Source organism: Exiguobacterium sp. s142 (genome assembly GCF_018618455.1).
Taxonomy (GTDB): domain Bacteria; phylum Bacillota; class Bacilli; order Exiguobacteriales; family Exiguobacteriaceae; genus Exiguobacterium; species Exiguobacterium aurantiacum_A.
In genome coordinates this window covers 1-56,931 of the sequence record NZ_JACSMB010000004.1, presented here as the reverse complement: position 1 = coordinate 56,931, position 56,931 = coordinate 1, and the positions used below count along the sequence as shown (strand labels likewise).

The 56,931-nt window shown below is 51.6% G+C and carries 59 protein-coding genes (1 of these 59 only partly in view); 31 read left to right on the top strand and 28 right to left on the bottom strand.

The features are described 5' to 3' along the window. The 6 genes in view from menC to KNP77_RS05300 are tightly spaced (at most 49 nt apart) and all read right to left on the bottom strand, a layout consistent with a single transcriptional unit that may run on beyond the window. Nucleotides 1-448, bottom strand: the start of a protein-coding gene (gene menC, locus KNP77_RS05325) for an o-succinylbenzoate synthase (protein ID WP_214889097.1). Its footprint begins 620 nt before the window's first position; 448 of the gene's 1,068 nt are visible here — the first part of the coding sequence; it begins with the start codon at nt 446-448; the stop codon falls past the left edge of the window. Continuing rightward, nucleotides 432-1,802 carry an o-succinylbenzoate--CoA ligase gene (gene menE, locus KNP77_RS05320; RefSeq protein ID WP_214889094.1) on the bottom strand — a complete coding sequence of 457 codons (1,371 nt, stop codon included), beginning with the start codon at nt 1,800-1,802 and terminating at the stop codon, nt 432-434. Before menE ends, menC begins: the two co-directional genes overlap by 17 nt. Before the next feature lie 49 nt (nt 1,803-1,851). Further along, nucleotides 1,852-2,676: a 1,4-dihydroxy-2-naphthoyl-CoA synthase gene (gene menB / locus KNP77_RS05315; RefSeq protein WP_070328925.1), complete on the bottom strand. Its 825-nt coding sequence runs from the start codon at nt 2,674-2,676 to the stop codon at nt 1,852-1,854. Continuing rightward, entirely contained in the window at nt 2,677-3,453 is a 777-nt protein-coding gene (locus KNP77_RS05310; RefSeq protein ID WP_236636378.1) for an alpha/beta fold hydrolase, read from the bottom strand. It lies immediately after the preceding gene. After that, complete coding sequence (gene menD, locus KNP77_RS05305; RefSeq protein ID WP_131508193.1) at nt 3,450-5,099, bottom strand: 2-succinyl-5-enolpyruvyl-6-hydroxy-3-cyclohexene-1-carboxylic-acid synthase; 1,650 nt, start codon at nt 5,097-5,099, stop codon at nt 3,450-3,452. The genes KNP77_RS05310 and menD overlap by 4 nt, the downstream gene beginning before the upstream one ends. After that, nucleotides 5,096-6,481 carry an isochorismate synthase gene (locus KNP77_RS05300; protein ID WP_131441103.1) on the bottom strand — a complete coding sequence of 462 codons (1,386 nt, stop codon included), beginning with the start codon at nt 6,479-6,481 and terminating at the stop codon, nt 5,096-5,098. Before KNP77_RS05300 ends, menD begins: the two co-directional genes overlap by 4 nt. A 167-nt stretch (nt 6,482-6,648) precedes the next feature. Between KNP77_RS05300 and KNP77_RS05295 the strand changes: the two genes are divergently transcribed. Then, nucleotides 6,649-7,548 (top strand): 1,4-dihydroxy-2-naphthoate polyprenyltransferase, encoded by a 900-nt coding sequence (locus tag KNP77_RS05295; protein WP_214889091.1) that lies wholly within the window; start codon nt 6,649-6,651, stop codon nt 7,546-7,548. Nucleotides 7,549-7,568: 20 nt separating this feature from the next. Next, nucleotides 7,569-8,120 (top strand): beta-class carbonic anhydrase, encoded by a 552-nt coding sequence (locus KNP77_RS05290; protein WP_214889088.1) that lies wholly within the window; start codon nt 7,569-7,571, stop codon nt 8,118-8,120. Nucleotides 8,121-8,166: 46 nt separating this feature from the next. Here KNP77_RS05290 and KNP77_RS05285 read toward each other — a convergent pair whose 3' ends face one another. The 4 genes from KNP77_RS05285 to KNP77_RS05270 all read right to left on the bottom strand — a co-directional run bounded on the left by KNP77_RS05285 (nt 8,167) and on the right by KNP77_RS05270 (nt 12,642). Continuing rightward, the gene (locus KNP77_RS05285; RefSeq protein ID WP_131465668.1) at nt 8,167-9,114 is read right to left on the bottom strand and encodes a YihY/virulence factor BrkB family protein; all 948 of its coding nucleotides are present in this window, start codon (nt 9,112-9,114) and stop codon (nt 8,167-8,169) included. 69 nt (nt 9,115-9,183) lie between these two features. Further along, a complete protein-coding gene (locus KNP77_RS05280) occupies nt 9,184-9,663 on the bottom strand; it encodes an NUDIX hydrolase (protein WP_070328932.1) in 480 nt (159 codons plus the stop codon). Nucleotides 9,664-9,686: 23 nt separating this feature from the next. Continuing rightward, entirely contained in the window at nt 9,687-10,613 is a 927-nt protein-coding gene (locus tag KNP77_RS05275; RefSeq protein ID WP_070328933.1) for a carbohydrate kinase family protein, read from the bottom strand. Nucleotides 10,614-10,731: 118 nt separating this feature from the next. Further along, a complete protein-coding gene (locus KNP77_RS05270; RefSeq protein ID WP_214889085.1) occupies nt 10,732-12,642 on the bottom strand; it encodes a heavy metal translocating P-type ATPase in 1,911 nt (636 codons plus the stop codon). Between the two features lie 199 nt (nt 12,643-12,841). Between KNP77_RS05270 and KNP77_RS05265 the strand changes: the two genes are divergently transcribed. After that, nucleotides 12,842-13,786: a DMT family transporter gene (locus KNP77_RS05265; protein ID WP_131441097.1), complete on the top strand. Its 945-nt coding sequence runs from the start codon at nt 12,842-12,844 to the stop codon at nt 13,784-13,786. 133 nt (nt 13,787-13,919) lie between these two features. Beyond that, entirely contained in the window at nt 13,920-14,222 is a 303-nt protein-coding gene (locus tag KNP77_RS05260) for a hypothetical protein (RefSeq protein ID WP_016510464.1), read from the top strand. Between the two features lie 41 nt (nt 14,223-14,263). Here the strand turns inward: KNP77_RS05260 and KNP77_RS05255 are convergent, their stop codons facing one another. From KNP77_RS05255 to yfkAB, 3 genes are read right to left on the bottom strand one after another with little or no spacing between them, the layout of a single operon-like run. Next, nucleotides 14,264-15,406: an MFS transporter gene (locus KNP77_RS05255; RefSeq protein ID WP_214889082.1), complete on the bottom strand. Its 1,143-nt coding sequence runs from the start codon at nt 15,404-15,406 to the stop codon at nt 14,264-14,266. 38 nt (nt 15,407-15,444) lie between these two features. After that, nucleotides 15,445-15,642 carry a hypothetical protein gene (locus tag KNP77_RS05250; RefSeq protein WP_070328936.1) on the bottom strand — a complete coding sequence of 66 codons (198 nt, stop codon included), beginning with the start codon at nt 15,640-15,642 and terminating at the stop codon, nt 15,445-15,447. A 50-nt stretch (nt 15,643-15,692) separates the two neighbouring features. Next, entirely contained in the window at nt 15,693-16,799 is a 1,107-nt protein-coding gene (gene yfkAB / locus KNP77_RS05245) for a radical SAM/CxCxxxxC motif protein YfkAB (RefSeq protein WP_214889079.1), read from the bottom strand. Between the two features lie 85 nt (nt 16,800-16,884). Here yfkAB and KNP77_RS05240 point away from each other — a divergent pair, with 85 nt between their 5' ends. The 3 genes from KNP77_RS05240 (at nt 16,885) to KNP77_RS05230 (ending at nt 18,969) form a co-directional block, all read left to right on the top strand. After that, the gene (locus KNP77_RS05240) at nt 16,885-17,094 is read left to right on the top strand and encodes a hypothetical protein (RefSeq protein WP_016510454.1); all 210 of its coding nucleotides are present in this window, start codon (nt 16,885-16,887) and stop codon (nt 17,092-17,094) included. Continuing rightward, nucleotides 17,091-18,467, top strand: coding sequence for a 23S rRNA (uracil(1939)-C(5))-methyltransferase RlmD (gene rlmD / locus KNP77_RS05235; protein WP_214889076.1), 1,377 nt, complete (start codon nt 17,091-17,093; stop codon nt 18,465-18,467). The genes KNP77_RS05240 and rlmD overlap by 4 nt, the downstream gene beginning before the upstream one ends. 94 nt (nt 18,468-18,561) lie before the next feature. Beyond that, nucleotides 18,562-18,969 (top strand): cytidine deaminase, encoded by a 408-nt coding sequence (locus tag KNP77_RS05230; protein ID WP_214889073.1) that lies wholly within the window; start codon nt 18,562-18,564, stop codon nt 18,967-18,969. Nucleotides 18,970-19,001: 32 nt separating this feature from the next. On the opposite strand, the gene KNP77_RS05225 is transcribed toward KNP77_RS05230, so the two are convergent. Next, nucleotides 19,002-19,211, bottom strand: coding sequence for a hypothetical protein (locus KNP77_RS05225; protein ID WP_070328939.1), 210 nt, complete (start codon nt 19,209-19,211; stop codon nt 19,002-19,004). 124 nt (nt 19,212-19,335) lie between these two features. On the opposite strand from KNP77_RS05225, the gene KNP77_RS05220 reads away from it, so the two are divergent. Then, nucleotides 19,336-19,623 carry a hypothetical protein gene (locus KNP77_RS05220; RefSeq protein WP_070328940.1) on the top strand — a complete coding sequence of 96 codons (288 nt, stop codon included), beginning with the start codon at nt 19,336-19,338 and terminating at the stop codon, nt 19,621-19,623. A gap of 25 nt (nt 19,624-19,648) precedes the next feature. On the opposite strand, the gene KNP77_RS05215 is transcribed toward KNP77_RS05220, so the two are convergent. From KNP77_RS05215 to KNP77_RS05195, 5 genes are all read right to left on the bottom strand, one after another. After that, nucleotides 19,649-21,037, bottom strand: coding sequence for a sensor histidine kinase (locus KNP77_RS05215; RefSeq protein WP_070328941.1), 1,389 nt, complete (start codon nt 21,035-21,037; stop codon nt 19,649-19,651). Further along, the gene (locus KNP77_RS05210) at nt 21,034-21,723 is read right to left on the bottom strand and encodes a response regulator transcription factor (protein WP_070328942.1); all 690 of its coding nucleotides are present in this window, start codon (nt 21,721-21,723) and stop codon (nt 21,034-21,036) included. Before KNP77_RS05210 ends, KNP77_RS05215 begins: the two co-directional genes overlap by 4 nt. Nucleotides 21,724-21,891: 168 nt before the next feature. Next, nucleotides 21,892-22,458, bottom strand: a complete 567-nt coding sequence (locus tag KNP77_RS05205; RefSeq protein WP_070328980.1) for a GNAT family N-acetyltransferase — start codon at nt 22,456-22,458, stop codon at nt 21,892-21,894. Nucleotides 22,459-22,657: 199 nt separating this feature from the next. After that, nucleotides 22,658-23,809: an amidohydrolase gene (locus KNP77_RS05200; protein ID WP_070328943.1), complete on the bottom strand. Its 1,152-nt coding sequence runs from the start codon at nt 23,807-23,809 to the stop codon at nt 22,658-22,660. Between the two features lie 13 nt (nt 23,810-23,822). Beyond that, on the bottom strand, nt 23,823-24,731 hold the full coding sequence (locus KNP77_RS05195) for a TIGR01777 family oxidoreductase (protein WP_131505084.1): 909 nt from the start codon (nt 24,729-24,731) through the stop codon (nt 23,823-23,825). A 156-nt stretch (nt 24,732-24,887) separates the two neighbouring features. On the opposite strand from KNP77_RS05195, the gene recX reads away from it, so the two are divergent. The 12 genes from recX (at nt 24,888) to KNP77_RS05135 (ending at nt 37,833) form a co-directional block, all read left to right on the top strand. Continuing rightward, the gene (gene recX, locus KNP77_RS05190) at nt 24,888-25,700 is read left to right on the top strand and encodes a recombination regulator RecX (protein ID WP_236633507.1); all 813 of its coding nucleotides are present in this window, start codon (nt 24,888-24,890) and stop codon (nt 25,698-25,700) included. A 50-nt stretch (nt 25,701-25,750) separates the two neighbouring features. Further along, nucleotides 25,751-27,391 carry an L-lactate permease gene (locus KNP77_RS05185; RefSeq protein ID WP_083274120.1) on the top strand — a complete coding sequence of 547 codons (1,641 nt, stop codon included), beginning with the start codon at nt 25,751-25,753 and terminating at the stop codon, nt 27,389-27,391. Between the two features lie 315 nt (nt 27,392-27,706). After that, nucleotides 27,707-29,431, top strand: coding sequence for an ABC transporter ATP-binding protein (locus tag KNP77_RS05180; RefSeq protein ID WP_070328946.1), 1,725 nt, complete (start codon nt 27,707-27,709; stop codon nt 29,429-29,431). Nucleotides 29,432-29,455: 24 nt separating this feature from the next. Continuing rightward, the gene (locus tag KNP77_RS05175; RefSeq protein WP_070328947.1) at nt 29,456-31,501 is read left to right on the top strand and encodes an ABC transporter ATP-binding protein; all 2,046 of its coding nucleotides are present in this window, start codon (nt 29,456-29,458) and stop codon (nt 31,499-31,501) included. A gap of 13 nt (nt 31,502-31,514) precedes the next feature. Continuing rightward, on the top strand, nt 31,515-32,693 hold the full coding sequence (locus tag KNP77_RS05170) for an RtcB family protein (protein WP_071399181.1): 1,179 nt from the start codon (nt 31,515-31,517) through the stop codon (nt 32,691-32,693). Between the two features lie 67 nt (nt 32,694-32,760). Further along, entirely contained in the window at nt 32,761-33,075 is a 315-nt protein-coding gene (locus tag KNP77_RS05165; protein ID WP_070328949.1) for a YfhH family protein, read from the top strand. After that, a complete protein-coding gene (locus KNP77_RS05160; RefSeq protein ID WP_070328950.1) occupies nt 33,072-33,341 on the top strand; it encodes a YfhJ family protein in 270 nt (89 codons plus the stop codon). Before KNP77_RS05165 ends, KNP77_RS05160 begins: the two co-directional genes overlap by 4 nt. 163 nt (nt 33,342-33,504) lie before the next feature. Next, nucleotides 33,505-34,044, top strand: a complete 540-nt coding sequence (locus KNP77_RS05155) for a helix-turn-helix domain-containing protein (protein WP_214889070.1) — start codon at nt 33,505-33,507, stop codon at nt 34,042-34,044. Between the two features lie 16 nt (nt 34,045-34,060). Beyond that, nucleotides 34,061-35,167, top strand: coding sequence for an ABC transporter ATP-binding protein (locus KNP77_RS05150; protein ID WP_131465658.1), 1,107 nt, complete (start codon nt 34,061-34,063; stop codon nt 35,165-35,167). Next, the gene (locus KNP77_RS05145) at nt 35,154-35,975 is read left to right on the top strand and encodes an ABC transporter permease (RefSeq protein ID WP_070328953.1); all 822 of its coding nucleotides are present in this window, start codon (nt 35,154-35,156) and stop codon (nt 35,973-35,975) included. Before KNP77_RS05150 ends, KNP77_RS05145 begins: the two co-directional genes overlap by 14 nt. After that, entirely contained in the window at nt 35,972-36,766 is a 795-nt protein-coding gene (locus KNP77_RS05140; RefSeq protein WP_070328954.1) for an ABC transporter permease, read from the top strand. Before KNP77_RS05145 ends, KNP77_RS05140 begins: the two co-directional genes overlap by 4 nt. Continuing rightward, nucleotides 36,763-37,833 (top strand): ABC transporter substrate-binding protein, encoded by a 1,071-nt coding sequence (locus tag KNP77_RS05135; RefSeq protein WP_214889067.1) that lies wholly within the window; start codon nt 36,763-36,765, stop codon nt 37,831-37,833. Before KNP77_RS05140 ends, KNP77_RS05135 begins: the two co-directional genes overlap by 4 nt. A 50-nt stretch (nt 37,834-37,883) precedes the next feature. On the opposite strand, the gene KNP77_RS05130 is transcribed toward KNP77_RS05135, so the two are convergent. The 3 genes from KNP77_RS05130 to exaC form a co-directional block, all read right to left on the bottom strand. Then, a complete protein-coding gene (locus tag KNP77_RS05130; protein WP_214889057.1) occupies nt 37,884-38,615 on the bottom strand; it encodes a nuclease-related domain-containing protein in 732 nt (243 codons plus the stop codon). Nucleotides 38,616-38,768: 153 nt separating this feature from the next. Beyond that, nucleotides 38,769-39,128, bottom strand: a complete 360-nt coding sequence (locus tag KNP77_RS05125; RefSeq protein WP_214889055.1) for a DUF779 domain-containing protein — start codon at nt 39,126-39,128, stop codon at nt 38,769-38,771. 1 nt (nt 39,129) lies between these two features. Further along, nucleotides 39,130-40,650 (bottom strand): acetaldehyde dehydrogenase ExaC, encoded by a 1,521-nt coding sequence (gene exaC, locus KNP77_RS05120; RefSeq protein WP_070328957.1) that lies wholly within the window; start codon nt 40,648-40,650, stop codon nt 39,130-39,132. 222 nt (nt 40,651-40,872) lie between these two features. Between exaC and KNP77_RS05115 the strand changes: the two genes are divergently transcribed. Next, nucleotides 40,873-41,406: a YceI family protein gene (locus tag KNP77_RS05115; protein WP_131465650.1), complete on the top strand. Its 534-nt coding sequence runs from the start codon at nt 40,873-40,875 to the stop codon at nt 41,404-41,406. A gap of 350 nt (nt 41,407-41,756) precedes the next feature. Then, nucleotides 41,757-42,296: a zinc metalloprotease gene (locus KNP77_RS05110; RefSeq protein ID WP_131444193.1), complete on the top strand. Its 540-nt coding sequence runs from the start codon at nt 41,757-41,759 to the stop codon at nt 42,294-42,296. 125 nt (nt 42,297-42,421) lie between these two features. Here KNP77_RS05110 and KNP77_RS05105 read toward each other — a convergent pair whose 3' ends face one another. Next, nucleotides 42,422-43,411, bottom strand: a complete 990-nt coding sequence (locus tag KNP77_RS05105) for a metal-dependent hydrolase (RefSeq protein ID WP_131444192.1) — start codon at nt 43,409-43,411, stop codon at nt 42,422-42,424. An 85-nt stretch (nt 43,412-43,496) separates the two neighbouring features. Here KNP77_RS05105 and mutY point away from each other — a divergent pair, with 85 nt between their 5' ends. From mutY to KNP77_RS05080, 5 genes are all read left to right on the top strand, one after another. After that, the gene (gene mutY / locus KNP77_RS05100) at nt 43,497-44,531 is read left to right on the top strand and encodes an A/G-specific adenine glycosylase (RefSeq protein WP_070328959.1); all 1,035 of its coding nucleotides are present in this window, start codon (nt 43,497-43,499) and stop codon (nt 44,529-44,531) included. Next, the gene (locus KNP77_RS05095) at nt 44,518-44,943 is read left to right on the top strand and encodes an SRPBCC family protein (RefSeq protein ID WP_071399191.1); all 426 of its coding nucleotides are present in this window, start codon (nt 44,518-44,520) and stop codon (nt 44,941-44,943) included. Before mutY ends, KNP77_RS05095 begins: the two co-directional genes overlap by 14 nt. 88 nt (nt 44,944-45,031) lie before the next feature. Next, nucleotides 45,032-45,574 (top strand): nucleoside tri-diphosphate phosphatase, encoded by a 543-nt coding sequence (gene ntdP / locus KNP77_RS05090; protein WP_021067741.1) that lies wholly within the window; start codon nt 45,032-45,034, stop codon nt 45,572-45,574. Between the two features lie 37 nt (nt 45,575-45,611). Then, nucleotides 45,612-47,360, top strand: coding sequence for an ABC transporter ATP-binding protein (locus KNP77_RS05085; protein ID WP_071399192.1), 1,749 nt, complete (start codon nt 45,612-45,614; stop codon nt 47,358-47,360). A gap of 89 nt (nt 47,361-47,449) precedes the next feature. Further along, nucleotides 47,450-48,598 carry a DUF3238 domain-containing protein gene (locus KNP77_RS05080; protein WP_214889052.1) on the top strand — a complete coding sequence of 383 codons (1,149 nt, stop codon included), beginning with the start codon at nt 47,450-47,452 and terminating at the stop codon, nt 48,596-48,598. 13 nt (nt 48,599-48,611) lie between these two features. Here the strand turns inward: KNP77_RS05080 and KNP77_RS05075 are convergent, their stop codons facing one another. After that, a complete protein-coding gene (locus KNP77_RS05075; RefSeq protein WP_131444189.1) occupies nt 48,612-49,031 on the bottom strand; it encodes a thiol-disulfide oxidoreductase DCC family protein in 420 nt (139 codons plus the stop codon). A 53-nt stretch (nt 49,032-49,084) separates the two neighbouring features. After that, nucleotides 49,085-50,317 (bottom strand): MFS transporter, encoded by a 1,233-nt coding sequence (locus KNP77_RS05070; RefSeq protein ID WP_214889049.1) that lies wholly within the window; start codon nt 50,315-50,317, stop codon nt 49,085-49,087. A 92-nt stretch (nt 50,318-50,409) separates the two neighbouring features. On the opposite strand from KNP77_RS05070, the gene KNP77_RS05065 reads away from it, so the two are divergent. Continuing rightward, on the top strand, nt 50,410-52,047 hold the full coding sequence (locus tag KNP77_RS05065; protein WP_214889046.1) for an ABC transporter substrate-binding protein: 1,638 nt from the start codon (nt 50,410-50,412) through the stop codon (nt 52,045-52,047). Nucleotides 52,048-52,080: 33 nt separating this feature from the next. Here the strand turns inward: KNP77_RS05065 and KNP77_RS05060 are convergent, their stop codons facing one another. Further along, complete coding sequence (locus tag KNP77_RS05060) at nt 52,081-53,379, bottom strand: glutamate-1-semialdehyde 2,1-aminomutase (RefSeq protein WP_214889043.1); 1,299 nt, start codon at nt 53,377-53,379, stop codon at nt 52,081-52,083. Nucleotides 53,380-53,572: 193 nt separating this feature from the next. Between KNP77_RS05060 and perR the strand changes: the two genes are divergently transcribed. Then, a complete protein-coding gene (perR, locus tag KNP77_RS05055) occupies nt 53,573-54,004 on the top strand; it encodes a peroxide-responsive transcriptional repressor PerR (protein ID WP_131490673.1) in 432 nt (143 codons plus the stop codon). 27 nt (nt 54,005-54,031) lie between these two features. Here perR and KNP77_RS05050 read toward each other — a convergent pair whose 3' ends face one another. Beyond that, entirely contained in the window at nt 54,032-54,391 is a 360-nt protein-coding gene (locus KNP77_RS05050; protein WP_070328968.1) for a YgzB family protein, read from the bottom strand. 172 nt (nt 54,392-54,563) lie between these two features. Between KNP77_RS05050 and KNP77_RS05045 the strand changes: the two genes are divergently transcribed. Both KNP77_RS05045 and KNP77_RS05040 read left to right on the top strand, forming a co-directional pair. After that, nucleotides 54,564-55,430: a nucleotidyltransferase-like protein gene (locus tag KNP77_RS05045; RefSeq protein WP_214889231.1), complete on the top strand. Its 867-nt coding sequence runs from the start codon at nt 54,564-54,566 to the stop codon at nt 55,428-55,430. A 32-nt stretch (nt 55,431-55,462) separates the two neighbouring features. Further along, entirely contained in the window at nt 55,463-56,638 is a 1,176-nt protein-coding gene (locus KNP77_RS05040) for a PstS family phosphate ABC transporter substrate-binding protein (protein ID WP_251138938.1), read from the top strand. A 113-nt stretch (nt 56,639-56,751) separates the two neighbouring features. On the opposite strand, the gene KNP77_RS05035 is transcribed toward KNP77_RS05040, so the two are convergent. Further along, the coding region (locus tag KNP77_RS05035) for a hypothetical protein (protein WP_214889038.1) at nt 56,752-56,931 on the bottom strand (180 nt) is incomplete at its 5' end.

The window sequence follows — 56,931 nt, the reverse complement described above, 5'->3', positions numbered from 1 at the left end:
CGAGCGCCTGTTCGATCGCGTTCAACGTTTGGGTGAGCAAGCCGATCCCAATCGTCCGCCCGCAAGCGACGTGATGTCCGGCTTGCAAAAGTTGTTTTAGCGTCACGCCAGCACGGGCGGCCTCGATTTCCCAGAGTGCACTCTCCCACATCGCTTTTGCCATCGGGTGCCCGATGATCGAACGGACATGGTCTGGAAATGTGGTCGCGCTGACCGTCTGCCCTTTCAGCAATCGATAGATCAGTTCAGACGTGTCGACGGTCGAGCGGACCGTCTCCGACGTGTACCACGGCGTCTCAAAGGCGACACCTTCCCCGTATCCGACTGCTCCGTCGATCGTTTCGAGACGGAGGATGACCGTCCGTCGCGTCGTCAAGACGGCATGGGCTGTCACAAGCGGGTGTTTGAACGTGAGCGGGACGATGTAAAGGTCAGCTCGTTGAATCATAATCGGTCTCCTTTAAGCGGTGTCGCATCAATTTTCCGTTGGCGTTTCGTGGGAGCTGAGTGACCGCGATCAATGCCTTCGGGTGCTTATACTTAGCAAGGTGGTCGTTTAAAATTTGCGTAAGTTCGTGAGGGTCGTATGTCCCGACGATATAGGCGATCGGGACGGCGCCCCATGTCGGATCAGGCTTCCCGGTGACACCTGCGTCCTCGATACCGGGGCATCGCAACAGGACGCTCTCGATCTCCGCGGGATAGATGTTTTCTCCGCCCGAGATGATCAAGTCGCTCCGGCGATCCAAAACATATAGATAGCCGTCTTGAATCGTTCCGAGGTCGCCGGTTCGCCAGTACCTGTCATCGGTCCAAGCGTTCGCTTCAGATTCGTTATAATAGCCGGGCGTGACGGTCGGGCCATTGACTTCAATCTCACCATCGCGACTGATACGGATGCGGGTCGGTGCGATCGCTTGACCGCTTGAACCGATATGGTCCAGTGCTTCGGACGGCAACAACGTCGCGACTTGGGAGCAAGTTTCCGTCATCCCGTACGTCTGCGCGATCGGCAAGTGGCGGCGGTCTGCTTCTTCGAGCAACGGCCGTGGCACCGGGCCACCTCCGACGAGAATGACGCGGAGATGGTGTCTCGTTAATCCGGCGTCGAGCAGTCGTCCGAGCATGACGGCGACGAGGGAAAGGTGAGTGATCCGTTCGGACGCGATCAATTGGATCGTACGCAAGACGTCAAACTTCGGTTCGACGTATAATGTCGAGCCGAACAAGGCGCAGCGGTACACTTGGGCGAGCCCGCTCATGTGGAACAGCGGTGTGACGACGAGCATGCGGTCGGTCGGCTCGTATCCGAGATGTTTTTTTGCGGCCTCGGCGCTCGCGCGATGATTTCCGTACGTCTGTTGCACCGCTTTGGCGCGTCCGGTCGTGCCAGACGTAAACATGAGCGACATCACCTCGTCACGGCCCCAACGATGATGTCGGCGCAACGGCTCTTGATCGCGTACGCTCACGTCGATTTGAGGGACGTTGAGGTCGATTTCCTGATCGACGAGTAAGATGTCGATGTGGGCCTTGTCGAGTTGCATTGCGAGTTCGCTTGTGGTCAGTCGTGTATTCAACGGGACGAGTACTTTTCCGAGCAAATGGACGGCGTGGACTGCGACGATATAGTCTTTACTATTTGACGCATACAGTCCGATGTGACGAGCGTCCGGAACGGTCCGGCCTAAAAAGTGTGCCAAGCGCGAGCTCTCATCGATCAATTCGCCCCACGTCAGACGTTCCGTTGCGGTGACGAGGGCGATTGTGTCGACAGGATGTTGCTTCAAATCATAATCCATCACAATTACCTCCAAAAAAAGAGTAGCGAATTCGCTACTCTCTTACGATTTACGGGAAACGCGGGAATTGACCGAAGTCAGGGTCACGTTTTTCTTTGAAGGCGTCACGGCCTTCTTTTGCTTCATCTGTCGTGTAGTAAAGGAGCGTCGCGTCACCGGCGAGCTGTTGAATCCCGGCCAAGCCGTCCGTATCAGCGTTCATCGCAGCTTTCAAGAAGCGGAGTGCTGTCGGCGAGTGTTGCAAGATCTCTTGGCACCATTGGACCGTCTCGGCTTCAAGCTGTTCGAGCGGGACGACCGTGTTGATGAGCCCCATGTCGAGCGCTTGTTGTGCGTCGTATTGACGGCACAAGTACCAAATCTCACGAGCCTTCTTATGTCCGACGATACGTGCCAAGTAGCCTGAACCGTAACCGGCATCGAATGAACCGACTTTCGGTCCAGTTTGACCGAAACGAGCGTTGTCGGCCGCAATCGTCAAGTCACAGACGAGGTGCAAGACGTGTCCGCCACCGATGGCGTATCCAGCGACCATGGCGATGACCGGTTTCGGGATGACTCGGATCAAGCGCTGAAGATCAAGAACGTTCAAGCGCGGGATATCATCGTCACCGACGTAGCCGCCGTGACCGCGAACTTTTTGGTCGCCACCTGAGCAGAAGGCTTGATCGCCTTCACCTGTCAAGATGATGACGCCGACTTCTTTATCGTCACGGGCGCGCGCGAACGCGTCAATCAATTCGTTGACCGTGAGCGGACGGAATGCGTTCCGAACTTCCGGGCGGTTGATCGTGATTTTTGCGATCCCGTTCCACTTCTCATATTTAATGTCTTCATACGTCCGGACCGATGTCCAGTTTGCTACTGATTCCATTTAAATTCCCCCTAAAATCAATTTCTCTATCATTGTACCAAATTGTTGGGTGTTCTCGATATGGGGAGCGTGGCCCGCACCCGAAATTTCGTGTATCCGAATGTCTGGACGACGTTCACGCATATCGCGAGCAATCGTTTGAAACTTCACATCGTGCGCACCGACGATCAAATCGGTTCGAGGCAGGCGGTCAAGATGCGTCCATAGCGACGGCATACTGCCGGTCCCGATGGCGCGCAAACTGTTCGCGAGCGCTGACGGGTCTTGAGCGAGCCGCTCATGTCGAAGCGAGGCCCGCATCTCGTCCGTTTGACGCCAAAGCGGGAGCATCTCCCATGCGGCGACGAACGCTTCGATTCCGTCCGTCTCGATTCGTCGCGCGAGCCGTTCATCGGCGTCGCGTCGCGCTCGTCGTTCTGAAGCGGTGAGACCGGGCGTCGTACTAATCCCGATGAAGTGGTCCACGCGCTCGTCACAGGCTGCGAGTGTCATCCCGATGCGGCCGCCGAGCGAATAGCCGATGACCGTCCACGGCCTTTCGTCCGTGTCGAGCAGCGTCGACAAATCCTTCACTTGTTGGCTCATCTTCGCGCGGGCGACCGAGCAACTGCCGGTCTGTCCATGTTGAAGCAGGGATGGGGCGACGAGGCGCACCGGCAAGTCAGGGAAATACGAGAGCCATCCGGCGTTGCTCGTGAAGCCGTGCAACAAGAGGACCGGTCTTCCGGACCCGTGCTCGAGCACTTCATACGACACGTCACGGACAGTATGTCTCACGTCCCGTTCTCCAACGTGAGACGCGTGCAAATCGATTCCGTCCAGTTCCGGTGGGATAAGACGTTGTCGGCACGGTCGGACGGGAACTCGATCAATTGTATCCCGGCCTCGATCGCTGCTGTCACGTCTTCTGGACGTTCGAGCAGTTGATAGCTAAGCCCGTATGTGTCGGCGAAGCCACGGATGTTCAAGTCGAGCGGTGTACCGAACAAGTCTTCGAACATCTGTGGCTCGATTGATGCTTGCGGTAAGAAGGAGAAGATGCCGCCGCCGTTGTTGTTGGCGACGATGATCGAGAACGAGCCAGGATGCGTTTTTAGTAACTGCAGGGCGTTGCTGTCGTGATAGAACGCCAAGTCACCGATCAGTAACGCGGCTCGTTCTGTGTCGTAGCAAGCACCGAGCGCGCTCGAGATGATTCCGTCGATTCCGTTCGCGCCTCGGTTGGCGAAGACGGATACGGCTTGTCCGGCGCCGAGCGTCGTGTCGACGTCACGGATCGGCATGCTGTTGCTGACGAACAAGCGGTCGATCTGAGCGTTCAAGACGTGACGCGTCAAGGCGCTCTCACCGCTCAGACTTGGTTTGGCCGATTCGGCGACTTGTTCGAATAAGGAAAAACGAGCGCGGTAGACGTCGTCAAACGGGACGTCGATGACCTCCAAATAATCATTCGCGTCGCCGTAGACGACAGTCGCACGACTCGATGGGTCGCGAAACGAGCCAGGCTGTTCAATCAAGATTTGGTGGGTCTGTTTGAGCCATTCATTCAACCGTTTCGATACAGGAGCAGCACCGAAGCGAACGACCGCATTCGGCGTCCATTCTGGGCTATGCTCACTTGCGAGCCACGTGTCATAATTCGTCAAAACGCCGTCAAAGCAACGCATGCCACTGAGCGGATCGGCGAACACCGGAATTCGGTGAGTGTTTGCTACGTTGTAGATGGTTTCGAGCCAAGACGTCGGCGTGCCAGGTCCGACGACGAAAGCGAGCCGTTCGACGGCCGTCTCTTGTTTGAAGCGAGCCAAGTCGTCGGTGACGGGACGAATGTACGAGGTCTCGCTCCGTCTCGAAGCGGCGGTCAATTGTGACTTCAGACGTTCGATATCGGGCAGTAACGGTTCTCGGAACGGAATGTTAATATGGACCGGTCCGAGCGGGGCCTGCGCACTCAAGCGTACGAGACGTCCGACGGCTTGTTCCATATAGCGCAGACTCTCTGGCTCGGGCACCGGTAGATCGAGGCTCGTCTTCACATGTTCACCGTAGAGACGGACTTGATCGATTGCTTGCGGGGCCCCGACGTTACGCAACTCATGCGGCCGATCTGTCGTCAAGACGACGAGCGGGAGCTGGGAAATCGTTGCCTCGGCGATAGCTGAAAAATAGTTGGTAGCGGCTGTGCCGCTCGTACAAATTAATGCGACCGGCCGAACGTCTTCGCCAGCGCGGGTTAGTCCGAGCGCGAAGAAAGCGGCTGAACGCTCATCGACGACGACGTGATGGCGTATATTCGGGTGCAAATACGCGGCCATCGCCAGCGGTGTCGAACGCGAACCGGGACTGATGACGACGTCATAAATCCCAGTTTCGACGAGTCGATTCATCATATGGGATACCCAATTCGTTAACATATCGTTCATTCGTGATTGCCTCCTGAAATGACTTGGTCTAACCCGAGCGCTTGCTTGATCGGGCTCAATTTGACTTCTGTCTCGGCTAGCTCTGATTCGAGTTCAGACTCTTGGACGATTCCACAGCCTGCGTATAATGCCACGAACTGATGCTGGACGAGGGCCGAACGGATGGAGACGACAAATTCACCTTCTCCGTCGGTGTTCAACCAGCCGAACGGTGAGCCGTACCAGCCGCGATCGAACCGTTCGATGTCGCGCAGCAAGCGGACGGCCGTCCGCTTCGGAGAACCGCCGAGTGCGGGTGTCGGGTGCAACGACTCAATGATGGAGAGGAGAGACGCGTTCGTGTCCAAAGTCGCTTTGATCGGTGTGTGTAAATGAAATACCGAGCGGTTCTCTAAAATCGTCGGGGACGGTGCGACATGAATGGTCGCTGCATAAGGCGTGAGAGCGTTTTGAATGTCTTTGACGACGATTTGGTGCTCCTCTAAATTTTTACGGTCATGCAACAACTGCTGTTTCGCCGTCTCGGTTTCCGCGTCCGTATCCGGGCGTTTGATCGTGCCGGCGATGGCCGCGGTCTCGATATGCGGTCCTTGTTTACGGACGAGCCGCTCCGGTGTGGCCCCGAAAAATCCGATTTCCCGTTTCGGTTGATATAAGAACACGTAACTACCTTCTTGATGTTCAGACAAGTGCCGTAGCGTCTTCGCGAACGGGAACGCTTCATCTGACGTCTGGTAAATCTCTTCCCGGGCGATGACGAGTTTCTCGACTTTTTCTTCGGCGATATATCCTTTCGCCTGTTGAAAACTTGATTTAAAGTGATCGACGCCGTCTTTTACTTTCGAATACGTCGGTGTCGACTCATCGGGCGCGTGCAGGGCGTTGAACTGGGCCAATTGGTCGGCTAGTTGAATTAAATATTGTTCAACGGTCTGGTTTGAAGAAACAAGGGTCGACACCGTCAACGTGTGCTTGTCACCGGAACGACGGTATAAAAATTTAGGGACGACTAAAGCCGCCTCGCCGAATGAGTCCCACATGTTTTTTTGAGGTCGGACGAACGTATCGAACGAAAATCCTGAGAACGCATAGATGACGGCATCGACATCTCGGCGATGCAGGCTCCAGTCGTATTGCAGACGTTGGAACCGTTCGGGTCCGGACGCCGTCAAGACGAGCGCGTCGGCACAACCGAGCATTTCAAGTGAGCGATCGGGTGTCGAAAAATAATAGTGTGATGTTTCTGTATTTTGAATGATATGAAACGCGTCGAACGAAGGGATCTCCCACGTGTATGAGGCAAGGACAGGTCGTTGCCATGCGCGTGCGCGTTTATGCGCTTGTTCGATTCGTTGTTTAATGTGTGTTTGAGTATCTGGCATATAAGAAAAGCCTCCTCAATCCGATAGAATATTCATCTTTTAGTGTATCATGACTTAACGGCTGTACTGCCCGTCAAATGCTCGAGAAACATGACTTCAGACGATTGAGGGGCGGGCATTGACAGATTTTTTTGTGGAGACGTAAACTAACGAAGGGAGGGAAGTAGATGAAGAAGAGAGAGAAAGGTGCTTATTGGCGCATGATTCGTCCGCACACACTGACGGCGAGCTTTATTCCGGTGCTGTTAGGAACGTTTATCGTCGTCGGTCAAACCGATTTGAAATGGGGTCTGTTCTTGGCGATGCTCATCGCCTCGGTCTTGATTCAAATCGCGACGAATTTATTTAATGAATACTATGACTACAAACGCGGGCTCGACCACGAGGGCTCGATTGGAATTGGCGGCTCGATCGTGCGAGACGGGTTCACGCCGGGTCAAGTGCTCGGCATCGCGCTCGGGATGTATGGCGTCGCGGGAGTTCTCGGTCTATACATTGCCGCTTCGACGAGCTGGCATTTGCTTTGGATCGGAGCGTTGTCGATGGTGGTCGGCTATCTGTATACGGGTGGCCCGCTTCCGATCGCGTATACGCCGTTCGGTGAACTCGTCGCCGGATTGTTCATGGGCTACGTCATCATCGGGATTTCAGGGTATATCCAAATCGGCACGGTGACGACTGAGTTGTTGCTCGTGTCGTTCCCGATGGCTCTCTTGATCGGAGCGATTTTATTGGCCAACAATATTCGAGACTTGGATAACGACAAGGTGAACGGACGACGCACGATCGCGTGTCTCGTCGGACATCGCCGGGCCGTGCTCGTTTTGGCCGGATTCTTTATCGTTGCGCTGATTGGTATCCTCATCGCCGTATTCGTTTACGGGGTCACGCCTTGGGTATTGCTTTCGTTAATGACCGTTCCGATCATGATTCGTGCGGTGAAGCGGTTCTGGGTGAAACGTGAGCCGGCCGACCTGATGCCGGCGATGGCGATGACGGCGAAGGTCAACACGTTGTTCGGGGCCTGGATGGTCATCGGATTGATCGTCGCACGCGTTATCGCATAAACATAGAGGAGGGGAACGATATGTCAGTCGTCAAAGACATGCTTGCGTTCAATGAACGGTTCGTGACAGAGAAGCAGTATGAGCAGTACGTGTCAGATAAATTTCCTGATAAGAAAATTGTCATTTTAACTTGTATGGACACACGGTTGACGTCGCTATTGCCACATGCGCTCGGTTTGAAGAACGGCGACGCGAAAATCATCAAAAACGCGGGCGCGGTATTGTCGCATCCGTTCGGATCGGTCATGCGTTCGATTCTCGTCGCCTTATACGCTCTCGGTGCGGAAGAAGTAATCGTCATCGGACATTACGATTGCGGCATGGCCGCTATCGACCCGAACGCGGTCATCGGCGAGATGGAGCGGCGCGGAATTGATCCGCAGACGTTACAGACGCTCAAAGCCTCAGGCATGAACTTGGAGAAGTGGTTGCATGGCTTTGACTCGGTCGAGGCGAACGTCGTCAACTCGGTCAGTCTGATCAAAAACCATCCGCTCCTGCCGCCGGGTACGGACGTCCACGGATTTGTCATCGATCCAGGAACGGGGCGACTCGATGTCGTAGAGGCATAATCATCCATGCAAAAAGGCGAACTCTCTCAACGGAGTTCGCCTTTTGTCATCCGTACGTGTTGACCGGAATATCTTTGTAGTCATCTTCGTCCGAGTCTTTCGACTTGGATTTTTTGTTTTTCTTATAGTTTTTCTCATACTCCTGCTCGCTCGGGGTTTTGAAGAAGCGTTGCCACGTGGCGTTGATCTCAGAGCCGATCAAGATGATCATGCCGGTCAACTGCAGCCAAAGCAACGTGACGATGATGCCTCCGAGTGATCCGTACGTCGAATCGTAGTTGCCAAAGTTCGAGACGTATAGGCTAAAACCGAGTGAGACGAGCTGCCAAGCGATGACGCCAAAGATGGCGCCGGGGACGGTGCTTTTCCAAAATACGTGTTGTTGCGGTGCGATCTTATAAAAGATCGACAGCGTCAAGATTAAGATGACCGTCGTCAGCACGTAACGGAACACGTTGATCAAGACGACTTCGGCACCGGAAATCGGGAGGTAGTCTGAAATGAATCCGATGATCTGTGAGCCGAACACGTTCGAGATGATGAGCAGCAAGACGCCGACGCCGAGGAGGAACGTCAAGCCGAGGGCGATGCCTTTACTGACGAAGAAGTTGCGTTCGTTGTCCTCACCGTACGCGTGGATTGCCATATTGATCAATCGTTCGACTCCTTTAGAGGCCGACCAAATCGCTAAAATCGCACCAATCGAGAGCAATCCGCCTCGTGGCTCGCCGATTGCCTCAAAGATCCCTGATAAAAACTCGGTCGCCGCCGAACCTGGTGCCAGGTTATTTAATTGTTCTTGAAACGACGCTTGCGTGATGTCGAAGAACGAGAGCAACGCTAAAATAAAAATGATTCCCGGAAAAATGGATAAGAACCAAAAAAAAGCGAGCGTTGCCCCGTAATCTTGAACGTCATGCTCTTTAAAACGACGAAACAACTCTTTCCCGAAGGAAAGCCAATTCTTTTTTTCTTTCACTTCTGTAGTGTCCATGCGCATATCCTCCTGAACGTTATCGTTAGAAACTATCTTTCCCGATTTGTCAGCAGGTTACACATTGATTCAGTCTTCGGCTAACGTTTTGTCAAAGAATCGTTCTGGATTGGTGGTGAGCAGCTCGGCTAAAGAAGGGGGTCTGACCGGCAGGCGGCTCAATGCGCTCCGCTTCACCCAAATCGGTGTGTACGAGCCGTTCGTCTGTTCAGCTTGGAACTCTTCGCCCGTACCGGTGCCGAATTCGCCACTTGTGACGCGGGCCCAAAAATAAGGATTCAATTCACCGTTGAAGGCGACGTAGGCGGCGACTCCTTCAAGCTCGACGTGGACACCGAGTTCTTCATAAGCTTCACGGACAGCAGTTTCTTCAGCCGTATGGCCAAATTCGACACCGCCGCCAGGGAAGACGTAATAGAGTGCGTTTTCTTTTTCGCGTCGAATGAGCGCGACCTCGTCGTGTTCGTTCGTGAGGATGATGGCGCTGCGTAATTTTGTTCTGACCAATGGGATCGTTCCTTTCGGTAGCTTATAGTGAACAAAACGCATCGACTCACCGTCGATGCGCTTTGTTAATCTGTCGTCTTTTGTTCTAACGATTCGTACATATCAGAAGTCAAACCGTTCTCATGAGAACCGATAACTTTTGCGGCGACACGCATGCCGAGGCGGAGCGCGTCTTCGATCGAATGATGCTTCATCAATTCGGAGATGACGGCCGAGAAGAAAGAATCACCGGCGCCTGTTGAATCAGCGACTTTGACTTTCGTCGTCGGGACGTGTCCTTGCTCGTTCGTCCGGAGATCGACGTAGACGGCACCGAGCTCGCTCATCGTGACGATTGTGAGCGGCGCACCTTTCATCGCGAGCACTTCGGCGACGCGCAATGCGTCATCGACGGTGACGATTGACATATCGGACAGGATTTCGGCTTCTTCACGGCTACAGATGAAGCCGGTGAAGCCTTGAAGCAAGTGGCGATTTCGTTCGATGACGGACAAATGACCGCACACCCCGTAAAGCGGAAGCTTCATCTCGCGACAAAGTTCGATCGTCTCATTCAAGACGTTGACCGACAAATCGAGGTCGATGGCGACGGCTTCGCTTTCGGCGAACACCGTATCGATTCGGCGGAGGATACATTGTTCCATCATCGCTTCATCTGGTTGTTTCGAGATCGAGGTCTGGAGGTCGCCGTTATTGTCCATGACGGCGAGCCACATGCCCATACCGTTATCTTCAAGCAGGTCGACATGGTCGACGTTGACGTTTAAGTCGCGAAGCTCTTGAAGGACACCCATCCCGATTTGGTCGTTTGTGACGGTTGACACGAACCGGACGTCGTTACCGAGGACACCTAGGTTTTGCGCGACGTTACGGCCGGTTCCGCCGTTCGAGAACGCGATGTCCCCGACGTTTTTCGCATCTTTATGAAGCGGGGCGAACGATGTTCCTTTAATATCGACAAACACTTTGCCGATCACTGCAATCGTATTCATATGCTGTACCACCTTTAGCCAATCATCTATCTGTTATCGGTCTGTTAGACACATTGTTTCCATTATAGCGAAATCGTCATTCGCTTTCAATGACGGTTTCAGACGCTGTCGAAATTTGTCAATCCCATGAAGAACTGAGCAAGCGCAGTCCGTTCAAAATAACGAGAATCGTTGACCCTTCATGACCGACGACGGCGAACGGCATGACGAGCAGCTCGAAGATGTTCGTCGCGATCAAAACGAGGATGACGCCGAGGGCGAACACGACGTTCTGTAAGACGATCCGGTTCAATTTACGAGATTGCTCGATCGCTGAACTTAAGCGGACGAGGTCGTTTTTCATGAGGACGACGTCAGCCGTCTCGAGTGCGGCGTCGGTTCCTTCGCCCATGGCGATCCCGACATCTGCTGTCGCGAGGGCCGGGGCGTCGTTAATGCCGTCGCCAATCATCCCAATCGTGCCGTACTCTTGTTTTAACAGCTTGATTTGTTCAACTTTCTCTTCTGGGAGGCATTCGGCGATGTAGCGGGTCAAGCCCGCTTCCGTCGCGATGGCGCGTGCCGTTGCTTCATTGTCGCCTGTGATCATGATCGTCGCGATTCCGAGATGGTTCAAGCGCTCAATCGCTTGTTTGGCTTCCGGGCGTAACGTGTCACGCAGTGCGAATGCACCGATCGTCTGCTTATCGTCACTGACGAAGACGAGTGTGTGTCCGGCGGCTTTTAACCGTTCGACATCTTCGCGGTAGAAGTCAGCGCTCCGGTCGGCGAACTTTTGTTTACCGACCCGGTAGGAAGTGCCGTCAATCGTCGCCTCGATGCCTGAACCGGTGATGTCTTTAAAGTGATCCATGTCTCCCGTGTGTTTGCCCGTGAACTTGACGAGCGCCTCGGCGAGCGGGTGCATCGAATGTTCTTCGATCAAACTGACGACGCGGTAAACGTCTTCTGCTGCCATGTCAGGATGAACCAACGCCGTTTGGACGACCGGCTTACCGATTGTGAGCGTCCCAGTCTTATCGAATGCGATCGCTTTGAGACGTCCCATGTTTTCGATGTGGACACCGCCTTTGAACAAAATTCCGTGTTTAGCGGACGAGGCGATGGCGGCAAGCGCGGCTGGTGTGATCGCCGCGACGAGGGCACACGGTGAGGCGACGACGAGCAGGATCATCCCGCGGTATATGCTCGTCTCGAGCGACCACGAAGTGAGGACGGGACCGAGCAAGATGATGGCCGTGACCGAGATGAGCACGATCTGGACGTATCGTCCCTCATAGCGGTCGATGAACTGGGCCGACGGCGATTTTTCTTCTTGGGCTTGCTGCACCATTTGAATGATTTTTTGGAACAACGTCTCGGTGGCGAGTTTCGTCACAGATAACGTGAGCACCCCGTTCAAGTTAACACTTGAACCGAACACTTCGTCGCCGACGGTCCGATCAACCGGAATCGATTCCCCGGTGATGGCTGCTTCTTCGATAGAGGCGGTCCCACTCAAAATGCGCCCATCGACCGGGATACGTTCACCCGGCCGGACGTAAATCCGGTCGCCGACTTTTAAATCGTCGATGTGCACGACTTCGAGACCGCCGGCCGCATCAAAACGGGTCGCTTGTTCCGGTTGGAGTTCCATCAACGATTCGAGAGCACGTTCGTTTTTGTTCAGCGTGTACGTCTCGAGCGCGCCGGATAAGGCGAAGATGAAGATGAGGATCGCGCCCTCCATCCAATAGCCGATCGAGGCAGCGCCGATCGCCGCGATGATCATGAGTAGCTCGACGTTCAATGAACGGGTTTCCCACGTATCGGTCAGTCCTTCTTTGGCTTTGGCATAACCGCCGATCAAGAAGGCGCTCAAGTAGAGTGTGACGTAAATCGAAGGGGCTCCGCCTTGTCTTTCTGTGAAATATGCGAGTACAATCAATACACCGCTGATGAGCGCCATGATGAGCTCGATATGTTCGAACCAGTTGGCCCGTTTGAAGACGTGGCTTTTTTCTTGTGCAGTAGTTGCGTGTACGTTCATAGTAGGCACCTCTTTCTAATTGAGAATATATATCAGTTAAATGATAATGACTGAGGATGATTATCATTATCTTTTGTTGTTTTAAAGGGTTTTACATCCGTTTTCTTCATGTCGCTTATTTATAATGATTATCATGTAAGTCTATTTTAACACCATTTATAACAACTCACAAACTAAAAGATTAAGGAGATTTCGTGTCATGCAAAATATATTTCAACGCTCTTGGAGCGTCACGCTGTTGGCGTTGTTCAACACGTTTTTATGGGGGAGTGCTTTCCCGTTCATTAAATTAAGTTATGAGGCGTTAGACATCGGAGCAGGCGAGTACGGCCAACAACTGTTCTTTGCCGGCGAACGGTTTTTACTGGCCGGTATTCTGTTGCTTGTGATCAGCCGGCTCGTCTTCAAGCGGCCGATTCGATTAAATCGGGAAAAGTTGAAGGCATACGCACATTTAGGGGCGTTCTTGACGTTTTTGCAATATCTGTTCTTCTATATCGGATTGTCCATCTCGACCGGGGTGCAAGGGTCGATCATCGCTGGCTCGACATCGTTCTTTCAAATGGCGCTTGCCCACTTCCGTTATGAAGATGATCGGTTGAACCGGTTGAAAGGCATCGCGCTCACTCTCGGTTTCTCAGGGATCGTCATCGCGAACTGGCCGACAGCAAGCTCGGAAATCGGTTTTGGAATCGGTGAAATCCTCCTCATCTTGGCGATGGTGTCTGGCGCGTTCGGAAACTTGGTCGCGAAAGATTACTCGCGACATCATGACGTCGCCCCGATGACTGCTTGGGCGATGGTGATCGGTTCGCTCGGCCTGTTGATCGTCGGATTTATCCTTGACCCGGGAGGCGTGTTCTTGCCTTACACGGTGAAGACGCTATTGTTCCTGTTATACCTCGCATTGTTATCAGCGATTGGTTTCACGTTGTGGAACACGCTCATGAAGCACAACCCGGTGAGCCGGGTGTCGCTCTATATGTTCTTTGTTCCCTTGTTCGGCGTCCTGTTATCGAGTTTACTGCTCGGTGAGACGATTCCTTGGAACGCGCTCGTCGGGTTGCTATTCGTCATCGCCGGCATCTACTTGTCAACGTATTTTCAAGGTCGTCGTCGGCCGGGCGGCTCTGCCGCGAAATGAGTTCGAGGTACAGTTGACGAAAGTTTATTCTCATGGCAAAATATATTAAAAATTCTGAAAATTTTCAGTTATGAATCGGTCTTCGTTGTAAAGACTTGCGTACGACAAGTTAACAGAAGGGAGGGTTTGTGCCATGACGAGAAATTTGATTGTCCGAAACATACTCGTGTCGCGCCAGCCGCGAGATGAGTACGTCAAGTACGTGATGAAGTGCGTGAGTCGCGGATTGAAAGAACATCACGACCAAGTCGATGTGCGCGCCGTCAGGCAAGGCGACGACATCCAGACGAAGTGGCAAATCAATGACCGCGTCATCGAGGTGACGCTCAAGTCCGACGTATTGGCATCACTCGATACGGAGCCGTTCGCTCTTGATGAGGTGTTCATCCGAGCGTTCGAACGAAACGATGTCAGAGTCGGGCCACCAAACGAATGACAAACAAAAAGGATGAATCTCCGCGGAGATTCATCCTTTTCTTATGCTTCGATTGGTTTAGCTTTTGACGTGTATAGGCTGATCGACAGGATGCCGAGTATTAAGGCGTACATGAGGAAATATACTTCTTTAGGCAACGCGACCCAAAACGCACCGATCATCGGACCGCTGATCGACCCTACACTGAACGAGATGCTGTACAGCATGTTGCCGGTCGGCAAGAGTGAGCGGGGCAACACTTCCGTCATATGGGCGAGGCCGAGCGAATACGTGGAACCGAGTCCGGCACCGGCCAAGGCGAACAAGACGAGTAGCCACGCATAGTTGTCGACGGCTAGGTTCGCGAGGGCGAACAAGAGCGTACCGAGCGTCAAGACGATTTGAAGGATACGTTTCTTCCCGAAGTGGTCGGCGAGCCGTCCGAGCGGCAACTGTACGATGATGGACGCGACGATGAACGTCGTGATGAGCGTGCTCGTCTGTGCGAGCCCGATGTCGTTACGGACCGTGAAGATCGGCAGGTTCGCATTCAAGCTTGCTTCAAGAAAACCGTATGTGAACGCCGGGAGCAGCGTGTACCCGGCGCCGATTAAGACGAGACGGATGCGTCCGGTCGAGTCCGTCTTCACTTTCTCCGCCTCGGGGTACTCGTTGTCGACCTTGAAGATAAGGAAGAGTGATCCGAGACAGAAGAAGATCAAGACGAGAAACGGGAGCCAAAAGTGAATATCGACGAGCGGTGCGATCAACGGACCGACCGCGAACCCGAGACTGAACGACATCCCGTAATACGCCATCGCCCGTCCGAGACTCCGTTTCTCACTCACGGACGTGACCCACACTTGCGAGCCGTAGTGAAGCGCCGAGTCTCCGAATCCGATGACGAAGCGCATGACGGCCCACATGAGCAGTGACGGCCAGAGCGGTAAAAAGAACGTGGCGAGCGCCGTCAATACGATGCCGAGGACGATCGTCGGGCGGAATCCGTATTTGCGAACGAACCGTTCGAGTAGCGGCGCCGAGACGATGACGCCCAAATAGAGCATCGTCGCGTTCAAGCCGTTCAGCCAGGCCGGGTTGCCGTCACGTTCGATTAATGTGGATAGTAAAGGGATGAGCGCCCCTTGAATCAAGCCCGAAATAAAAACGACGAGCAATAAGATCGAAAAACGAAACCGTTCCATAGTTCACCTCATATACAAAAATAAAAAGCTGAGAGGTCTCAGCTTTTTGGTTCATCAATCGGTTGAGGGGTATGATTTATTTGCAATAACTCATCGTCCCAACTGCCTTGACTGAACACTTCATCATGGTCTACTTTGTCCGAAACGAATGCGGCTGTCAATAAGATGCTGAGCACGCCTCCGAAAATGATGATTCCCATGACGGTAACGATGAACACATAGATCGCTGTCATCATCGAACACCTCGATTCGTTTTATATACTAAATATTTCCCGAATCGAAATAATTAAAACGACTGGGCGACACGTTGTCTAAAGTCGACCGTCGAATAGTACGCTTGTTTGACGAGTGCGTTCGGTCCGAGGCATTTGACGGCGGGGCAATGGCACGACAGTGTGGCGTTCAATGCGCTGTTCGTCCATTGATCGTACGCGTCTTGGAACGACGTATCGTACAATGTGCCGAGTGTGCCGAGTTCGTCGCCGAAGTCGGTGACGATGATCTGACCGTCAAAAATGTTCGTGTTCAACCGGGAGCGTCCGTCCGGGTCGTTGCGGACCGTCACGTTTTTCGCGGTCGAGAGTCGCCGCAGTAAGGCGCGGTCGGCTTCTGAGTCCGAGCAGGCGTAAAACGGCAACGTTCCAAACAGCATCCATACGTTCTGGTCCCGAATGTCGAGTACGTCATGGATAGCTTGACGGATCTCGTCGAGAGAGGCCGACTCGAGCGCGCTAGCGAAGTCTGCGGGGTACATTGGGTGCAATTCGTGGCGTTGACAACCGAGCGAGACGATTTCGTCGTGAATTTCTTTTAAATGCGGGATTGTCCGCTTGTTGATCATCGTCTCGGCCGATACGATGACCCCTTCGGCCGTGAGGGCTCGGGCATTGTCCTTCATCGTCTGAAGCATTTTGAGGCGAGCGGATTCGCTCGGCTTGCGGTCCATCATCGCGAAACCGCCCTCTAAGAAATCGGCGTCCGTTCCCCAGTTATGAGAAATGTGCAAAACGTCGAGGTAAGGGGTAATAAGATGATAGCGAGATAGCGGCAACGTCAAGTTCGAGTTGATCTGTGTGCGGGCACCGCGCTCCTTGGCGTAGCGTAGAAGCGGGACGACATAGTTTCGAACCGACTTCATCGACAGCATCGGCTCACCGCCCGTGATCGAGAACGCGCGCAAGTGCTCGATCTCGTCGAGGCGCGAGATCAACAGCTCGAGCGGGACCTCGGGTTCTTCCGTTTGATCGAGCATATAGCCGACCGCACAATGCTCGCAGCGCATATTGCATAGTTTCGTCGTCGTCACTTCGACGTTCGAGAGAACGAGTCGACCGAACTCGGTTTGATCGAGATACGCTTCCCACGGATCGAACGTCGTCGAGATGTTTTGCATGTGGATTCCACCTTTTTATCAAGTTACACGAAATAGTATGCTATAATAACAACTCTTTGTCACTAAGCGAAGGAGCGATCATGAGATGGGTAAATCACGAACAGATACGGCAGGAAAAATGAACGTGTTAAAATCGAGAACGGAGTTACTGTGCTTATCAGTCAACACGTTAGACGAATTCACGACGCCAGAGGATTTGCATCGATTGTTAGCTGATATTGATTCCTTACGTGCGAAAGTCGTACGTTACGCCAAAGATTTAGAACAAGTATCTCGAAAGGATGAAACACATTGAAATTGATCGTAGGAGAACATGCAAGCACGAAAGCAGAACGGTTAGGCATTAACGGGGAGGGCATCGCGATGATCAATCGGATGGTCATCTTTATCCCGAACCTGTTACCAGGGGAACGAGCCGACATTGAAATCACGCGCATCGAACGAAACTATGCCGAGGCGCGGGTCACGAAGCGACACAACGACTCGCCGGACCGGGTCAAACCGCCGTGTCCGATTTATGACGAATGTGGCGGTTGCCAGATTCAACATATGAGTTCACGTCTGCAAATGGACTATAAAGAAGACATCGTCCGCAACGCGTTCCGTCAGAAGACGAAGTTGAACGTCGATAAGTCCGATATCCGTCCGACGAAAGGGATGGAAAACCCTTGGTACTATCGTAATAAGTCCCAATTCCCGTTGTCAGTCCAACGCGGCGAAATCGTCTCAGGCCTCTACAAGCCGAACTCGAACGACCTCGTGCCGATCGAGCACTGCATGGTGCAACAACGTGATACGACGAACGTCAACAACGCTATCGTCCGTATTTTGAACGAGCTCGACATCCCGGTCTATGACGCGAGACGTGACGTCGGTTTTGCCCGGACGATCGTCGTCCGTTCAGGTTACAAGACGAACGACGTTCAAGTCGTTCTCGTCGTCGGGAGTGAGGACGTACCGAACTTGGATACGCTCAGCGACCGCATCATGGAATTGCCGAACGTCGTCTCGTTCCATATCAACATCAACTCGAACCGGTCGGGCGTCATCTTCGGTTACCGAACGGTCCACATCGCCGGTCAAGATAAGATGGACGAGCAGCTAGACGACGTGCATTACCACTTGTCGCCACGTGCTTTCTTCCAACTCAATCCTGCCCAAACCGAAGTCATGTACCGTGAAGTCGTCGAGGCGGCCGGTCTGACTGGTGAAGAACGCGTCATCGATGCGTACGCCGGTGTCGGTTCAATCGGACTTTGGCTCGCACCGCACGCGAAAGAGATTCGCGGGATGGAAGTCGTACCTGAAGCGGTTGAAGACGCAAATGCTCACATGCGTGAGAACGGCTACAATCATGCGACATACGTCGAGGGGCGCGCTGAACATTGGATTCCGCGCTGGGTGAAAGACGGGTGGATTCCTGACGTCATCGTCGTCGACCCGCCGCGAACAGGTGTGGACCATCAGCTCCTAAACGCGATGATTTCTTCGAAAGCGAAACGGATCGTCTACGTGTCATGTAACCCGCAGACGCTCGTGCGCGACGCGGATCAACTCATGAAAGCCGATTATAAGGTCAACTACGTCCAACCGTACGATATGTTTCCGCAAACGGCTCACGTCGAATCGATTGTCGTCTTCGAGAAAAAGAAGAAGAAAAAATATTGACGGGACCGTGAAAACGCTTGTAAAGAAAACGTTTTCACGTTATAGTTCAGATGTCAGACTTCTTTTTTAAATTCAAGAAGCGGAGGAACATTCAATGATTCCACATGAAAAAGTTCAAGAGCTCGTTCATAAGGCGATTGACGCGCGGTCGCGCGCATATACACCTTACTCGAAGTTCAACGTCGGTGCCGTCGTCATCGATGAGACGGGTAAGGAAATCTTAGGTTGTAACGTCGAGAACGCGTCGTACGGTTTGTCGATGTGTGCGGAACGGACTGCCATCTTCAAGGCGGTGTCGGAAGGCAGCAAGTCAATCGACACGGTCGTCGTCGTCGGAGACACGGACGGCCCGATCCCGCCATGTGGCGCTTGTCGTCAAGTCATCGCCGAGTTTGCGAGTGACGACTTCACGTTGATCTTGGCCAACATGGCCGGTGAGACGAAAGTGATGACAAAAGAAGAGATGCTGCCATACGGCTTCTCGCCAAAAGACTTAACATGAAAATAAGGATGCGGACAACTTTGTCCGCATCCTTATTTGTTGCCGTCATATTTTTTCTCGCTGACTGAGTCGTCTTTTGAGTGGCGCTTTCGTTTCTCGTCTTTCACTTTTTGATTCAGCTCTTCGACCGGGATCGGGTCGACCGTCTCCATGCCTTCTTGGTCAAAGATGCTCTCTTTGTCCGTATCGACGGCGTCCGGATTATCGAACGGTCGTTTTGACGGTTGTTCCTGCTTCTTCATCTCCATCGCCTCCTTCTTTGAGTGTTATTCCACTTCCGTATTTTGTGTAAACGCTTTAGAAAAGTGTTTCAAGTTTCGGGAACAGTGGAATTATCTGTGCATAGTGACTAAGGAGGGGTATTGGATGGATAAGAAAGTATTGATGGGGATCGTGCTCGGTGTGGCTGGTGCTGCACTCGTCGCGCCGAAAGTCGCAGCGCTGTTGACGCAAGACCAAGAGGATAACACGTGGAGCAAGATGGACAAGATGGAAAGTGTCGATTCCGATAAAGACGAGGCGGAAGCAGGGTTGACGCAACTCGACTCGAATCATCGGGCCGAGTGGCAAGCGAACGGGTTCCCGCAGACACACGCCGAACGCGAGCGGCTCATGAACGAATCAGATGATGCCTATAAAGGCAAAGATATTTAAAAAGAGGCAGCCGCGGCTGCCTCTTTTATATGTCTTCATCGTCTGGCAAGAGCGGCAAAGCAAGCGACACGGTCGTGCCGCTGCCGACTTCGGACGTGAAATGCATCGAGCCGCCATGGCGTTCCATAATGTGCTTGGCGATGGCGAGTCCGAGTCCGGTACCGCCGTCTTCACGCGTCCGCGATTTGTTGACGCGGTAGAAACGTTTCGTCAATTGATCGAGATCCTCTTTCGGGATGCCCCGGCCTTCATCGCGAATCTCGGTGATGGCATAGTTCTCTTCCGCGAACGTCCTCACATGGATTGACCTGCCGGCATCCGTGTAACGAAGAGCGTTATCGAGTAAGTTTCCGACGACTTGTTCGAGGCGATCGTGATCCCCGAGGATGATGAGGTCGAAGTCGAGATCCGCTTCGATGGTGACACCTTTCGCGCGCGCGATTGGTTCAAACCGGTATAACACGTCTTCGAGCACTTGTGAGTACACGACCGGTTCTTTCGTCATCGGATACGAATCGCGTTCGAGCTGGGCGAGGTCGAGCAGATCGTTGACGAGTCGTTGCAACCGTTCCGTCTCGTTCTCGATGATGTCGTAATACTGGGCTTGCGTCTTCTCGTCGAGCGTCGGGTCTTGCAGCATCTCGGTATACCCGCGAATGTAAGACAGCGGGGTCCGGAGCTCATGGCTGACGTTAGCCAAAAATTCTTTGCGCTGCTCCTCGACGAGTCCGAGAGACTCGGCCATCCGGTTGAGCGTCTCGGCCAAGTCACCGATCTCGTCATCGGAATCGATCGGGATGCGGTGCGAGAAGTCACCTTTGGCATACACTTGGGAAGCGCGTTTCATTTGGATGAGCGGTTGAATGATCGTGTCGATGATTTGCGTCCCGAAAATGAGCAAGTTGACAATCATCAAGATGAGCAAGAACGTGATCATCAGCCGGATCGGTTGGAACGGCTCACTGATTTTGCTCAGCTCCATATAGAGGATGAGGGCATTATCGAGTTCGCCGTCACGGATGAGCGGGAACGCGGACATGAGAATATCGACATCCTCGGTCGGGTGCTTGCGCGTGACCGAGATGGCGTAGCCGTCTTGCAAACGAGCGAGATCTTGTTCGCGTAAAAACGTCTTCCCGGAGCCGAGACTATCTTCCCGTACGGACGAGAGGAATACTTTCGTTTCGGTCAGTTCATTCGTGTACGTCATGCTGTCAGCGAACGCGTCGGAGAAGCCGTCCGCCTTATAGATGGTGACGAGTTTCTCCCCGCGGTTGATCAGTAGTTCTTCTTGCGTCTGAATGTAAAACTTGTCGTACAAGTAAAACGTCATGATGATGAACACGAACGCAGAGAAGAGGCTGGCCGTCCAGATGGTGATCCAAATCCGCTTCCGGATCGTGTATTGCTTCATACGTTCGCCTCGAACTTGTAGCCGATCCCCCAGACGGTCTGGATGTAGCCACCGGCTTCGCCGAGCTTGAGACGGAGCGTTTTAATGTGCGTGTCGACCGTCCGGAGGTTGCCGTGGTATTCGGTACCCCAAATTTGGTCGAGGAGCTGTTCTCGAGAGAACACTTTGTCTTCGTTTGTGATGAACAAGTAGAGGAGGTCGAACTCCTTACGCGTCAAGTTGACAGTTTTGCCTTTCACGCTGACGGCGCGGCCTTCGATATCGATTGATAAGACACCGGCGTCGAACGTGGCTTCTTGTTCTTTTGAGAAGTTGTGCGTGCGCCGAAGTGTCGCTTCGATTCGGGCGAGCAGTTCGCGCGGGCTGAACGGTTTTGTGATGTAGTCGTCCGCGCCGATCTTCAATCCGTGAATCCGGTCGAGTTCTTCAGACCGGGCCGTCAGCATGATGATCGGGACGTTCGAGAACTCACGGATGCGCATGCAGGCGGTCAGACCGTCAAGCTCGGGCATCATGACGTCGAGTAAGACGAGGTGGAACGACTGTTCTTTTAACAAGTCGATCGCCTCAAGGCCGTTTGTTGCGGTGACCGTCTCATAGCCTTCTTTTTCTAAATTGGAAACGAGCAAATCGCGCATCTGCTCCTCATCGTCGGTTACTAAGATTCGAAATACTGGTTCTATCATCTGGCATTCTCCTTTACAAACCGGTTAACGAAGGATGTGATAATTCCCTCATACTTCTATCATACCTATCTCTTCGAATTAGAACAGAATTATTCATTGTCGTAAAGTTGTCCTCAACAAATCCACACAAAAACGCCACAAAAAAGCCAATTCTTTGTCAGAATTGGCTTATGCTTCGAGTTGGGCTTCGTACGAATGATCGAACTCAGGCGCATGAAGTGAATGCAAGTACAGCTGGAAGCTCGACTTCGACACTTCATACAAGACGTATTCGACGTCACCGCTATTAATTTCTGCTAACAAATCGGGCCGGATCTCGTCGGCGCAAAACGCATAAGGAAGTTTTGCCGCCGCCGCGATCGAACGCTCATTTGCTTTGCGAATCTTTAAAAATACACTCTCAATATCAAGGTCGAAGAACAGCTCTGAGAAGAACGTTTCTTTCGCGACTTGATTGTAACCTTTCCCATGGTACGGTTTGCCAAGCCACGTACCGAGGAAGCCGTAACCGGTTTCCACATCGAACAAGCTGATCGTCCCGATCGGGGTACCGAACTCGTTCGTAATTGTACGTGAGATGATGTTTCCTTGCTCTTCTAGCTCGATGATTTGCTTCGTGCTAAATAAAAACTCGTCAAAGTGGACCGTCTTTTGACGGACATATGGAAAGACATCTGGGTGTTGCATCAGTTCGAACAACTCCGCGCAGTCGGTAAGCTCACGAAATTTGAGCACCAAACATTCCTCCTCCTAGTTCAGACCGCTGAAGAATAGTTGTAACGAAAGCATACTTCTGGCTACGTTGTTCGAACTTGCCTTGGCTGCTCTCTTTTATGAGTTACAAGATTATTTTATAGACTTTTTTTGAAAAAGCAAGCAAATAAAATGTAACTTCACAAAAAAAATAAAAGAGCGCTTTCACGTCTGGGGTTACTCACATTTCATGATGGGTTTTCGAGCGATCCGTCGAGTAGACGATACGGCCGTCGACGATGGTCATGATCGGCTTCGACATGTAGTCGAGCGGGAAGTGACTCCACAAGACGAGGTCGGCGTCTTTGCCGACTTCGAGTGACCCGACGCGGTCATCAACCCCGAGTGACTGGGCCGGATGGATCGTGATGGCGCGCAGGGCGACGTCGACCGGAAGGCCTTCACGGGCGGCAAGACCGGCGCAAAGATTCAAATATTGGACCGGGGTATATGGATGGTCGGTCGTGATCGAGACGATCATATCGTGTTCATGCAAGATGCGGTACGTCTCCCACGTTTTGTTTTGAAGTTCGATTTTAGACTTACGGGTGAACGTCGGTCCGACGGTGACATGTTTGACGCCGAGTTCACGCAACTTCTCGGCGACGAGATGACCTTCCGTACAGTGCTCAATCCGGTAATCGAGATCGAACTCTTGAGCGAAGCGGACGACCGAAAGAATATCGTCGGCACGGTGGGCGTGGACTCGGACCGGCATCTTCCGGTCGAGCGCGAGTTGGATCATCTGACTCCCGAACGTGCCGATCGTCTTCGTCGAATCGACGGTCCGGAACGCCTCGCGCAGTAGTCCCATGATGCCCATGCGGGTCAACTCACCGGATTTCCCCATACTGTGGACGCGCTTCGGGTTTTCGCCGAGAGCAAGTTTCAAGCCGGCGTAACGGCGCAATACCATATCCTCGATAAAGCGACCGTGCGTTTTAATGACGCTCGTCACTCCGCCGATGACGTTCATGCTGCCCGGCATGACTTGGACCGCCGTGACACCGGCCATGAGCGCTTCACGGAAGCCTTCATCGAGCGGATAAACCCCGTCGATGGCCCGTGCGTGCGGTGTCATCGCTTCGACCGTCTCATTGGCGTCATTCCCGACGGAACCCGTCCCTTCGTCATACAGTCCGAGATGGGTATGGGCATCGATGAAACCGGGGAACAGGAAGTTGCCTTCCGCCTCGATGACGGTCTCGCCGTCCGTTGGGTCTAACAAGTCCGCCATTTCGATAATTTTTCCATCTTTTATGCGAATGTCCCCGTAAAAGTTTGGCGCGGTGATCGGATAAATATGGGCGTTACGAATTAATAGATTACTCACGAGCTGTCTCCTCTCAAGTCAAATGCAGTAGTTGTTTTAGTGCGGGTTCTAACGTCTCATAGCGAAAACGAAAGCCGTGATTGAGCGCTTTTGTCGGGACGACTTTGGCACCTTCGAGTACGATCACGCTCTTTTCGCCGAGTACGAGTTTGAGGATCGGGGCCGGAGCCGGAGCCCAGTGTGGACGATGCATCACTTGTCCGAGCGTTTTCCCGAATTGGTCCATTGTCACCGGTGTCGGCGCCGTCCCGTTGACCGGTCCATGCATCGAATCGGTCTCGATGATGTAGACGAATAAGCGGACGAGATCGTCTATGTGGATCCAAGGGACCCACTGTTTTCCGGAACCGAGCCGTCCGCCGGCACCGAGCGTGTAGGGCAGCTTCATGAGCGGGAACGCGCCCCCGTCGTTTGACAAGACGACACCAGTTCGCATCGTGGCGAGACGAATGTCCATATCGGCGACGGGCGCGATTTCTTTCTCCCACAAGACGCAGACGTTTCCTAAGAAGTTGGTCCGGTCCGGGAGCGGTGTCGATTCCGAGTAAGTGATCGACCGGTCTTCGCCGTAAATGCCGATTGCTGATCCGCTGATGACAACGTCCGGTTTCTGCTTCATGTTTTTGATGATGCGAACGACTTCTTTCGTCCCATCGATACGGCTTTGGAGGATGGCTTGTTTTTGTTTGTGCGTCCAGCGTCCGTCGTTAATGGAGGCTCCTGCCAAGTGGATAAAGGCGTCGACATCTTGGAGTTCGGTCTCGGGATGGCTGTCTGGCGTCAACCATTCGACGAACGAGATGCCTCCTTGACGTGGGCGCGGCTGGCGCGTCAAGACGACGACTTGATGACCGGCCTCGGCTAGCGCCCGAACGAGCGGCCGGCCGATCAATCCGGTACCACCGGTGATTGCAATTTTCATGTGAATCCCTCCATTATTCTTGAAGCGTTTTCAAATCGGGTATGATAACGGTAAATACAATAGCTAATTAAATAAATACCCTTTCTTTTAACTTATCAAAAATCCTTCTGAAAAGGGGAACGTGATATGTTAGAAGCAGGAAAAGGAGGGGGTTTCATGAAAATCAGCAAGTTTACGGCTCAAAAGAAAAATAAGGACCGCTTGAACGTCTTCATCGAGAAAGATGGGCAAGAAGAGTTCGCGTTCGCCATCGATTTAGACGTCTTCATTAAATATGGATTGACGAAAGGGATGGAACTTGAAGACGATTTTGTCCGTGACGTCCTCCAAGCCGAAGAGGAACAGAAAGCATACAAAGCAGCCGTCAATTATTTATCGTACCGAATGCGTGCCGTTTCAGAGGTCCGCGACTATCTCGTGAAGAAAGAGATAGATGAGGCAGCCATCAAGCGCGTAATTGACAGATTGATTGAACAACGCTACTTGAACGATGCTGAATTCGCCAAAGCCTACGCCCAGACGAAGTTTAACACGAGTCCGAGCGGGCCGGGCAAAATCAAGCGGGAATTGGTCCAGCTTCGAATCACACCTGAAATCATTGAAGAGGTCATCGCTGCGATCTCGCACGAAGACCAGCTTGAGAAAGCAGGAAAGTTCGTAAATAGGAAACAATTGGAAACAAATCGCCGTTCCGCCACAGAAGTGCAACAAAGAATTCAACAAACCCTGGTGCAAAGAGGATTTTCGTTTGATATCATTTCAGAGGCGATCCTTACGTTTTGGGAAAACGAGGATGAGGACGTCGAGCTTGCAGCTTGCTTGAAGCAGGCTGAAAAACTGAGTCGGAAGTACAACGGGTATGCCCCATATGAGCGGAAACAGCGCATGAAGATGCAGCTTCGGAGCAAAGGATTTCCGTATGAGGTGATTGACCGGACTTTAGAACGACTCGCTGAACAAGAGACATAACGGGAAATTCATTTACGGCAGGGGAAAAAATCTGAAAAGGTGGGTCTACATTGACGATTTTTGAATGGATTACAGCACTTGTGCCAATTTTGGCTGTGCTTGTATTATTGGTTATTATGCGTTTACCAGCATCGGTTGCGATGCCACTCTCGCTCCTGTTGACGGCGCTACTTGCGTTCTTCGTCTGGGAACTTGATGCAACCCGCATTACAGCGGCGGTGTTACAAGGAATCGTCATCGCGATCACGGCAGCATGGATCGTGTATGGCGCGATCGGGATGATGAATACGATGAAAGAGGGCGGCGGCATGAATGCTATCCGTTCCGGTTTTGTCACCATCACACCGGATCCGCGGATTCAAGTCCTCATCGTCGGCTGGTTGTTCGTTTCGTTCATTGAAGGTGCTTCAGGCTTTGGGACACCGGCGACGGTGGCGGCCCCGCTATTGATCGCACTAGGTTTCCCGCCGATTGCGGCTGTTGTCATCGCCTTGTCGGCCGACGTATCAGCCGTCACGTTCGGTGCAGTCGGGACACCGGCTTTGATCGGGATTGGTAACGGACTCTCGCTCGATGTGAGCAAACCGGAATCAATCGAATTTTTAACAAGTGTCGTCTTACAGACGGTATTGATCGATATGCTCGTGGGTCTTTTTATCCCGTTCATTTTGATTTTGATGCTGACTCGATTCTTTAGTAAAGCGAAGTCGGTCAAACCTGCATTCGAAGTACTGCCGATTGCCCTCGTGGCGGCTCTCGTCTACAGCGTTCCGGCTTACATTTGGACGCTCATCCTCGGATTTGAATTTGGGGGCATGCTCGGTGGCTTGACCGGTCTTGTGATTCTCGTCGCGATGGCACGAAAAGGTATTCTCATGCCAAAACGGATTTGGACGTTTGACGGTTACGCCGACGAGCTCGACCAACCGGTTGAACAGCCGACAGTCGGGAAAGGGAAACGTGAACTTCCGCAGTGGAAAGCATGGGCCCCTTACTTGATTTTGACGATCTTCCTCATCTTGACACGGACGGTCCCGTTCTTGAACGAGTTGACGCGCAGTGTCCGGATCGACCTCCCGAACATTTTAGGGGTAGAAGGAATCTCGACGTCGTGGGAGCCGTTCTATTCACCAGGGTTCATGTTCATCTTGACGATGATTGCGACGTTCTTCTTACACAATATGAGTTGGTCGCAAGTAACGTCGGTCTTTAAAGCGACGACACTCGGTATCGGCGGAACGTTAATTACGCTTGCGGCGTCAGTTCCAATGGTTCGAATCTTTATCCATTCAGAGAATGGCGGAGCAGGACTCGCATCGATGCCAGTCGAACTCGCGACGGCTGCAGCGGACACGTTTGGTGGCGTTTGGCCGCTTGTCGCGCCGTGGATCGGGGCGCTCGGAGCGTTCGTATCGGGATCGGCCACGTTCTCGAACATGATGTTCTCGAGCTTGACGACAAATGTCGCCGATTCGGTCGGGATGAGTGAGACGCTCGCCTTATCGATGCAGATGGCCGGCGCGAACGCTGGTAACATGATCTGTGTGCTGAACGTCGTCGCGGTCGCTTCGGTCGCGGGTCTGCTCGGTAAAGAAGGAACGATCATTCGCTACACGCTCATGCCGATGATCTACTATGTGACAGCAACAGGGATCGTCGGGATGATTCTCGCGACGTTCTTCTTAAACTGAAACAAGTTACAATATTTTTACAAAAAAATATTGACAATTTTCTGAACAGTCTGCTAAGGTTTTAGTAGATTTTCAAACTATGAAGAGAGAGGAGCCAGCATGATGAAGTACTTGACTACACTACAACGCACACACACAACATCATATGGCTACTCGTATTTGACTGCGTAACACGGCAGCTGGATAGGGGTAGTGTCTTTTCCCTGACCATGCAAATGACTGAAGACTTTCAAGCGTACTTCATCCGATTGGTTGCACAATCAGGTGGAGTGCGCTTTTTTGCGTGCTCGGAAAGGACGGAAGGGGGAATCAGTCGTGAAACTGATTAAACAATTGGATTGGTTTATTAAGAGGCAGAAACGGACGTATGTCATTGCGATCATTTTGCTCATCATTACCGGGGTCATCGATATGCTCCCGCCATGGATTATCGGGCAAGCGATCGATGCGATCCGCGAAGGAAGTTTGACGACGGAACGGCTCATCACAATCGTCGGCTCACTGCTAGGCATCATGGTGTTATCGTACGTTTTATCGTACTTGTGGATCGCGCGTCTATTCGGGACGGCGTTCCTGCTCGAGAAAAAACTGCGGGCCCGATTCTTCGGGTATTTGCTCAAACAGACGCCACGGTTTTATCAACAGCACCGCACCGGGGACTTGATGGCGCTCGCGACGAATGATTTGAAAGCGGTTGAACGGACGGCCGGTTTCGGTGTCATGACGCTCGTCGATTCGTTCAACATGACGCTGATCGCATTGACGATTATGGGGGTGTTCATCGATTGGAAATTGACGCTCGCGGCACTGTTGCCGATGCCGTTACTTGCCTGGTCGATGAATAAGCTCGGCCGTCAAATTCACGCCCGCTTCACGGCGGCGCAAGATTCGTTCGGTGTCATGAACGACCAAGTCGTCGAATCGATTTCAGGACTTCGTGTCATCCGTTCGTTCGTGCAAGAAGAAGCGGATACGAAGAAGTTCGATACGATCACCGACGACGTCATGGCGAAAAACATGCACGTCGCCAAAATCGACGTCTTGTTCGAACCGGTTATCAAATTGCTCGTCGGTTTGAGTTACTTGATCGGCTTGTCGTTCGGGACGTACCTCGTCTTTACGAATGACATCACGCTCGGTCAACTCGTCTCGTTCAACATTTATCTCGGGATGCTCATTTGGCCGATGTACGCGTTCGGTGAGTTGATCAACGTCGTCCAACGCGGGACGGCGAGCTTAGAGCGGATTGAAGCGACGATGAACGAAGCGCCGGACGTCGTCTCGAACGGCACGGTGCAAGTCGACGTGCCAGAGAAGATCACCTTCAAATCGTTATCGTTCCGCTATCCGGGTGCGAGCCGCCCGTCGCTCGAAGACATCGTACTCCACGTATCACGCGGAGAAACGATCGGAATCGTCGGACCGACCGGGGCCGGCAAAACGACGCTCCTGCGTCAGCTGATCCGCGAATATCCGATCGATGATTCGTTGCTCGTCAACGGGATCCCGGTTCACAAAATTAAACTCGACACGGTACGAGGTTGGAGCGGTTACGTGTCACAAGAACATCTATTGTTCTCGAAGACGGTCCGCGACAACATCTTGTTCGGGGCCGATGACGCGACCGAAGCCGACCTCGAGACGGCGATTCGGCTTGCGGCGTTTGATACCGATATCGAGCATTTAGAGAACGGGCTCGATACGGTCGTCGGCGAGCAAGGGGTCATGCTGTCAGGCGGACAGAAACAACGTCTGTCGATTGCGCGTGCGCTCTTGAAAGACCCAGAGATTTTATTGCTCGACGATTCGCTCTCGGCGGTCGATGCGAAAACGGAAGCCCGAATCATCGATTCGGTCCGGACGAGCCGTGCCGAACAGACGACGTTCATCGTCGCGCACCGCTTGTCTGCCGTTTCCCACGCTGATCAAATCCTTGTCTTGCAAGACGGTCGCGTCACTGAACGCGGCACACATGACCAACTGATGAAACAGCACGGTTGGTATTTCGAACAGTTCAATCGACAAGGAGAGACGGAGTAATCCGTACGAAAGGGGGAATCTCTTATGATCGATCAACACGAATTAGATCCGGTCCGCAGGAAAAAGACGATTCGCTCACTCGTTGGCTATGCCAAACAAGTGAAGCGCTCGATTTTCCTCGGGTTGATCCTACTCTTTTTAGCGGTCGGCGCAGAACTTGCGGGACCGTATATCGCAAAAATTATCATCGATGACCATATCGTCGCCATCGAGCGCGACTGGGTTCAAGTCGAGGCCGGGGGCAGTGTCTCGTTTGACGGCAATAACTATGAGAAAGAGACGCGGTTGGACGGGCAAGACGTCGTCCGTCCCGTCTCGATCGTTCAGACGACCGAAGGCTACTATCTCGTACCGGACGCCGTCATGAGCGGTGGGGTCAGAGAAGTCGATAACGGTGTCTTGACCATCACGCGGAGTGAGGAGACAGCGACGTACGACAACATCGTGCCGTTGTCTTCGACCGACGTCTTCCAGTTTTATGAGACGGATCTTCGGGCCGTCCTCGTCTTATCTGCCATCTACGTCGTCCTGTTGCTCATCGCAGCAGGTCTCAACTGGGGGCAACAGATGCTCCTGCAACGTTCGGCGCATACAATCGTCAAGACGATGCGCCTTGACGTCATGCGGCATTTGCAGACGATTCCAGTCCGTTACTTTGACCAGACGCCGATCGGGAAAATCGTCAGCCGGGTCACGAACGATACGGAGACGATTCGTGATTTGTATTTGGGCGTTCTCGCCCGCGTCTTCCAAAGCGTCGTCATGATGATCGGTGTTTTGATCGCCATGTTCTTCCTAGACGTTCGCCTCGGACTCGTCTCGCTCATCATCATCCCGGTCGTCATCGTCTGGGTGAAGTTGTTCCAGCGTCTCTCGACCCGGAACAACTTTAAAGTCCGGGCGCTCGTCGCCGATATGAACGCACAATTGAACGAGAGCATCCAAACGATGCCGATCATTCAATCGTATGTGCGTGAAGACCTCGTCTATGATGAGTTCGATGTCAAGAACAGCGACAACTTCCAGACACGCCGGAAACTGTTGAAGCTCGACGCCCTTATGTCGCACAACTTGGTCAACTTCTTCCGCAACATGGCACTCGCGCTCCTCATTTGGGTCGTTGGTGCGCAAACGCTCGGAACGGGCAGTGTGCTCACGCTCGGGATACTTTACGCCTACATCGATTACGTGTCCCGTATTTTTGAGCCGGTGACGCAAATTATGAACCAGTTGTCACCGCTCCAACAAGCGCTCGTTTCGGCGGACCGAATGTTCCAACTGCTCGACGAGAAAGGCGAAAACGTCTCGTCTGAACGCATTCCGCGCTTTAATGGCGAAGTCGTGTTCGACAACGTGACGTTCAGCTATGAGGCTGGGAAACCAGTGTTACAACAGATCGACATTCAAGCTGCACCTGGTGAAACGGTCGCACTCGTCGGCCACACCGGCAGCGGTAAGAGTTCGATCATGAACTTGCTCATGCGCTTTTATGATCCGTCGTCAGGAAAACTTTGCATCGACGGGGTAGACGTGACGACACTTCCGACGCAAGCCGTTCGGGACCATCTCGGCATCGTGTTGCAAGACCCGTTCTTGTTCACGGGCTCGATTCGGACGAACGTGACGCTCGGTGATGAGACCATTCCTGATGAACGGATTTGGCAAGCGTTGACGGCGGTCGGTGCCGACCGGTTCGTCAAGCAGTTGCCGCAAGGACTCGACGAGCCGGTCATTGAGCGCGGCGCTTCACTTTCGAGTGGAGAGCGACAATTGATCAGTTTCGCCCGGGCGCTCGTGTTTGACCCGGCCATCCTCGTCCTTGACGAGGCGACGGCTAGTGTCGACTCAGAGACAGAGGCGCTCATCCAAGACGCGCTGAAGACGCTCACATACGGACGCACGACGTTCGTCATCGCGCACCGATTGTCGACGATTCGTGAGGCCGATCAAATCCTCGTCCTCGACCACGGTCAAATCATCGAGCGCGGGAATCACCAGTCACTCATCGCTGACGGCGGCGTCTACGCCCGGATGCATGAGTTGCAAAGTAAACAGCAAGTGATCAGCTGAGAAAGGAGACGTTATGGAGATCATCGGCAAATATAATCAAGCTACAGTCTTCAATGAACGGATTGACGATATGACGCGTGCACAGATTCAAACGCTCGTCGACCAACCGTTCACGGAAGGGGCAGCGATTCGAATCATGCCGGATATGCATGCCGGCAAAGGCTCGGTCGTCGGGACGACGATGACGATTCACGACAAAATCGTACCGAACCTCGTCGGTGTCGATCTCGGGTGTGGCATGCTTTGCACCGAAATCAATGTGAAGCGGATCGACTTTCAAAAACTTGACGATATGATTCGTCAACTTGTTCCGAGTGGGATGAACATCCGGGAGTCGGCGCATTCATACGCGTCAAAGATTCCGCTAGAAGACGTTCGCGCCCCGTATAAGCTAGACCGGGCGTTACGCTCGGTCGGAACACTTGGCTCGGGCAATCATTTCATTGAGGTGAACCGTGATGATCATGGACGGACGTTTCTCGTCATCCATTCGGGTTCACGCCACCTCGGTGTCCAAATTGCAGAACACTATCAGCAGCGAGCGATCCGTCATATGATGGATACGACAGAAGTACAGAATGAGATCGAGCGTTTGAAAGAAACTGGACGCGAAAGTGATATTCAAGCTTATCTCGAGTACGCGAAGGCGGCGAAACAAGGATTGCGAGACCTCGCTTATATCGAAGGTACAGATATGGACGACTACATGCATGACGTTCGGATTGCCCAACAATACGCGGCAAGTAACCGACTGGCGATGACCGATGTCATCGTCGAAGCGATGAACTGGAACGTCGTCGATCAGTTCGATACGGTGCATAACTATATCGATCACGACGACATGATCCTCAGAAAAGGGGCGATTTCCGCAAAAGCCGGAGAGCGCGTCATCATCCCGATGAACATGCGTGACGGGTCGCTCATCTGTACCGGAAAAGGCAACCCGGACTGGAACTTCTCAGGTCCGCATGGCGCCGGGCGCATCATGTCGCGCTCAGCGGCACGAAAACGCGTCGATTTCAACGAATTTAAAAAATCGATGAAAGGCGTCTGGTCGAGCTCGGTTCGGAAGTCGACAATTGATGAATCACCGTTCGTCTATAAATCGATGAAAGAGATTGTGCGCTATATTGAACCGGCCGTCACGATTGATCAACTGATTAAACCGCTTTATAACTTCAAGGCGAACTGAACATTATTCAGTTTCGCCTTTTTCTTTTACTCGGAAAATCTGATACGCTACAAGTGAGGTGAACGAAATGGAAAAACGGTTGAGTGCGTTATCAAAGTATGAGCTCGAGCAAGAAATTCGTGACTTGCATGAGCGGAAACGAAAAGCCGAACAGATGGGTATGGTGAGTGAGATTGAGGTCGTGCTTCGCCGCATCGCTATCGCGGAGAGTTATTTGATTGATCCGGCATCGTTCAAACCAGGTACGACGTATATCGTCACCTACAATAATCGTCCGTTCCGATTGAAGTTTGTCAACGGCGTCATGGGTTGGGGAACGTTTGAAGGAGAAGCGATGGAACATGCGATCCCGCTCTCTGAGCTATCGGAGGTGCGCGTATGAACCGGTCAGACCAATACAAGCGGTTGGCAGAAATCTTAAGAGACAAGAACGACTTGTTGAATGAAGACGAGGCGTTAACGTGGGTTGAGGTGTTGTGGGAAGATTTTGAGACGACACTCGCCCGCGCGGGTGAACCGTACCCAGGGGAGGCAAAGTCGTTCCAATACGTCGTTCAACAAATCGATGCGTACGGGGCGCAATTGCACTTATTTCAAACGAAAAATGAAAAATTCAAACACCTGATTTCGAAACGGGATCTCCACTAAAAAATCACGCGATTCTGGCGTGATTTTTTGCTTGCAAACGTGGTACAGTTGGTTATAATAAAAGTCGCTATTTGTTTGCTTTAGAGTTGAGTATTTATAAACTTTCTTTAGTAAGTATCATGTATCACTAAACTTTCCTTAGAAAGGGAAGGAGGAATACAGTTTGGAAGTCGGTCAAAACATTAAACGACTCCGCGTCAAAAAAGGGTTGACCCAAGAAGAGTTGGCGGAACGTACCGATTTAAGTAAAGGCTACATTTCCCAAATCGAGCGTGATTTGAGTTCCCCTTCGCTAGAAACGCTGTTCGACTTGTTAGAAGTGCTCGGGTGCTCGCCAAAAGAGTTTTTCGATGAGGAAATCAATCAAAAAGTCGTCTATACGGAAGACGACCGCACGGTATATGTCGACGAGAATCGGCTGTATCGGACGGAGTGGCTCATCCCAGAATCCAATGAGAAAGAGATGGAACCAATTCTCCTCACGTTCTCAAAACAAGGAGAGTTCAAACGGTACGAGCCGTCACGCGCGGAGACGTTCGTTTACGTACTGTCCGGCCGCGTCGCTCTCAAACTCGGGAACCATACGTACTTCGCCAAACCGGGCGAGACATTGTACTACGTCGCCTCAGACGCGCATCAGCTCGTCAACGATTTTGATGGCGAAAGCGAGTGTCTCGTCGTCGCCACACATTCGTATTTATAACAAGGGAGGAAACCAAATGAACCCAGAAACGATCATTCGTTTTGACAACGTGTCGAAGCGGTACGACGATACTGTCGTCTTAGAGAATATTAACTTTGAAATCGAGCGTGGGAAATTCTATACGCTGCTCGGTCCTTCGGGATGCGGAAAGACAACGATTCTGCGGATCATCGCCGGATTCACCGATGCGACAGAAGGTGACATCGAGTTCAACGGGAAGCGGATCAACGACGTGCCGGCGAACAAACGTCAAGTCAACACGGTCTTCCAAGATTACGCCTTGTTCCCGCACTTGAACGTATACGAGAACGTCGCTTTCGGTTTGCGCATCAAGAAGATGAAAGAAGCGGACGTCAAGACGAAAGTCGAACAAGCGCTCAAGTTCGTCAACTTGATAGGCTACGAATCACGTGAAATCGACGAGATGTCAGGCGGACAACGCCAACGCGTCGCCATCGCCCGCGCCATCGTCAACGAACCGGAAGTCATCTTGCTCGATGAGCCGCTTTCAGCGCTCGACCTCAAACTTCGGACCGAGATGCAGTACGAGTTGCGCGAACTTCAACAGCGTCTCGGCATCACGTTCATCTTCGTTACCCATGATCAAGAAGAAGCGCTCGCCATGTCCGACGAGATTTTCGTCATGAACAACGGGGAGATCGTTCAAAGCGGGACACCGACAGATATTTATGACGAGCCGATCAACCGCTTCGTCGCTGACTTTATCGGGGAGTCGAACATTGTTCCTGGTGTTATGCCGGAAGATCACCTTGTCACGTTTGCCGGGAAAACGTTCGATTGTGTCGACCAAGGGTTTGACCGCAATGAAAAAGTCGAAGTCATCATTCGTCCAGAAGACTTGGAGATGACGTCGGTCGACGCGGCGAAACTCGTCGTCGATGTCGACTCACAACTGTTCCGTGGCGTCCATTACGAGATTTGCTGTTACGACCAAGAAGGCAACGAGTGGCTCGTCCATTCGACGAAGAAATCAGTCGTCGGGTCGAAAATCGGGCTCACGTTCGATGACGAGGCGGTTCACGTCATGCGTCTAGGCGAGACCGAAGAAGAGTTTGACCGTCGTCTCGAATCGTATGAGGAGGTCGCCCATGAATCAAACTAGTCAAACCGCCAAGACGGTCTATTTGACGACGTACTGGATATGGATTGCGCTGTTCGTCATCGCGCCGCTACTCCTCGTCGTCTACTACTCATTTTTTGATATCGAAGGGAACTTGAGTTTAGAGAACTATCAGATGTTCTTCACATCGACTTACTTGACGATGACACTGTCTTCGTTCTGGTATGCGTTTCTCATCACGTCCTTCTCGCTTCTCATCGGGTATCCGACCGCGTATTTATTGACGAGAACGAAACATAAGCAACTCTGGCTGTTGCTCATCATTTTGCCATCATGGATCAACTTATTACTGAAAGCGTACGCGTTCCTTGGTATCTTTGGAACGTACGGCATCACGAACCAATTTTTAGAGGCGATCGGCATCGGGACGAAACAAATCTTATTCACGGACTTCAGTTTCGTATTCGTTTCGGTTTATATCTTCATCCCGTTCATGATTTTGCCGATCTACAACGCCATCGAGAAGCTGCCGCCGTCGCTCGTCTACGCGTCGCGTGACCTCGGTGCCTCGAACTGGACGACGTTCCGTCGCGTCATCTTCCCATTGACGCTCGACGGGGTGAAGTCAGGGATTCAAATCGTCTTCATTCCGGCGTTGTCGCTCTTCATGATCACGCGCCTCATTGCCGGAAACCGTGTCATCACGCTCGGGACGGCGATCGAACAACAATTTCTCGTCACGCAAAACTGGGGCATGGGGTCAACAATCGCTGTGTTCTTGATTTTGGCGATGGTACTCGTCATGGTCATCACACGTGACTGGGGCGCGAAAGGAGCGGTGCGTCGATGAAGAAGAAAAAATTCAAGTTAGCGAATCTGTATTTGATTGCGGTGTTCTTTATCCTGTACGCACCGATCCTCTATCTAGTGTTTTACTCGTTTAACAGTGGGGGAACGATGAGTAACTTTGAAGGGTTCACCCTCGAGTGGTATAAGTCGCTGTTCACAGATACCCGTCTGCTCGTCATCGTCTTGAACACGATCGTCATTGCGCTCTTGTCGGCGACCATCTCGACCGTGCTCGGTGTCATCGGGGCGCTTGCCATTTATACGGCGCGGCAACGGTTCACGAAGACGTCGCTCTTATCGCTCAACAACGTCTTGATCGTCAGCCCGGACGTCATCATCGGAGCGTCGTTCCTCATTTTGTTCACGATGCTCGGCATTCAACTCGGTTTCTATTCGGTGCTCTTGGCGCACATCGCGTTCTCGGTTCCGATCGTGGTCATTTTAGTGTTACCGAAACTTCAAGAGATGAGCCCGACACTGATCGATGCGTCGCGTGACCTTGGAGCCAGCTCGTGGGACGTGCTCACGAAAGTCATCTTGCCGTATATCACGCCAGGAATCTTCGCAGGGTTCTTCACGGCGCTGACGTATTCACTCGATGACTTTGCGGTGACGTTCTTCGTCACGGGTAACGGCTTCACGACACTTGCCGTCGAGGTCTACTCACGGGCACGCCAAGGGATCTCACTTGAGATCAACGCCTTGTCGACGCTCTTGTTCGTGTTCACGCTCATACTCGTCCTCGGTTATTACGTACTCGCACAACGGAGTGCGAAGGAGGTAAGACGATGAAAAAACTAGTCATCATGTTGACAGTGCCGCTCCTCGTCAGTTTTGGTTTGTTGGTTTGGGTCTATCAAATCAACATGGCCCAAGGGTTTGGCGGCGATAACACACTCGTTGTCTACAACTGGGGTGATTATATCGATGAAGATTTGATCGGCGAATTCGAAGAAGAGACCGGGCTTAAAGTCATCTACCAAACGTTCGACTCGAACGAGGCGATGCTGACGAAGATCCAGCAAGGCGGTACCGCGTTTGATATCGCCGTCCCGTCCGATTATGCGATCAGTAAGATGATCGAAGACGATCTGCTCTTGCCGATCGATTACGATAAGCTCGAAAATTTCGATAACATCGACCCACGCTTCCTCGACAAGTCGTTCGACCCTGACAACACGTACTCGGTCCCTTACTTCTGGGGTACGGTCGGGATCGTCTACAATCCTGAACTCGTCGACGGTGAGATCACATCATGGAACGACTTGTGGGACATGCCGCTCGAGAATGATATTTTGCTAGCGGACGGTACACGAGAAGTGATGGGCTTCGGTCTTAACTCGCTCGGCTATTCGCTCAACACGACGGACCGTGATGAACTGCTCGAGGCAGAAGCGAAGCTCGAAACGCTTTGGCCGAACATTAAAGCGATTGTCGGTGATGAGATCAAAATGCTCATGGCCAATCGTGAAGCAGCCGTAGCCGTCGTCTGGTCGGGTGACGCTTCTGAGATCATGTACGAGAACGACGAGTTGACCTACGTGATCCCGGAAGAGGGGACGAATCTTTGGTTCGATAACCTCGTCATCCCGAGCACGTCGAAAAACATTGAAGGGGCACATCAATTTATCGACTTCATGCTCGATGCTGAAATCGCGGCACGAAATACCGATTACGTCGGGTATTCGACACCGAACGAAGCAGCACTTGAATTTTTAGATGAAGAAGTCACATTAGACGAACGGTTCTATCCGTCTAAAGAAGTGACAGATGAGCTTGAAGTGTACGAAAACTTAGGCAAACGCATGAACGCGTATTACAACGAATTGTACTTGCGCTTCAAAATGCAGAGTAAATAAAGTAAGTCCCGCTCAAACGTTGAGCGGGACTTTTTAGGCTGATTCTTATATTAACCGATTGGAGATTTTGTCTGCCTGATGGCGTCGATGTGCGCTTCCTTGACCTCGATGCTCGCGTTCATATAAGGAAGGAGTCGTTCATACACTTCAATCCGTTCAGCTGCCGTCAATCGAGGTTCACGAGAGGCCATCATTTGCTTCGCCCATATTTTTCGATTCAACACAGGAACGCTAGACGACTCAACCCGCTTCAACGTAGAGCGGTCACTGAAGACAATCCAGGAGTGTAAATAGCTTCGATCGAGATGTAGTAGCTGTTCGATTGCCCGCATATGGAGCTCGTTTTGCTTAATCGGATTGTAGAATTTAAACTTCTTTCGATTGGATAAAGCCTGTGTCCACTGTCGATCTTGTTCCCGTCCGAAGATCCAACCGCTATAGTTTTTGGACTCGATGACGTGAACACCGCTCTCATCGATGAACACCACATCGACTTCTGTCGTCCGGTCACGTTTTGTTGGATGAGGCAAATACAGGTTCGTCAAGATGAGCGGGGCGAGCCGGCGCGCCTCAAGTTCAGCAACACAGCGGTACTCTCCATATAATCCGATATCTTGCACGACTTTGATGTAGCGATGACCGGTCTGAACAAAATATTGACTTTGTTTATACCGTTTTACTTTCGTGTACACGATTGTCCCACAAATTAAAAAAAGCGGGACGGCAAAACTGAGTAAGGAGATTAATACACTTCCAAGTACTTCGTTTAATAATTGGCTCATCATCATTCTCCCTTCTTATCTACGTTCACTATACAAGATGACGAGAAACGATTGAGTGATTTTTGGGGATTATTGGAAATGAGAAACTGAAAAGTATATGGTGAATCACAAAAAAGACCAGCCATCTGTTAAGATGACTGGTCAAAAAAACAATCAAGACTGTTGCAACTCGGCACGCTCTTCGTCTGTGAACACGCGGGAACGGCTCAAAAACCGTTTTCCTTCGACGCCTTCGACCGAGAACATGCCGCCCCGGCCGTCGACGACGTCGATGATGAGCTGGGTATGCTTCCAATACTCATACTGCTTCTCGTGGATATAGAACGGACAGCCGCCGATCTCTCCGAGCAGGACGTCGTGATCGCCAATCATGAACTCATCTTGCGGGAAGCACATCGGTGAGCTCCCGTCACAGCAACCGCCCGACTGGTGGAACAGGAGCGGACCGTGTTTCGCAGTCAACTGCTCGAGGAGCGCGAGCGTGGCGGGGGTGGCCTCGACGCGACGCACCATCTTAAAAGAACCCGAGTTTTTGTTCGCTGTAGCTGACGAGCATATTTTTCGTACGTTGGTAATGGTTGAGCATCATCTTATGATTTTCACGTCCGATCCCAGACATTTTGTAACCGCCGAACGCGGCATGGGCCGGATACTGATGGTAACAGTTGATCCAAACACGACCCGCTTGAATCTCACGCCCGAACCGATAAGCCCGGTTCATATCGCGTGTCCAGACGCCGGCGCCGAGACCATAGAGCGTATCGTTCGCGATGGCGAGTGCGTCCGCGTCGTCCTTGAACGTCGTCACCGACAAGACTGGACCAAAGATTTCTTCTTGGAAGATACGCATCTTGTTGTGACCTTTAAAGATGGTCGGTTGAACGTAATAGCCGTCGGCGAGGTCACCGTCCATCATGTTGCGCTCACCGCCGATCAAACATTCGGCTCCTTCGGCTTTTCCGATCTCAAGATACGATAAAACCTTCTCTAGCTGTTCGTTCGATGCTTGAGCACCCATCATAACGTCAGGGTCGAGCGGGTTGCCGAGCTTGATCGCTTTGACGCGCTCGAGGACGCGTGCCATAAACGGCTCATAAATCGACTCGTGGATGAGGGCGCGCGATGGACACGTGCACACTTCGCCTTGGTTTAACGCGAACATGACGAGCCCTTCGATCGCTTTGTCAAAGAAATCATCGTCCGCATCCATAATGTCGGCGAAGAAGATATTCGGTGACTTGCCCCCGAGTTCGAGCGTCACCGGGATGATGTTTTGCGACGCGTATTGCATGATCAATCGGCCCGTCGTCGTTTCGCCAGTGAACGCGACTTTGTCGACACGGTTACTTGAGGCGAGCGGCTTCCCGGCCTCGAGTCCGAAGCCATTGACGATGTTGAGCACGCCTGGCGGCAGCAAGTCTTCAATCAGCTCCATCAGTACCATAATCGAGGCCGGTGTCTGTTCGGCCGGTTTTAAGACGATGCAGTTGCCGGCGGCGAGTGCCGGTGCGACTTTCCAGATTGCCATCAAAATCGGGAAGTTCCATGGGATGATTTGAGCGACGACGCCGAGCGGTTCCGCGAAGTGATAGGCGACCGTGTCGTTGTCGAGCTCGCTGATGCCGCCTTCTTGCGAGCGGATGACACCGGCGAAATAGCGGAAGTGATCGATCGCGAGCGGCAGGTCGGCGTTCAACGTCTCACGGACGGCTTTTCCATTCTCCCACGTCTCCGCGTAAGCGAGCATCTCAAGGTTTTCTTCCATTCGGTCGGCAATCTTGTTTAAAATGACCGAGCGTTCGGTGACCGATGTTTTGCCCCAGGCGCCTTTGGCGGCATGGGCCGCGTCCAGTGCCAGCTCGATATCTTCTTTCGTCGACCGAGCGACCTCGCATAACACTTTACCATTTACCGGAGAGGTGTTCTCAAAATAGTCTCCCCCTGAAGGTGCTGTCCACTTTCCGTTGATGTAGTTCTCATAGCGGTCCTTGAACTGGACTTTCGTGCCTGCAGAGTTCGGTACTTCATAAATCATGATCGTTCCTCCCTTTTCCGTAAAGTATAGGGGTTCTATGTATGCGCTTACATTTTGTAGTAAGCCAATAGCTCCCTTTTTCATCCTAACGGGTTGCAGTGATAAAAGTCAAAATTTTTTGACAATAATTTGACACAATTATTTCGAGATGTTTTGAAGTCAAGATTTGTGGTAAAAACAGTATTGTGGAATCAATTTCAAATCGAAGGAGTGGACGTATTCATGGCAAAAACTTATCAAGTCGACCCAGCACACAGCTCAATCACGTTTACGGTGAAGCATATGATGATCTCGAAAGTGAAAGGCGAACTTAAAGAGTTTGCGGTTGATGCGAACGGACAGCCTGACGATTTAGCGAATGCACGGGTAAGCGTGACGATTAAAGCGGCCTCGATTGACACGAACAACGGTGACCGTGACGCACACTTACGGTCGGGCGACTTTTTCGACGCCGATCAACATCCGGACATCGTCTTCGAGTCGACATCATTCCAAGCGAAAGGCGGTAACGAGTTCGCTTTGACCGGTAATTTGACGATTCGTGGAACGACGCGCGAGGAGACGTTTGAAGTCGAGTATGAAGGCAGTGTGAAAGACCCGTGGGGCAATATGAAGCACGCCTTTACCGGAGACGGGACGATCAACCGGGAAGATTACGGGTTGACGTGGAACCAGGCGCTTGAAGCCGGCGGTGTCCTCGTCGATAAAAAAGTGAAATTTGAATTTGAGCTCCAATTCACGGAGTCTGAGGCATAAGAAAAGAGGTTGGGACACAACTAGCCGATTTTAAAGCTTTTTAATAAAAAGAGGAATCTGGTCACCGATTTTCGGTGGCCGGATCCCTTTTTTACTTCATTTTTAGGCAGAAGGTAATCCAATAGAAATTTAGCGAGGTTTAGTTAGTTACATATTCTTAATTAGTGTTTGTTTTTTCATACATAAGAGAAAATAATATAGTATAGAAGTGAAAATCCTGCTTTAATGATGAGTATTGACTAGTTGTCAGCTTTATTCTCCCGTAGTTATGAGTTGAAAGTTGTGGTGGATTCTCATCCGAACGACCAGATATTTTAACTTTAAGGTAGCAGTTGGTTAGGGGGGCTTTGATGTTTGGCTTGGCTGATTTGGTATCATTAATAATTTCAGCATTCATCATCCTACCGCTTGTAGTATTTTTGAGAGAACTCGGTTACTTGATTGTTAGTGCCCTGTTTGGTGTAAAAAAACCGAGAATCACCCTTGGCTCTGGGCCAAGAGTGATTAAAATCTGGGTGTTTGACATTCGGAAGTATTATCATTTATACAGTTGGTATTCGTATGATTCAATTAGAAGAAAAGGAAAAGTAGCTTACGTATTCGTTTACGCTGGTCCCATGTTGGTCAACATTATTTTAGGGATAACAATAAACGCTTTGCTGGCGAATGGCATTATTGAAGAATATGCAACTTTTTGGGATCGTTTTGTTTTTTATACATTTTATTACGTTCTATTCGATATAGTTCCGATGAGAACAGCCAACGGGAAACCGAATAACGGATTAATCATTTATGAAATGCTACGTTATGGAAGACGTACCGATAATAATCAGGAACCATTTATCCCGTCCACGACTGAAATGGAAGAAGACTATCAAGAAAAAAAGTAGCAATGGATAAAATTAAAGAACAAGGAGAAGAGAGTGTAAAAGACAATAAAGAAGAGGAATGAGAAAGAGGTCACCTGGCGCGACTTGTTCGCGCCAGGTGACCTCTTTCTCATAAATCTATTGGGTTATGTCCCAGGTTCATACACCAATTTTTTCTGCAGACTCTCTTCACTAAACACCCAGCCGGTGAACGAAGACAAGACTTCGTTCGACTCTTCGTCGACGATGACGACAGCAACGAACGGGTAGATGTCTTTCGAGAAGTAGCGCAAGTTTGTGAACCGGTACTCGATCATGCCGTTATGACGTGTGACCGTGTACGTGTGAATTTTTGAAAATGCCAAGAACGACTGCAAGTCTGCATTTTTACGTGCTTCGACGAAATGCAGGTCGTCTTCGCCAGGCATCGCCTTGTCACGGAAGCGGCCGCATTCGATGACTTCACCTTTTTTCACTTTGACCGCACCGAGTCCGTTGCGGAAACGAACGGCGACGTGCCAGTCGTCCCAACCAATACCTGGTGAGATAAAGAGCTCATGGGCACCGGCGAAGTGACGGGCGACCGTTGCGAGCGCACGGTTACGTAGTTTGAACTGAATCGCATAGTAACTGATGACGAGCGCAATGAGCAGTGCAAAAATCGGGACAGTTGCCCCTGTGATAAGCCATAATACATATGCTCCGTAATAAGCAGAGAACAAGTAGGGGTCAAACGTTCCGATGACGCCCCAGCCAATCCATTTCTTCGAGAAAGGTTGCAGGGCTTGCGTCCCGTAAGCGTTGAACAAGTCGACGGTGACGTGTAACAATACCGCGATTTGTGCCATGACCCATAATGAAGCAGGGTTGACGCCAAGTACCATACCGATGATGGCACTGACGATGATCGGCCAAGCAAGAAGTGCGGTGATTCCGTGTGAAAGACCGCGGTGCTGGCGTAAATACGTGCTGTTTCCTTTAAGTTTGAAGACGGTGTCAAAGTCTGGCGCATGCGAACCGACAAGAGCGGTAGCCGTCATAGCCAAGAACATTTGCGAATCATTTGCTACTTCCGGGCTAAGTGTCGCAAGGGCGCTTAAACCAAGGCCCATTCCAATGTGTGTCGCAGTATCCAATGTGCTTCAGCACCTCCGTTAATAAAGAAACGACGTTCAATGATCGCTACCATCATACAATATTTTTAAAACGAGGGGAAACAAAATGCTCGATATTGATAAATTGTTCACAAATTATACTATTCGTCAGTTCAATGAAAATTTACTCACTTGGTTCAATCGTGAAAAACGCGATTTGCCGTGGCGACACGGGAAAAATCCGTACCGGGTGTGGGTGAGCGAAGTCATGCTCCAACAGACGCGCGTCGATACCGTCATCCCTTATTACAACCGATTCATGGACCGCTTCCCGACGATCGAGGACTTAGCAGAGGCTCATCCCGACGAGGTCGTCAAATATTGGGAAGGGCTTGGATATTACTCACGCGTCCGTAACCTCCATCAAGCGGTAAAAGAAGTCGTCTCTACGTATGACGGCGTCGTACCGGAGGAAAAAGAACTGTTTGAAAAATTGAAAGGGGTCGGTCCGTATACGACCGGAGCCGTGCTCTCGATCGCCTACAATCAGCCCGAGCCTGCCGTCGACGGGAACGTCATGCGCGTCATGGCCCGCCAGTTTGGCATCTATGAAGATATCGCCGTACCAAAGACGCGGAAGATTTTTGATCAAGTCATTCGGCGCCTGATGGACCCGGAGCATGCCTCCGATTTTAATGAAGCTGTCATGGAGCTCGGTGCGACCGTCTGTACCCCGAAAAATCCGATGTGCTCGCTCTGTCCAGTCCAAGACGAATGTTACGCCTATGCGCATCACGTCCAGGATGAACTTCCGGTCAAGACGAAAAAAGGCGCGGCCCGGATCGAGATGTTCGATGCCCTCTACTGTAAACGTGACGGTCGCATCGCCTACGTTCAGCGGCCCGATACAGGTCTGCTCGCGGGAATGTGGCAATACCCGCTTACAGATCGTGGAACGGGGGAACAGTTAAACGGAACCTATATTGGACAAGTGAAACACGTGTTTTCACACATCATCTGGTACGTCGACTTATATGAGGTCGAAACGTTGCCGGACGAGGAGTGGATTTGGCTCGCCGGGGACGAGCGGGATGTGTTGACCGTGTCGGTTGCCCAACAAAAACTAGAACGATTGGTAGGGGATAGAAATGAGACAGTTTGACGTCGAAACGCCGTTCGACACTTCCGTCGAGGCGTTGTGGGAATTGTTGCAAGACGCGTCGCTTTTATCTGAACTGACGACGTTTCCAGAAGTGACGCTCGTCGGAGATGGCGCGTCCGTAGAAGGTAATCGAATCCATCTCCGTGTTGGTGTCGGACCGGTCACGCTGCCGTGGATCAGTGCGATCACGTTAGCGGGGCGGCACGCATTTTGTGACCAAGGTGTGACTTTGCCGTTCCCGTTCAAACGCTTTTGTCACGTTCACAGTGTGAAAGAAGTCGATGGGAAGGCCGTCATGGTCGATGAAGTGACGTTCGATAGTTACTTACCCGAAGCGATTGTCGAGCAGTTTATTCTTCGCCCGATGTTCGCAGGACGAGCCGTCGCCTTCCAAAAAGCACTAAATTCGTGAAAATAAGAGATTTCCTTTTTCATTGGTTCTGAAAGTCGCTATAATTAAAAATGAGAATGTACAGCATCATAGCGGAAAGGAGGAGCTTATGAGCTTATTTCCCAAAGCAGGTAGCAAGATCGAGATACAGAGCTACAAGCACAACGGGACTTTGCATCGCGTTTGGGAAGAAACGCTCGTCCTTCAATCGTCAAAAACGGATATGATTGGGTTCAACGACCGCATCATGGTCAGTGAATCAGACGGCCGGCAATGGAGAACAAGAGAGCCGGCAATTTGCTACTTTTCATCTGAGTTTTGGTTTAATGTCATCTGTATGATTCGCGAAGACGGGATTTACTATTACTGTAATCTAGGTTCGCCGACAACGTTCGATGGGGCAGAACGAGCCATCAAGTACATTGACTACGATTTAGATATTAAAGTGTTCCCGGATATGTCGTACACGATTTTAGATGAGGATGAATATGAGCGGCATCGTCGCGAAATGAATTATCCGAAAGCGATTGATCGAATCTTGAAACAGAACGTTCAAGAACTTATCAACTGGATTCGAGGACGGAAAGGGCCGTTCAACCCAACATTCGTCGATGAATGGTATCGCGAATACGAAGCACGTTACCGGAGATGAGTACTCATCTCCGCTTTTTTTCTTGAAGGAGGGCTCTATGGGAAGTGTTAGACGCTATTTACAGTTTGTAAAACCATATAAAAAACAAATTGCTTTGACGATTTTCGTCGGGATTTTGAAATTCTCAATCCCGCTCGGATTGCCGCTACTTTATAGACATGTGATCGATAAATATTTGACGGACCCGGACCCGGCGACGGATTACACTGAGCTCGTTTGGTTGTTCAGCATCGTCTTCTTCATCTTCCTCGTCTTGAAGCCGCCGATCGAGTATTTGCGGCAATATTTAGCGCAATGGGCCGCAACACGAATTTTGTTCGACGTTCGGAACCGATTGTTCGACCACGTGCAAAAGCTATCGCTTCGTTACTATTCGAACAATAAGACCGGGCAAATCATCTCGCGTATCATTAACGATGTCGAGCAGACGAAAGACTTTGTCATCACGGGACTCATGAACATTTGGCTCGATATGGTCACGATTTTGATCGCGATCGCCATCATGTATACGATCGACCCGCAACTGACGCTCATCGCTATCTTGCCGCTCCCGTTTTATGCGATCGCCGTCCGCTACTTCTATGGACGCTTGCGCCGCCTCACCCGGGAACGCTCGGCCGCACTCGCTGATCTTCAAGGCCATTTGACCGAACGTGTCAACGGTATGGCTGTCATCCGCAGTTTCGCGCTCGAGCCGTATGAGAACAAGGCGTTTGAAGAACAGAACGGTGGCTTCTTGAAAGCCGCACTTCGCCATACAGGTTGGAATGCGAAGACGTACGTCGTCGTTTCGACAATCACGGACATCGCGCCGATCTTAATCTTTACGTCGGCTTCTTGGCTCGTGTTACAAGAACAGGTCTCGCTCGGGACACTCGTCGCTTTCATCGCCTATATCGATCGCCTGTACGCACCGCTCGGCCGTCTCGTCAACTCAGCGACGACGCTCACGCAGTCGGTCGCGTCGATGGACCGGGTCTTTGAATTTCTCGATGAGCCGTATGATATCGAACAGAAACGCGATGCGTTCGTGCCGGTGCAGACAGCCGGGGATATCGAACTCGACGGTGTCGGCTTTGCCTATGAGAAAGAAGGGACGCGTGCTTTGCATGACGTGAGCCTGCACATCCGGTCCGGGGAACGAGTCGCTTTCGTCGGCATGTCCGGCGGTGGGAAATCGACGCTCGTCAGTTTGATTCCGCGTTTTTACGACGTGACGGACGGCAGTATCAAAATCGACGGCGTCGACGTCCGTGACTTTAAACTCCGGGCCCTTCGCGACCAAATCGGCATGGTCATGCAAGATTCGGTTCTCTTCAGTGAGTCGGTCGCCATGAACATCCGGATGGGGAATCCGGAAGCGACGGACGATGCCGTCATCGCCGCTGCGAAAGCGGCCAACGCCCACGAGTTCATCATGAACTTGCAGGACGGTTACAACACGCCGGTCGGCGAAAAAGGCGTGAAGCTGTCGGGGGGGCAGAAGCAACGTCTTGCCATCGCCCGCGTCTTCCTCAAACATCCGCCGATCATCATTCTCGATGAGGCGACGAGTGCGCTCGACCTCGAGAGTGAGTCGATGATCCAAGATTCGCTCGCAAGATTGACGAAAGGACGGACGACGCTCATCGTCGCCCACCGCCTATCAACGATCACCGACGCCGATAAAATTGTCGTCGTCGACAACGGTCGAATCATGGAAGCGGGAACGCATGAAGAATTGATGCGTCGCCGTGGCGCGTACTATGATTTGTATATGATCCAAGACTTAGCTGTCGTGGAGTGAGGCTTCGAGTTCAACTCGAAGTCTTTTTTTGTTTTCCGTATCTAGTAGACGGGAATGAAGAAACGACATGCCAAAAGGGGGATGACACGATGATGAATGGGGAAGGATTGATCAATGTCCGTCCGCTCAACGACGGGTTAGAGTTAACGTGGTCGTTTGATGGGAAAGTGCGCGTCACACGGAACGGGAAGTACGTGTATGAGGGGACGGATCAGCATTATGTCGACCGGGAGACGAGCGTTGGGGAGCAAGTCGCTTACCGCATTTCGGACGAGTTTGGCGAAGTGGCAAAACTGTATACTGCGGCCGTTAATCCAAACGACGACTTGTATTGGAATCGTCATCTGACGTCGGCGGTCGTGGCGCCGAGCGGAACGTATTTACAGTGGGACCCGATCGCGGACGTCGACACGTATGCGGTATATCGTGAGGGACGCCGTATCGCGGAAATCGTCGGGAGCGGATACATCGACGAGACACCGCTCGAACAACCGACGCTCTATGAAGTTCGGGCTTTGCGTCCGGTCAAGCGAGATGATAAACCGGGGACCCGTATCGTGCATATGGTCGGAAAAGTGATGTCGATCGCGAAAGAGATGAAGTCGGATACGAGACGTGACAAGGAGCTCTACACGATGTATTTCCTCGTCAGTCCGACACGTCCGGACGTGGCCACGGTCGACGGCATTAACCTGCGTGTCCAGACGTTCATTCGTCCGCCGATGATTAAAAACCCGAACCTGATGTCACCGCACCCGTATTTTGAAGGGGACGGACGTCCTTATAACGTCCATGCGACCGAATACCGGACCCGGACGGAAGTGAAAGTCGAGGGGTTGACCGATATTCCGATTATCTCGTTAAAAAAAGATGCGAACGTTACCCGCGGGTATACGAAGCATCATCGATTGACGGGCGAAGACGTCGCTTCGGTCGACCGCGTGTATGTAGAAAATGTCGACATCGAGCGAGGGAAAGCTGCATTTCGTTTGCAACATTCGGTAGGCAATCCGCTCGTCGTTGCGCCTGATATTAAATACACCATCGTCACGGCACTTAAAAAAAGTGCGACGTTCAAACTGTCCGGAAGTCACACCCAGTCGCCGCATCATGAAGTCTACGTTCAAGTCGGCGATGCGCCGTGGATGACGATCCACCGGGCGGACGACCTTGGGGTCAGCTTTATGGGCAATCCGATGCCGGAGTGCCACTGGACGTACTTGACATGCATGGACTAAAAAACCAGCCGGCTCATTGATGAGTCGGCTGGTTTGGTGTTTGGTCGATAAAGCGACTCCGTTCTTCTGGGGTCGGTAGTTTGCACGTCTCTTTTTGACCGAACCAGCGATAGCGGTTGTTCGCGATGATGTCGTAACCAAAATCACGAAGCGGTTTAGGGACGAGTCGGATGAAGCGAAGCATCCGCCAGTTCCCGTCCAACCCCTCGGCGATTCGGGTCGCCGCGTCCGATTTCAAATAAGGGACGCCGCCTTTGATCAAAACGATGCTATCGACCGTATCCGGGATACGATGACGTTTTCGGATTGCTTGTCCGGCCTCACCTTGAAGTGAGGCGAAATGGAAGTTTCCTGTTGAATCACGATTTAAGATGAACTGCACACTGGCGTCACAAAAGTTGCAGTCTCCGTCAAATAACACAATGGCTGGCATAGGGAGCGCCTCCTTCTCTCCTGACTTTATCCGTTCGAACGAATGCTCAAACGTCAAGCGGCGAGCTGACGGGCAGGCTCCATCTTGTAGAGCGAGACGTAATAAAGGTAACCTCCAAGGGCGCCAAATAAGAACATGTAGCCGCTCATGAATATCGGCCCGATGAACGCGCCGACGACGATGCCGGCTGCGGCGACAAGTTTCGCCCCGTGGAACGTCAAGCCTCCGAAGGCGAGGTATGAGGCCCGTCGAGTCGGGTCGATCAAGTCGATTTGTTTCACTTGTCGAATCGGCGAATAGAGCAACTCACCAATGGTGAAGACGATGGCGAGAACGGCAAGCGTGATGAACGAGTTCATTGACGTAATCGCGGCATAGGCCGTCACGTATAAGGATAAGCCGATGAAGAAGATATACTTTTCCCGGTAGCGTTTCACGAAAGCGGTGACCGCGAACGTGATGGCGACGACGAGCAACGTGTTTTCAAGCTGCATGAACGCCATCATGCGGACGCCGTCGAACGGGACGCCGACGATCGACCGTTCTGTGAACGATTCGGCCAAATGGACACCGATATAGTTTGCCATATGGAACTCGGTCGAGAAGACGAGCATGCTACCGAGGACGAACAGCATCCAACGACGGTCACTGAGTGCGATTCGATAGTTTTGATACACGCCGACGAGCGGGTTAGCAGACGTCGAACGGTTTCCTTTATAGCTATCAACGAGAAAACGTTGCAAGACGAGCGTCGTGATCGTCAACACGAGCGTCATTCCGACGAATAGTCCGAAACGATAGTCTCGATAAAAAGCACCTCCGAGCATGACGCCCCCAGCAATCGCCAAATTGACGAGCCAGTAGTCATATACGTAAATCGCTTTACGGTTCGACTCTTCCATCGAATCGATGACGATGGCTTCGAGAGCCGGGTAGTTCAAACCGTTCGCGACGGCGTGACCGAAGTAAAGCACGGCGACGGCAAACGCCCAGTTATTTGACGGATGAATGGCGACCGTCATCCCTAGAAAACAAAGGATTTGGACGATCTGACCGATTTGAAGCACGTGCTTGCGGTTGAAGCGGTCTGAAAAGTACCCGCCAAACAAGCCGGTGACGTAGCCGACGACAACAAACGACGTCATGATGATTCCGGCAGCGATTTTGCCGAGTTCTTCGGAAAAATATAAAGCCATGAATGGAAAGATAGCCGAGCCGACGATGCGGATGAAAAAGCCGCAGACGAGCCGGAGTCGAACGTTTAAAGGGAAATCTTTGAATTTCATGCGAGCACCTCCTTGTTACTAGTCTAATCGTGGACTACACTTGGTAAAAAGAGACAAATGATTTTTGAATGTCCACTTTTAGGGGGAACGACATGAATGCGAAGCTGGTGGCGATTTATCGTCGTGCGTTGGAACAGAACAAAGTGGAACTGACACTACGGGAAGCGGTCGATACGGTCGGCTATAGCGAGAAACAAGTGAAACGGGATATGAAGATGTGGGAAACGTTCGGGTGGGTGGAGTATCGGCCGGGGAAAGGACGAGGCCATGAATCGGTGCTCCGCTTTCAGCCGGAGTTTGACCGGACCCTGAGAGCTTGGATTGATGAGTCTTTCGTTCAGGCCTCGATGGCCGATGCGGCTAAGTGGTTGGAATGGGACTGGCCACCCGCCTTGCGAGAAGTGATTCAAGCACTTATTTGGAGCCGTTTTGGCTTTGAGCAGACTGAAGAAGACCGGTTCATTTTTCCGCGGACGAGGGCGCTCGAATCGCTCGATCCGCTCGATATCCACATCGCGATGGAGGCGTCTTTGTCACGGCACGTCTTCGACCGCCTGTTCGAATGGGACGGGACGACTGTCCAGTCCTCGCTCGCACATTATATAGAGGAAACACCGTTCGGATTTCGTTGCTATATCCGCAAAGGGGTAACGTTTCATAACGGGGTGACGCTTTCGGCCAAGGACGTCGTCTATTCGTTGAATCGGTTATTGGATCATGGCAAACAAGTATGGTTGTTCGCACCGATCGAACGAGTCGAGTCCCCGGCGCCGTACGTCATTGATTTACATACGAAAGCGCATATGGCCTATATTGAACGACTTCTCGCCCAAACCCCGGCCTCGATAACGTATCAAGGGGCCGAAGGGGTCGTGGGGACGGGACCGTTCAAGCTGGAGCAGACGTCGGAGGAAGTCGTACGTTTAAGAGCGTTCGAGCGTGGGCTCCGGCCGAGACCGTCTTTGGATGTGGTTGAATTCGTCACGTTTTCCGAAACGGATTATGCGAAATGGAGCACCCGTGACGACCATAGCCTCGTGAAGTGGATCGCCGAGGCGGGAGCACGCTATCTAGTGTTCAACATGAGGCAGTCTTGGTTGAAGGACGATGCGCCGGCGCGCCATGCGATTCAACGAGCGATTCAAAAAGAGGCGTTCGTGGAGATGGGAGGAGAGCGTCACCAAGTGGCGCATGGATTTTTTCCGGAGATGAGTCGTCCCGTTCACGTGCCCGGGGAGGGGACAATCTGTCAGCGTCCGCTCCGGCTGTTGCACTTGCCGTTTGAAGTGGCGGCGCAAGACGCGGCGCTCGTGGCTACACAGTTACGGACGGCCGGGTTTACCGTCGAGACTGACACGTATACGATTGGGTCTTTGTTACAAGATGAGACGCTTTGCCGTGCCGATTTGATTTTATGCGGAGAGATGATGAGTGAAGATCTTGATTTGGCGTTCCTAGCCTTTTTGACGAGTGAACTGTCGCTTGTCGGCAAATTGCTCGCGAATGGAGTGGAACTCCGGGCGATGATGGACCGCTATCAACAAACCGACATGAGCGCTTGGTCGATGCTGCATCGCGAAGTCGAACGCTATTTGACTGAGGAGGCCCTCGTCATCCCGCTGTATCATGTCGCTCGTGAGCGCCGCTTTCCGAGTTTCTTTGGAGATGTGCCGCTCGATGTGTTCGGTCACCCGCGATATGATCAATTGTGGATTCGTCCGTCCGTATGAACATAAAAGGAGATGCCGCGGCATCTCCTTGTTTTATAGCTGTGCGAACGCGCGATTTACTGCGACAATCGTCTCATCGATATCTTGTTCCGTATGTTCCGTCGTCAAGAACCACGCCTCATATTTAGAAGGGGCCAAGTTGACACCGTTCTCAAGCATCAATTTGAAGAAGCGGCCGAATACTTCGCCGTCCGACTTCTCGGCTCCTTCGTAGTCCGTGACGATCTCGTCCGTGAAGTAGACGGTGAGCGCGCCTTTTAGGCGGTTAAGCGTGATCGTGACGCCGTGAGTTTTCGCGGCTTCACGGATCCCTGTTTCGAGACGTGCGCCTAACGAATCTAATGTTTCATAGACGCCTGGTTGCTCGAGCACTTCGAGACAAGCGAGTCCGGTCGCCATCGAAGCGGGGTTTCCGGCCATCGTCCCGGCTTGGTAAGCGGGTCCGAGCGGTGCGACCGTCTCCATGATTTCTGCTTTCCCGCCGTATGCTCCGATTGGAAGTCCACCACCGATGATTTTACCGAGCGCCGTCATGTCTGGCTCGATGTTGTACACTTGTTGGGCGCTTCCGTACGTGAACCGGAACGCTGTGATGACTTCGTCGTAAATGACGAGCGCGCCGTATTCATGGGTGATCTCGTTGATAGCTTGCAAGAAGCCGGGTTTTGGCTCAACGATCCCGAAGTTTCCGACGATTGGTTCGACGAGAACGCAGGCGACTTGATCGCCCCATTCTTTCATCATCGCCCGGTACGACTCGACGTCGTTGAACGGGACGGTGATAACTTCTTTCGCCGTGGCGCGGGTCACACCGGCTGAGTCGGGTGAACCGAGCGTCGCCGGTCCGCTTCCCGCCGCAATCAGCATCAAGTCGGAATGGCCATGGTAGCAACCGCTGAACTTGACGACGAGTTCGCGTCCGGTATAGGCACGGGCGACACGGATTGTCGTCATGACGGCCTCGGTCCCGGAATTGGTGAAGCGGACTTTGTCCATCGATGGGATCGCCGCTTTTAGTTTCTTGGCGAAGTCGACCTCAAGCGCGTGAGGCGTCCCGTAAAGAAGCCCTTTTGAGGACGCTTCGATGAGGGCGTTATGGATATGGGGATGGGCATGGCCGGTAACGATTGGTCCATATGCGGCCAAGTAATCGATATAGCGGTTGCCGTCCACATCATAAAAATAAGCACCTTCGCCGCGCTCCATATAAACCGGGGCACCGCCGCCGACCGCTTTGAACGAACGTGAGGGACTGTTGACACCCCCGACGATATGCGTCAATGCGTCTTCATATAGTACGTCTGAAATTTTACGATTTGATGATGTTGTCATATGTATTGCCTCCTTTTACAAATTCGCAATTATTGTATCACAGCCGTCAACCGCATAAGCTCAACGTTTGACGAAGGGTTTAGAAATCAGTACACTATTTATAAAGATTACTATGTAAGAAATAGGTTAATTCTAAACAGACACTTCGCATAAATTCTAATAGAAGAAATGAGGGATTGACGTGGGAAGCGAAATGCTTGACCATGCTGTTCAGTCGCTCCGAGAACATGGAGTCAGAATGACGCCTCAGCGACAGGCGATTTTGGAGTACCTCGTCACGGAGCACAGTCACCCGACAGCGGATGACATTTATAAGGCACTTTCGGGTAGATTCCCGAACATGAGTGTCGCCACTGTCTATAACAACTTACGTGTCTTTAAAGATATCGGACTTGTTCAAGAGATGAATTATGGTGACGCTTCGAGCCGTTTCGATTTTGTGACATCACGTCACTATCACATTATCTGTGATGCGTGCGGGAAAGTCGTCGACTTTAACTATCCTGTCCTTGACGAGATTGAAGCCGTCGCTTCTCAATTGACAGGTTTCAAAGTGGATCGCCACCGCCTCGAAGTATATGGAACGTGCCCGGCTTGCCAAACTGAACAAGCGCATAAACATTAAAAACATCCTCAGGCTGAGGATGTTTTTTTAGTCGTTCTGGTGTGATTGACGTTTGTTATACTTCTCATCGAAGTCTTTGCCTTCGAGCGATTGATCGATCGTCAACGGTTCATCGCAATGCATACATAGATCGACACGTCCGAGCATCTTTGTCTCTTTCTCACAGTTCGGACAAGTGACGATGATTGCTTTCGTCGACGCCATGCCGACGATGAAGTAAAGCGCCGAGCTCGACAGTACCATCACGAAACCGAGCAACATGAAAATAATCATCAGCCACGCGATGCTTTTGGCAAGTAGTCCGAGATACATGACCCCAATCCCAGCGAACACGAGCAGCAAAGCCAGGTTTCTGGCGCGGTTGATTTTATTCCCCCGTTTTTTCATACATAATCCCTCCATGTCTGTCTTTACTATAGCTCATCTGCTCAAAGCTGAGAAGTTCGTACAATCGGTGGCAGGAGAATTTTAAAAGAAGGCGAATCATTTTTGTATCAGATTAGATAATCGTGTGAACCGATTGACGTTTACTAATTAGAAAGAAGGTATCAAGGTGACGATGGAATATGCGACTCGAACAATTTATTCAGAATATGCAGCCTTGAAAACAACGCTTGGCATCATTGAAGTGAAGAAGAAACGGCCGCGCGATCCATTAACAGATCAATCGGATCGATTGTTGATTGTGATTGAAGCGAAGGAAGAACCATTTTGGACAGTGAAACACTATCAAGTCGGACAAGAAAAAATCGTTCTTCATATAGTCAGTGATTCGATGATGGATCGTTGGATTCTAATGAACGAGAACCGGCGTGCCATCCATTGGATCGAAGACGGCATGGTGCTGTTCGAACGAAATGAGTTTTTGCTCGAGCTCAGGCAACGGTTGCGCAATTTCTCGAACAAGGAACAACGACTGCAACTCTCGCTCGCGTTCGCCAAGCTGCTTAGACGTTTCGAAGATGGGCGCGGACTGTTCTTACAGGAAGAGCATCAAGATGCGTTCACCCAAATCCACCATGCGCTCACGCATTTGGCGCGGCTCTCCATCCTGGAGGCAGGAATCCACCCGGAGATTGTATTATGGAAGCAAGTCCGTAAACTCGACCTAGAAGTGTATAAGCTTCACGACGAACTCGTGAACGGGCACGAATCACTCGAACAACGTATTCACCTGGTCATCATCGGCATGGAGCATTTAATCCAATCTAAAGTCTTGCCGGGTACGTTGTTACTTTTGCAGGCGATGCAACAACGTGACGAACCATGGTCGTTCTCGGAGTTGATGGAGCACCCGAACTTACAAGAGTTAAAAGTCGACCTCGGCAGCATCGTCGGCTTCTTAGTCCGGAAAGGTTACGTCCGGGCAGTGACACGTCCGACAAAAGGAGTAGGCGTCGAAGCGGTCGCTTATGAAATTGCTTAACTATATAGAAGAGAATGGGGAAACTGAATCGAATGAAGGTTACTAAATTTCTGCTCGGCAGTGTGTTTATTATATTTGCGGCTGGATTCTTATCAATTGTGACAGGATTGTTTGCGATGGGCGATCCTCTCGGAAGTGAGCGGCCGATCATTTGGACGATTTGGTACGTGGTCGTTCTCTTGATTGTTATTATGGCGCTATATGACTTTTCGTCGTTATCGAAAGGACAACTCAAACGTATCGCTTTAATTGGAACGGTTGTCGGGATTGTTTTCTTTAGTTCCGTGAAAGGATATTACGTGTATACGGCGGGATTACGGATTGAAGAACGTGGCGTCTCGTTGCGTGACTATCAACCGTTCAAGCCTAAGTCTGATTTGGCTGAACTCGATAAGCCTTCAACATTTGAGATTGGAACAAACATTCCCCGACTAGACGGCGCGACGGCGCTGTATCCGATGTATGCTGCATTCGTCGAGGCGGTTTATCCTGAAGCGGATTATAACCCCGATAGCCCTGAAGTCAGCTCGGTCGTCTCGACGACGACAGGTACAGCGTATGAGCGATTGGTTGAAGGGGAAACGGATATCATCTTTGTAGCCGGACCGTCCGATCAACAGTTGGCAGTAGCTGAGCGACAAGGAGTAGAGTTTCAGATGACACCGATCGGCCGTGAGGCGTTCGTCTTTTTTGTACATGAAGACAATCCGGTCGACTCGCTCGAATTGGAACAAATTCAAAACATCTATGCAGGGGACATTACGAGTTGGGATGAAGTCGGTGGTAAAAAAGATTCGATTCGAGCGTTCCAACGGCCAGAAGACAGCGGGAGCCAAACGGCTTTGCAGCGTTTGATGGGAGACAAAAAGCTTATGGACGCCCCGGTCGAGGATGTCCCGGAAGGAATGGGTGGCATCATCGAACAGACGGCTTCCTATCAAAACCATAAAAATGCCATCGGATTCTCGTTCCGCTTTTATGCAACGGAGATGGTAGATGAACATGCGATTAAATTGTTACGGGTCGATGATGTCGCGCCTACGGCCGAGACAATCGGGGACGGGACGTACCCGATCACATCCGAGTTTTATGCGGTCACGACGACCGACAAATACGAGCAATATAAGCCGTTCATCGAATGGCTGACGTCTGAAGAAGGACAGTTACTTGTTGAAAAGACAGGATACGTGCCACTGGCTACAAATTGATTGGGATTGGGTCTCTAAATACAGAGATCCAATCTTTTTTTATTTTCTTGTTATTTTTTATTGACGCGGTGGTAAATAGGCATTATAGTTATAAACGTTGTCACAGCAAATGATTATTCCAGAAAAACAATTTGTGAAAAAAGTTGTTGACTTTTAATCAGGAAACGTGATAAATTAATTGAGTCGCCAAGCGCGACAGACGAACTTTGAAAACTGAACGATGAGGCAAAAAAAGTTTTACAAGTTTTGATTGAAGCGCAAGCTTCGTCATTTTCAAGAGCTATATCAAATTC

Excerpts from the sequence above, each read along its gene's own strand:
- KNP77_RS05150 (WP_131465658.1), top strand. The coding sequence starts at position 34,061 with ATGAACCCAGAAACGATCATTCGTTTTGACAACGTGTCGAAGCGGTAC.
- KNP77_RS05080 (WP_214889052.1), top strand. The coding sequence starts at position 47,450 with ATGATGAATGGGGAAGGATTGATCAATGTCCGTCCGCTCAACGACGGG.
- KNP77_RS05045 (WP_214889231.1), top strand. The coding sequence starts at position 54,564 with ATGGAATATGCGACTCGAACAATTTATTCAGAATATGCAGCCTTGAAA.
- menB (WP_070328925.1), bottom strand. The coding sequence starts at position 2,676 with ATGGAATCAGTAGCAAACTGGACATCGGTCCGGACGTATGAAGACATT.
- KNP77_RS05110 (WP_131444193.1), top strand. The coding sequence starts at position 41,757 with ATGTTTGGCTTGGCTGATTTGGTATCATTAATAATTTCAGCATTCATC.
- KNP77_RS05125 (WP_214889055.1), bottom strand. The coding sequence starts at position 39,128 with ATGGTGCGTCGCGTCGAGGCCACCCCCGCCACGCTCGCGCTCCTCGAG.
- KNP77_RS05175 (WP_070328947.1), top strand. The coding sequence starts at position 29,456 with ATGATCGATCAACACGAATTAGATCCGGTCCGCAGGAAAAAGACGATT.
- KNP77_RS05085 (WP_071399192.1), top strand. The coding sequence starts at position 45,612 with ATGGGAAGTGTTAGACGCTATTTACAGTTTGTAAAACCATATAAAAAA.
- KNP77_RS05270 (WP_214889085.1), bottom strand. The coding sequence starts at position 12,642 with ATGAACGTACACGCAACTACTGCACAAGAAAAAAGCCACGTCTTCAAA.
- KNP77_RS05050 (WP_070328968.1), bottom strand. The coding sequence starts at position 54,391 with ATGAAAAAACGGGGGAATAAAATCAACCGCGCCAGAAACCTGGCTTTG.
- KNP77_RS05255 (WP_214889082.1), bottom strand. The coding sequence starts at position 15,406 with ATGGAACGGTTTCGTTTTTCGATCTTATTGCTCGTCGTTTTTATTTCG.
- KNP77_RS05170 (WP_071399181.1), top strand. The coding sequence starts at position 31,515 with ATGGAGATCATCGGCAAATATAATCAAGCTACAGTCTTCAATGAACGG.
- KNP77_RS05195 (WP_131505084.1), bottom strand. The coding sequence starts at position 24,731 with ATGAAAATTGCAATCACCGGTGGTACCGGATTGATCGGCCGGCCGCTC.
- exaC (WP_070328957.1), bottom strand. The coding sequence starts at position 40,650 with ATGATTTATGAAGTACCGAACTCTGCAGGCACGAAAGTCCAGTTCAAG.
- KNP77_RS05260 (WP_016510464.1), top strand. The coding sequence starts at position 13,920 with ATGACGAGAAATTTGATTGTCCGAAACATACTCGTGTCGCGCCAGCCG.
- KNP77_RS05240 (WP_016510454.1), top strand. The coding sequence starts at position 16,885 with ATGGGTAAATCACGAACAGATACGGCAGGAAAAATGAACGTGTTAAAA.
- yfkAB (WP_214889079.1), bottom strand. The coding sequence starts at position 16,799 with ATGCAAAACATCTCGACGACGTTCGATCCGTGGGAAGCGTATCTCGAT.
- KNP77_RS05130 (WP_214889057.1), bottom strand. The coding sequence starts at position 38,615 with ATGAGCCAATTATTAAACGAAGTACTTGGAAGTGTATTAATCTCCTTA.
- recX (WP_236633507.1), top strand. The coding sequence starts at position 24,888 with ATGAAAATCAGCAAGTTTACGGCTCAAAAGAAAAATAAGGACCGCTTG.
- KNP77_RS05165 (WP_070328949.1), top strand. The coding sequence starts at position 32,761 with ATGGAAAAACGGTTGAGTGCGTTATCAAAGTATGAGCTCGAGCAAGAA.
- KNP77_RS05060 (WP_214889043.1), bottom strand. The coding sequence starts at position 53,379 with ATGACAACATCATCAAATCGTAAAATTTCAGACGTACTATATGAAGAC.
- KNP77_RS05300 (WP_131441103.1), bottom strand. The coding sequence starts at position 6,481 with ATGCCAGATACTCAAACACACATTAAACAACGAATCGAACAAGCGCAT.
- KNP77_RS05135 (WP_214889067.1), top strand. The coding sequence starts at position 36,763 with ATGAAAAAACTAGTCATCATGTTGACAGTGCCGCTCCTCGTCAGTTTT.
- KNP77_RS05075 (WP_131444189.1), bottom strand. The coding sequence starts at position 49,031 with ATGCCAGCCATTGTGTTATTTGACGGAGACTGCAACTTTTGTGACGCC.
- KNP77_RS05250 (WP_070328936.1), bottom strand. The coding sequence starts at position 15,642 with ATGATGACAGCGATCTATGTGTTCATCGTTACCGTCATGGGAATCATC.
- KNP77_RS05225 (WP_070328939.1), bottom strand. The coding sequence starts at position 19,211 with ATGAAGAAGCAGGAACAACCGTCAAAACGACCGTTCGATAATCCGGAC.
- mutY (WP_070328959.1), top strand. The coding sequence starts at position 43,497 with ATGCTCGATATTGATAAATTGTTCACAAATTATACTATTCGTCAGTTC.
- ntdP (WP_021067741.1), top strand. The coding sequence starts at position 45,032 with ATGAGCTTATTTCCCAAAGCAGGTAGCAAGATCGAGATACAGAGCTAC.
- KNP77_RS05095 (WP_071399191.1), top strand. The coding sequence starts at position 44,518 with ATGAGACAGTTTGACGTCGAAACGCCGTTCGACACTTCCGTCGAGGCG.
- KNP77_RS05215 (WP_070328941.1), bottom strand. The coding sequence starts at position 21,037 with ATGAAGCAATACACGATCCGGAAGCGGATTTGGATCACCATCTGGACG.
- KNP77_RS05210 (WP_070328942.1), bottom strand. The coding sequence starts at position 21,723 with ATGATAGAACCAGTATTTCGAATCTTAGTAACCGACGATGAGGAGCAG.
- KNP77_RS05220 (WP_070328940.1), top strand. The coding sequence starts at position 19,336 with ATGGATAAGAAAGTATTGATGGGGATCGTGCTCGGTGTGGCTGGTGCT.
- KNP77_RS05115 (WP_131465650.1), top strand. The coding sequence starts at position 40,873 with ATGGCAAAAACTTATCAAGTCGACCCAGCACACAGCTCAATCACGTTT.
- menE (WP_214889094.1), bottom strand. The coding sequence starts at position 1,802 with ATGGATTATGATTTGAAGCAACATCCTGTCGACACAATCGCCCTCGTC.
- KNP77_RS05285 (WP_131465668.1), bottom strand. The coding sequence starts at position 9,114 with ATGGACACTACAGAAGTGAAAGAAAAAAAGAATTGGCTTTCCTTCGGG.
- perR (WP_131490673.1), top strand. The coding sequence starts at position 53,573 with ATGCTTGACCATGCTGTTCAGTCGCTCCGAGAACATGGAGTCAGAATG.
- KNP77_RS05160 (WP_070328950.1), top strand. The coding sequence starts at position 33,072 with ATGAACCGGTCAGACCAATACAAGCGGTTGGCAGAAATCTTAAGAGAC.
- KNP77_RS05280 (WP_070328932.1), bottom strand. The coding sequence starts at position 9,663 with ATGCGTTTTGTTCACTATAAGCTACCGAAAGGAACGATCCCATTGGTC.
- KNP77_RS05145 (WP_070328953.1), top strand. The coding sequence starts at position 35,154 with ATGAATCAAACTAGTCAAACCGCCAAGACGGTCTATTTGACGACGTAC.
- KNP77_RS05065 (WP_214889046.1), top strand. The coding sequence starts at position 50,410 with ATGAATGCGAAGCTGGTGGCGATTTATCGTCGTGCGTTGGAACAGAAC.
- KNP77_RS05070 (WP_214889049.1), bottom strand. The coding sequence starts at position 50,317 with ATGAAATTCAAAGATTTCCCTTTAAACGTTCGACTCCGGCTCGTCTGC.
- menD (WP_131508193.1), bottom strand. The coding sequence starts at position 5,099 with ATGAACGATATGTTAACGAATTGGGTATCCCATATGATGAATCGACTC.
- KNP77_RS05295 (WP_214889091.1), top strand. The coding sequence starts at position 6,649 with ATGAAGAAGAGAGAGAAAGGTGCTTATTGGCGCATGATTCGTCCGCAC.
- KNP77_RS05290 (WP_214889088.1), top strand. The coding sequence starts at position 7,569 with ATGTCAGTCGTCAAAGACATGCTTGCGTTCAATGAACGGTTCGTGACA.
- KNP77_RS05140 (WP_070328954.1), top strand. The coding sequence starts at position 35,972 with ATGAAGAAGAAAAAATTCAAGTTAGCGAATCTGTATTTGATTGCGGTG.
- KNP77_RS05230 (WP_214889073.1), top strand. The coding sequence starts at position 18,562 with ATGATTCCACATGAAAAAGTTCAAGAGCTCGTTCATAAGGCGATTGAC.
- KNP77_RS05275 (WP_070328933.1), bottom strand. The coding sequence starts at position 10,613 with ATGAATACGATTGCAGTGATCGGCAAAGTGTTTGTCGATATTAAAGGA.
- KNP77_RS05040 (WP_251138938.1), top strand. The coding sequence starts at position 55,463 with ATGAAGGTTACTAAATTTCTGCTCGGCAGTGTGTTTATTATATTTGCG.
- KNP77_RS05265 (WP_131441097.1), top strand. The coding sequence starts at position 12,842 with ATGCAAAATATATTTCAACGCTCTTGGAGCGTCACGCTGTTGGCGTTG.